The organism is Methylobacterium isbiliense, from assembly GCF_022179325.1.
GTDB lineage: Bacteria > Pseudomonadota > Alphaproteobacteria > Rhizobiales > Beijerinckiaceae > Methylobacterium > Methylobacterium isbiliense.
On sequence record NZ_BPQQ01000086.1, the window covers coordinates 1 to 55,569 of the forward strand.

54 protein-coding genes and 10 pseudogenes (1 of these 64 only partly in view) are annotated in these 55,569 nt (G+C 62.7%); 25 read left to right on the top strand and 39 right to left on the bottom strand.

Annotated features, from left to right (window positions below; translation table 11 throughout):
• Positions 1-185: 185 nt before the first annotated feature.
• The 3 genes from MFF61_RS28170 to MFF61_RS28180 all read right to left on the bottom strand — a co-directional run bounded on the left by MFF61_RS28170 (position 186) and on the right by MFF61_RS28180 (position 4,024).
• Positions 186-1,184: a hypothetical protein gene (locus tag MFF61_RS28170; protein ID WP_238241005.1), complete on the bottom strand. Its 999-nt coding sequence runs from the start codon at positions 1,182-1,184 to the stop codon at positions 186-188.
• A 122-nt stretch (positions 1,185-1,306) separates the two neighbouring features.
• A complete protein-coding gene (locus MFF61_RS28175; RefSeq protein WP_238241006.1) occupies positions 1,307-2,746 on the bottom strand; it encodes an IS1182 family transposase in 1,440 nt (479 codons plus the stop codon).
• A 687-nt stretch (positions 2,747-3,433) separates the two neighbouring features.
• Positions 3,434-4,024, bottom strand: a complete 591-nt coding sequence (locus MFF61_RS28180) for an SOS response-associated peptidase (protein WP_238241007.1) — start codon at positions 4,022-4,024, stop codon at positions 3,434-3,436.
• A 223-nt stretch (positions 4,025-4,247) separates the two neighbouring features.
• Here MFF61_RS28180 and MFF61_RS28185 point away from each other — a divergent pair.
• A pseudogene (locus MFF61_RS28185) lies at positions 4,248-4,358 on the top strand (SOS response-associated peptidase family protein); the annotation flags it as partial.
• A gap of 78 nt (positions 4,359-4,436) precedes the next feature.
• Here MFF61_RS28185 and MFF61_RS28190 read toward each other — a convergent pair.
• From MFF61_RS28190 to MFF61_RS28205, 4 genes and pseudogenes are all read right to left on the bottom strand, one after another.
• Complete coding sequence (locus MFF61_RS28190; protein WP_238241068.1) at positions 4,437-5,993, bottom strand: ISL3 family transposase; 1,557 nt, start codon at positions 5,991-5,993, stop codon at positions 4,437-4,439.
• A 110-nt stretch (positions 5,994-6,103) separates the two neighbouring features.
• Positions 6,104-6,457, bottom strand: a pseudogene (locus tag MFF61_RS28195) (DUF1348 family protein); the annotation flags it as partial.
• 1 nt (position 6,458) lies between these two features.
• Positions 6,459-7,088 carry a pyridoxamine 5'-phosphate oxidase family protein gene (locus MFF61_RS28200; protein WP_238241008.1) on the bottom strand — a complete coding sequence of 210 codons (630 nt, stop codon included), beginning with the start codon at positions 7,086-7,088 and terminating at the stop codon, positions 6,459-6,461.
• Positions 7,089-7,153: 65 nt separating this feature from the next.
• The gene (locus MFF61_RS28205) at positions 7,154-7,699 is read right to left on the bottom strand and encodes a carboxymuconolactone decarboxylase family protein (RefSeq protein ID WP_238241009.1); all 546 of its coding nucleotides are present in this window, start codon (positions 7,697-7,699) and stop codon (positions 7,154-7,156) included.
• Between the two features lie 121 nt (positions 7,700-7,820).
• Between MFF61_RS28205 and MFF61_RS28210 the strand changes: the two genes are divergently transcribed.
• On the top strand, positions 7,821-8,744 hold the full coding sequence (locus MFF61_RS28210) for a LysR family transcriptional regulator (RefSeq protein ID WP_238241069.1): 924 nt from the start codon (positions 7,821-7,823) through the stop codon (positions 8,742-8,744).
• A 114-nt stretch (positions 8,745-8,858) separates the two neighbouring features.
• On the opposite strand, the gene MFF61_RS28215 is transcribed toward MFF61_RS28210, so the two are convergent.
• Positions 8,859-9,317 carry a hypothetical protein gene (locus tag MFF61_RS28215; RefSeq protein ID WP_238241010.1) on the bottom strand — a complete coding sequence of 153 codons (459 nt, stop codon included), beginning with the start codon at positions 9,315-9,317 and terminating at the stop codon, positions 8,859-8,861.
• Between the two features lie 285 nt (positions 9,318-9,602).
• Complete coding sequence (locus tag MFF61_RS28220) at positions 9,603-10,562, bottom strand: AraC family transcriptional regulator (RefSeq protein WP_238241011.1); 960 nt, start codon at positions 10,560-10,562, stop codon at positions 9,603-9,605.
• A 136-nt stretch (positions 10,563-10,698) separates the two neighbouring features.
• On the opposite strand from MFF61_RS28220, the gene MFF61_RS28225 reads away from it, so the two are divergent.
• The 6 genes and pseudogenes from MFF61_RS28225 to MFF61_RS28250 all read left to right on the top strand — a co-directional run.
• On the top strand, positions 10,699-11,094 hold the full coding sequence (locus MFF61_RS28225) for a YybH family protein (protein WP_238241012.1): 396 nt from the start codon (positions 10,699-10,701) through the stop codon (positions 11,092-11,094).
• Between the two features lie 62 nt (positions 11,095-11,156).
• Complete coding sequence (locus tag MFF61_RS28230) at positions 11,157-11,732, top strand: TetR/AcrR family transcriptional regulator (RefSeq protein WP_238241013.1); 576 nt, start codon at positions 11,157-11,159, stop codon at positions 11,730-11,732.
• 26 nt (positions 11,733-11,758) lie between these two features.
• On the top strand, positions 11,759-12,442 hold the full coding sequence (locus MFF61_RS28235) for a peroxiredoxin-like family protein (RefSeq protein ID WP_238241014.1): 684 nt from the start codon (positions 11,759-11,761) through the stop codon (positions 12,440-12,442).
• Positions 12,439-12,858 carry a YybH family protein gene (locus MFF61_RS28240; RefSeq protein WP_238241015.1) on the top strand — a complete coding sequence of 140 codons (420 nt, stop codon included), beginning with the start codon at positions 12,439-12,441 and terminating at the stop codon, positions 12,856-12,858. Before MFF61_RS28235 ends, MFF61_RS28240 begins: the two co-directional genes overlap by 4 nt.
• A gap of 74 nt (positions 12,859-12,932) precedes the next feature.
• A pseudogene (locus MFF61_RS28245) lies at positions 12,933-13,301 on the top strand (DMT family transporter); the annotation flags it as partial.
• A 13-nt stretch (positions 13,302-13,314) separates the two neighbouring features.
• Positions 13,315-14,989 (top strand): annotated as a pseudogene (locus MFF61_RS28250) (Tn3 family transposase); the annotation flags it as partial.
• Positions 14,990-15,001: 12 nt separating this feature from the next.
• On the opposite strand, the gene MFF61_RS28255 reads toward MFF61_RS28250, so the two are convergent.
• Entirely contained in the window at positions 15,002-15,298 is a 297-nt protein-coding gene (locus MFF61_RS28255) for a hypothetical protein (RefSeq protein ID WP_238241016.1), read from the bottom strand.
• Between MFF61_RS28255 and MFF61_RS28260 the strand changes: the two are divergent.
• Positions 15,231-15,593, top strand: a pseudogene (locus tag MFF61_RS28260) (transposase); the annotation flags it as partial. The gene MFF61_RS28255 and the pseudogene MFF61_RS28260 overlap by 68 nt on opposite strands.
• A gap of 122 nt (positions 15,594-15,715) precedes the next feature.
• On the opposite strand, the pseudogene tnpC (MFF61_RS28265) reads toward MFF61_RS28260, so the two are convergent.
• The 3 genes and pseudogenes from tnpC (MFF61_RS28265) to tnpA (MFF61_RS28275) all read right to left on the bottom strand — a co-directional run.
• Positions 15,716-16,804: pseudogene (gene tnpC, locus MFF61_RS28265) on the bottom strand (IS66 family transposase); the annotation flags it as partial.
• Positions 16,805-16,892: 88 nt separating this feature from the next.
• Complete coding sequence (tnpB, locus tag MFF61_RS28270) at positions 16,893-17,246, bottom strand: IS66 family insertion sequence element accessory protein TnpB (protein ID WP_238241017.1); 354 nt, start codon at positions 17,244-17,246, stop codon at positions 16,893-16,895.
• The gene (tnpA, locus tag MFF61_RS28275; RefSeq protein WP_238241070.1) at positions 17,243-17,656 is read right to left on the bottom strand and encodes an IS66-like element accessory protein TnpA; all 414 of its coding nucleotides are present in this window, start codon (positions 17,654-17,656) and stop codon (positions 17,243-17,245) included. The genes tnpB (MFF61_RS28270) and tnpA (MFF61_RS28275) overlap by 4 nt, the downstream gene beginning before the upstream one ends.
• Before the next feature lie 98 nt (positions 17,657-17,754).
• Here tnpA (MFF61_RS28275) and MFF61_RS28280 point away from each other — a divergent pair.
• Positions 17,755-18,462 (top strand): annotated as a pseudogene (locus tag MFF61_RS28280) (Tn3 family transposase); the annotation flags it as partial.
• Positions 18,463-18,590: 128 nt separating this feature from the next.
• On the opposite strand, the gene MFF61_RS28285 reads toward MFF61_RS28280, so the two are convergent.
• Complete coding sequence (locus MFF61_RS28285) at positions 18,591-19,520, bottom strand: LysR family transcriptional regulator (RefSeq protein ID WP_238241018.1); 930 nt, start codon at positions 19,518-19,520, stop codon at positions 18,591-18,593.
• Positions 19,521-19,622: 102 nt separating this feature from the next.
• Between MFF61_RS28285 and MFF61_RS28290 the strand changes: the two genes are divergently transcribed.
• The 15 genes from MFF61_RS28290 to MFF61_RS28360 all read left to right on the top strand — a co-directional run bounded on the left by MFF61_RS28290 (position 19,623) and on the right by MFF61_RS28360 (position 34,127).
• The gene (locus tag MFF61_RS28290) at positions 19,623-20,639 is read left to right on the top strand and encodes a class 1 fructose-bisphosphatase (protein WP_238241019.1); all 1,017 of its coding nucleotides are present in this window, start codon (positions 19,623-19,625) and stop codon (positions 20,637-20,639) included.
• 26 nt (positions 20,640-20,665) lie between these two features.
• A complete protein-coding gene (locus tag MFF61_RS28295; protein ID WP_238241020.1) occupies positions 20,666-21,553 on the top strand; it encodes a phosphoribulokinase in 888 nt (295 codons plus the stop codon).
• The gene (tkt, locus tag MFF61_RS28300) at positions 21,550-23,565 is read left to right on the top strand and encodes a transketolase (RefSeq protein ID WP_238241021.1); all 2,016 of its coding nucleotides are present in this window, start codon (positions 21,550-21,552) and stop codon (positions 23,563-23,565) included. Before MFF61_RS28295 ends, tkt begins: the two co-directional genes overlap by 4 nt.
• Complete coding sequence (gap, locus tag MFF61_RS28305) at positions 23,562-24,569, top strand: type I glyceraldehyde-3-phosphate dehydrogenase (protein ID WP_238241022.1); 1,008 nt, start codon at positions 23,562-23,564, stop codon at positions 24,567-24,569. The genes tkt and gap overlap by 4 nt, the downstream gene beginning before the upstream one ends.
• Complete coding sequence (locus MFF61_RS28310) at positions 24,566-25,768, top strand: phosphoglycerate kinase (RefSeq protein ID WP_238241023.1); 1,203 nt, start codon at positions 24,566-24,568, stop codon at positions 25,766-25,768. Before gap ends, MFF61_RS28310 begins: the two co-directional genes overlap by 4 nt.
• 17 nt (positions 25,769-25,785) lie before the next feature.
• Positions 25,786-26,865 carry a class II fructose-bisphosphate aldolase gene (fba, locus tag MFF61_RS28315; RefSeq protein WP_238241024.1) on the top strand — a complete coding sequence of 360 codons (1,080 nt, stop codon included), beginning with the start codon at positions 25,786-25,788 and terminating at the stop codon, positions 26,863-26,865.
• An 18-nt stretch (positions 26,866-26,883) separates the two neighbouring features.
• Positions 26,884-28,350, top strand: coding sequence for a form I ribulose bisphosphate carboxylase large subunit (locus tag MFF61_RS28320; RefSeq protein WP_238241025.1), 1,467 nt, complete (start codon positions 26,884-26,886; stop codon positions 28,348-28,350).
• 28 nt (positions 28,351-28,378) lie between these two features.
• Positions 28,379-28,798, top strand: a complete 420-nt coding sequence (locus MFF61_RS28325; RefSeq protein ID WP_238241026.1) for a ribulose bisphosphate carboxylase small subunit — start codon at positions 28,379-28,381, stop codon at positions 28,796-28,798.
• Positions 28,799-28,891: 93 nt separating this feature from the next.
• Positions 28,892-29,905, top strand: a complete 1,014-nt coding sequence (cbbX, locus tag MFF61_RS28330) for a CbbX protein (RefSeq protein ID WP_238241027.1) — start codon at positions 28,892-28,894, stop codon at positions 29,903-29,905.
• Positions 29,902-30,603: a ribulose-phosphate 3-epimerase gene (gene rpe / locus MFF61_RS28335; protein WP_238241028.1), complete on the top strand. Its 702-nt coding sequence runs from the start codon at positions 29,902-29,904 to the stop codon at positions 30,601-30,603. The genes cbbX and rpe overlap by 4 nt, the downstream gene beginning before the upstream one ends.
• Before the next feature lie 4 nt (positions 30,604-30,607).
• The gene (locus tag MFF61_RS28340) at positions 30,608-31,861 is read left to right on the top strand and encodes a class II fructose-bisphosphate aldolase (protein WP_238241029.1); all 1,254 of its coding nucleotides are present in this window, start codon (positions 30,608-30,610) and stop codon (positions 31,859-31,861) included.
• Positions 31,858-32,514 carry a phosphoglycolate phosphatase gene (gene gph / locus MFF61_RS28345; protein WP_238241030.1) on the top strand — a complete coding sequence of 219 codons (657 nt, stop codon included), beginning with the start codon at positions 31,858-31,860 and terminating at the stop codon, positions 32,512-32,514. The genes MFF61_RS28340 and gph overlap by 4 nt, the downstream gene beginning before the upstream one ends.
• On the top strand, positions 32,511-33,191 hold the full coding sequence (locus tag MFF61_RS28350) for an HAD-IA family hydrolase (protein WP_238241031.1): 681 nt from the start codon (positions 32,511-32,513) through the stop codon (positions 33,189-33,191). The genes gph and MFF61_RS28350 overlap by 4 nt, the downstream gene beginning before the upstream one ends.
• 10 nt (positions 33,192-33,201) lie before the next feature.
• Positions 33,202-33,468: a hypothetical protein gene (locus MFF61_RS28355; protein WP_238241032.1), complete on the top strand. Its 267-nt coding sequence runs from the start codon at positions 33,202-33,204 to the stop codon at positions 33,466-33,468.
• Complete coding sequence (locus MFF61_RS28360; RefSeq protein WP_238241033.1) at positions 33,465-34,127, top strand: HAD family hydrolase; 663 nt, start codon at positions 33,465-33,467, stop codon at positions 34,125-34,127. Before MFF61_RS28355 ends, MFF61_RS28360 begins: the two co-directional genes overlap by 4 nt.
• A gap of 220 nt (positions 34,128-34,347) precedes the next feature.
• On the opposite strand, the pseudogene tnpC (MFF61_RS28365) reads toward MFF61_RS28360, so the two are convergent.
• From tnpC (MFF61_RS28365) to MFF61_RS28485, 25 genes and pseudogenes are all read right to left on the bottom strand, one after another.
• Positions 34,348-35,517: pseudogene (gene tnpC, locus MFF61_RS28365) on the bottom strand (IS66 family transposase); the annotation flags it as partial.
• A gap of 28 nt (positions 35,518-35,545) precedes the next feature.
• A complete protein-coding gene (locus MFF61_RS28370; RefSeq protein WP_238241034.1) occupies positions 35,546-36,163 on the bottom strand; it encodes a plasmid pRiA4b ORF-3 family protein in 618 nt (205 codons plus the stop codon).
• Positions 36,160-37,785 (bottom strand): IS66 family transposase, encoded by a 1,626-nt coding sequence (gene tnpC, locus MFF61_RS28375; protein ID WP_238241035.1) that lies wholly within the window; start codon positions 37,783-37,785, stop codon positions 36,160-36,162. The genes MFF61_RS28370 and tnpC (MFF61_RS28375) overlap by 4 nt, the downstream gene beginning before the upstream one ends.
• A 55-nt stretch (positions 37,786-37,840) precedes the next feature.
• Positions 37,841-38,188, bottom strand: a complete 348-nt coding sequence (gene tnpB / locus MFF61_RS28380) for an IS66 family insertion sequence element accessory protein TnpB (RefSeq protein WP_238241036.1) — start codon at positions 38,186-38,188, stop codon at positions 37,841-37,843.
• Entirely contained in the window at positions 38,185-38,580 is a 396-nt protein-coding gene (locus MFF61_RS28385; protein ID WP_238241037.1) for a transposase, read from the bottom strand. Before MFF61_RS28385 ends, tnpB (MFF61_RS28380) begins: the two co-directional genes overlap by 4 nt.
• 97 nt (positions 38,581-38,677) lie before the next feature.
• A pseudogene (locus tag MFF61_RS28390) lies at positions 38,678-38,938 on the bottom strand (transposase domain-containing protein); the annotation flags it as partial.
• A gap of 258 nt (positions 38,939-39,196) precedes the next feature.
• Complete coding sequence (locus MFF61_RS28395) at positions 39,197-40,303, bottom strand: IS110 family RNA-guided transposase (RefSeq protein WP_238241038.1); 1,107 nt, start codon at positions 40,301-40,303, stop codon at positions 39,197-39,199.
• Positions 40,304-40,410: 107 nt separating this feature from the next.
• Positions 40,411-40,662 (bottom strand): annotated as a pseudogene (locus MFF61_RS28400) (transposase domain-containing protein); the annotation flags it as partial.
• Positions 40,663-40,706: 44 nt separating this feature from the next.
• Positions 40,707-41,054, bottom strand: coding sequence for an IS66 family insertion sequence element accessory protein TnpB (gene tnpB / locus MFF61_RS28405; RefSeq protein ID WP_238241039.1), 348 nt, complete (start codon positions 41,052-41,054; stop codon positions 40,707-40,709).
• On the bottom strand, positions 41,051-41,437 hold the full coding sequence (tnpA, locus tag MFF61_RS28410) for an IS66-like element accessory protein TnpA (RefSeq protein ID WP_238241040.1): 387 nt from the start codon (positions 41,435-41,437) through the stop codon (positions 41,051-41,053). Before tnpA (MFF61_RS28410) ends, tnpB (MFF61_RS28405) begins: the two co-directional genes overlap by 4 nt.
• Before the next feature lie 230 nt (positions 41,438-41,667).
• Complete coding sequence (locus MFF61_RS28415; RefSeq protein WP_306423422.1) at positions 41,668-42,387, bottom strand: urease accessory protein UreH domain-containing protein; 720 nt, start codon at positions 42,385-42,387, stop codon at positions 41,668-41,670.
• A gap of 96 nt (positions 42,388-42,483) precedes the next feature.
• The gene (locus tag MFF61_RS28420) at positions 42,484-43,017 is read right to left on the bottom strand and encodes a Crp/Fnr family transcriptional regulator (RefSeq protein WP_238241041.1); all 534 of its coding nucleotides are present in this window, start codon (positions 43,015-43,017) and stop codon (positions 42,484-42,486) included.
• The gene (locus tag MFF61_RS28425) at positions 43,010-43,525 is read right to left on the bottom strand and encodes a hydrogenase maturation protease (protein WP_238241042.1); all 516 of its coding nucleotides are present in this window, start codon (positions 43,523-43,525) and stop codon (positions 43,010-43,012) included. Before MFF61_RS28425 ends, MFF61_RS28420 begins: the two co-directional genes overlap by 8 nt.
• On the bottom strand, positions 43,488-44,990 hold the full coding sequence (locus MFF61_RS28430) for a Ni/Fe hydrogenase subunit alpha (protein WP_238241043.1): 1,503 nt from the start codon (positions 44,988-44,990) through the stop codon (positions 43,488-43,490). Before MFF61_RS28430 ends, MFF61_RS28425 begins: the two co-directional genes overlap by 38 nt.
• A gap of 11 nt (positions 44,991-45,001) precedes the next feature.
• Positions 45,002-45,631 (bottom strand): NADH-quinone oxidoreductase subunit B family protein, encoded by a 630-nt coding sequence (locus tag MFF61_RS28435; RefSeq protein ID WP_238241044.1) that lies wholly within the window; start codon positions 45,629-45,631, stop codon positions 45,002-45,004.
• Positions 45,628-46,332, bottom strand: a complete 705-nt coding sequence (locus MFF61_RS28440; RefSeq protein WP_238241045.1) for a 2Fe-2S iron-sulfur cluster-binding protein — start codon at positions 46,330-46,332, stop codon at positions 45,628-45,630. The genes MFF61_RS28435 and MFF61_RS28440 overlap by 4 nt, the downstream gene beginning before the upstream one ends.
• The gene (locus tag MFF61_RS28445; RefSeq protein ID WP_238241046.1) at positions 46,332-48,137 is read right to left on the bottom strand and encodes an NAD(P)H-dependent oxidoreductase subunit E; all 1,806 of its coding nucleotides are present in this window, start codon (positions 48,135-48,137) and stop codon (positions 46,332-46,334) included. The genes MFF61_RS28440 and MFF61_RS28445 overlap by 1 nt, the downstream gene beginning before the upstream one ends.
• 68 nt (positions 48,138-48,205) lie before the next feature.
• Complete coding sequence (gene hypB / locus MFF61_RS28450; RefSeq protein WP_373324811.1) at positions 48,206-49,099, bottom strand: hydrogenase nickel incorporation protein HypB; 894 nt, start codon at positions 49,097-49,099, stop codon at positions 48,206-48,208.
• 23 nt (positions 49,100-49,122) lie between these two features.
• Positions 49,123-49,491, bottom strand: coding sequence for a hydrogenase maturation nickel metallochaperone HypA/HybF (locus tag MFF61_RS28455; protein WP_238241048.1), 369 nt, complete (start codon positions 49,489-49,491; stop codon positions 49,123-49,125).
• 11 nt (positions 49,492-49,502) lie between these two features.
• Complete coding sequence (gene hypE, locus MFF61_RS28460; protein ID WP_238241049.1) at positions 49,503-50,570, bottom strand: hydrogenase expression/formation protein HypE; 1,068 nt, start codon at positions 50,568-50,570, stop codon at positions 49,503-49,505.
• The gene (gene hypD, locus MFF61_RS28465) at positions 50,567-51,715 is read right to left on the bottom strand and encodes a hydrogenase formation protein HypD (RefSeq protein ID WP_238241050.1); all 1,149 of its coding nucleotides are present in this window, start codon (positions 51,713-51,715) and stop codon (positions 50,567-50,569) included. Before hypD ends, hypE begins: the two co-directional genes overlap by 4 nt.
• Positions 51,712-52,404 carry a D-sedoheptulose-7-phosphate isomerase gene (locus MFF61_RS28470; RefSeq protein WP_238241051.1) on the bottom strand — a complete coding sequence of 231 codons (693 nt, stop codon included), beginning with the start codon at positions 52,402-52,404 and terminating at the stop codon, positions 51,712-51,714. The genes hypD and MFF61_RS28470 overlap by 4 nt, the downstream gene beginning before the upstream one ends.
• Positions 52,405-52,415: 11 nt before the next feature.
• On the bottom strand, positions 52,416-52,697 hold the full coding sequence (locus MFF61_RS28475; protein WP_238241052.1) for a HypC/HybG/HupF family hydrogenase formation chaperone: 282 nt from the start codon (positions 52,695-52,697) through the stop codon (positions 52,416-52,418).
• Positions 52,698-52,699: 2 nt separating this feature from the next.
• On the bottom strand, positions 52,700-55,141 hold the full coding sequence (gene hypF / locus MFF61_RS28480; protein WP_238241053.1) for a carbamoyltransferase HypF: 2,442 nt from the start codon (positions 55,139-55,141) through the stop codon (positions 52,700-52,702).
• Positions 55,123-55,569, bottom strand: the 3' end of a protein-coding gene (locus MFF61_RS28485; protein WP_238241054.1) for an NHL repeat-containing protein. 591 nt of this gene lie beyond the right edge of the window; only the last 447 of its 1,038 coding nucleotides appear in the window; its start codon lies beyond the right edge, outside the window — the gene reads right to left on this strand; it ends in the stop codon at positions 55,123-55,125. Before MFF61_RS28485 ends, hypF begins: the two co-directional genes overlap by 19 nt.

A 55,569-nucleotide genomic window follows, 5' to 3' on the forward strand; every position in this document is an offset into this window, starting at 1 on the left:
CACACTCAAATCCGGATAGCCGAAAATTTACGATCCGCCAGATTGGGACCCGCCGGGTTTCACATCCTGATTTCTTGAGCGGCGACGTGCACAGAATCGGAACACCTCCCATCAAACGGACATGATCGAATGACTGACACTTGGGAGCTTCGCTTCAGGCTCGTTCCGTTCGCTCGGCCGGAAACTCAGTTTGCAACGCGCACCAGCGCCTCCTCGGGTGTGAGCGTCTCGCCTTCGTCAAGCTCGGGCAATACCTCACTTACCGCTTCTGGGTCCGGCGGAGGTCGCCGCTTGACTGCGAAGGTGACGGTGCGTCCCGTTTCTAGAACAGATCGGATCATCGCTTCCAGCGAGGCCGATTGGGAAATCGTAGTCCCGACCCATGAGCCTGCGACCAAGGTGATGAACTCCGAACCGCTCAGCCTGCGGCCGACATTGCTATAGGTGAGGAGGTTGCCGCCGCGTGGGCCCTTGAGACGATCGCTCTTCGCCAAGACCTTCCACAATCCGAGCGGCAGGTAGATGCCTGGAAACAGCCCGCGATCATCAGGGTTGAAAACGATGCGCGCGCAGAACTTCAGGAAGAAGGGGTTGCTGGTCAGGCGAAAGCCGTCCGGGTCCGTATCGGGCTCGATTTGTTCAAGCTGCTCAAGGAGCTTGTCCATGCGTTCCAGTTCACCGGAGAACTGATCGCCCTGCGTCCATCGGAATTCGTGTTCATCCGGGCCTTTTTCGAAGGCCTTGTATTGCACGAGCACGAACGAACGATAGGTCTCATTGAAGTAGATCAGATCGGCGCCCGTCTGCTCCTCCAGCACCAGGCGATTGGCCATGACGACCGTAACGCGCACCGACGGGTCGGTCTCGGACTGAAAGGTGCGGGCGGCGATGTGAGGCGCTTCACGCAGGGCGGCAAAGCCCGGCAGTCCTGCCAGGTCGGCATGAAGCATCACGTCCTCACGCACCCTTGCGCCCGGAAGCCCGTCCAGGAACGAGGTACGTTCGATCGTAGCGGGCGTCCATTCAAGGATCTCCTGCGTGCCGACGCCGGCGATTTCGAGAGCAGCCGCGAGCGTTTCCTTCTGAAGCGCCAGATTTTCCCGTTCCCGCTCACCGAGCGTCGCTATCAGCTCTCGCCGGCTCGCGGACATCCTCGCGAGCTTTTCCCCGAGGGTTGAATCCATCTCCCTAAGGACCTCGACCACGGCGTTCAAGGTCTTGGGCGGAAGCAGGCCGAGGCTGTGTAAAAACGCGCTGACCGCTGCGTCTTGGCTGGGGGCAACGCGAGGGCGGGGCGAGGCCGACGTCAGGCCCGGATCGCCTCTATCAGCGGCCCTACGCCCAGGATGGCGATCACCCGTTTGAGATTATAGGCCAGGACGTGGAGGCCGATCTCAGTCTTCACATTGGGCAGGCGCTTCATCAGGAAGTGCGTCGATCCCATCCAGGCCTTGATCGTGCCGAAGGGGTGCTCGACGAGCCGCCTTCGCAGGCGCATGGCACCAGGCGTCAGGTCCATCCGCCGCTGAAGGGCGTCGATGAGCGCCTCATGCTCCCAGCGGGTCACGCGTCGCTCGATGCTGGGTGTGCACTGAGCCTTGAGAGCGCAGGCTTGGCAACTGGCGCGATCCCAGTAGCGGTGGAGCGTCATGCCCCGCTCGACGGTGGTCATATGGCGTCGCAGCAGCGCGCCGGATGGGCAGCGATAGACGTCCTGCTCGGGCAGATAGACGAAGTCCTGCTTGCCGAACCGGCCGTCGGCCTTGGCGCCCGAGGTGAGCGGCTTGGGCAGATAGGGCGTCACGCCCAGGGCGTCGCAGGAGCGGATCTCCTCGCCCGAGAAGTAGCCGCGGTCGGCCAGCGCATCGAGCTTTGCCACGCCCATGGCGTCCTTGGCCTTCGCGGCCATGGCCGCGAGCTGTTCGCGGTCGCTGCCGGTCATGACCACGTCGTGGGCGACGATCAGGTGATGCTCGGCCTCCACCGCAGACTGGACATTGTAGCCGACGATCCCGCTGCCGCGCCCGCTGGTGGCCATCGAGCGAGCGTCCGGATCGGTCAGTGAGACTTGGCCGTCCGGTGCGGTTTCGACCCGTACCTCCATCGCCTGAAGCATCTTCATCTGCTCGCGCAGCCGCTCGACCTTCTCCTTCAGTCGGCCCGAGCGCGCCTCGGCGGCCTCGCCTTCCTGGCGGTCGGCCGTGTCGAGGTCGCGCAGGTAACCGGCAATATGCTCGGCGACTTGCTCCAGACGCTTCTGGAGCTTGTTGGCCGTGAAGTTCTTGTCGCGGCTGTTCACCGCCTTGAACTTGCTGCCGTCGATCGCGACCAAGGCGCTCCCGAACAGACCGATCTGACGGCACAACGCCACGAACTGCGCGCAGGCGGCCTGGATCGCCGGGCCATTATCCTTCCGGAAGTCCGCGATCGTCTTGTGGTCGGGCGCAAGCCTCCCCGTCAGCCACATCAACTCGACATTGCGCCCAGCCTCGCGCTCCAGCCGGCGGCTGGACTGCACCTTGTGCAGGTAGCCGTAGACGTAGAGCTTGAGCAGCGTTGCAGGATGGTAGGCCGGACGTCCTGTCGGCGCCGGCGTCACGCCCTCAAAACCCAGGGCGCCCAGGTTAAGGTCGTCGACGAACACGTCCACGACCCGCACCAGGTTATCCTCGGCGACGTAGTCGTCCAGGCAATCGGGAAGCAGCGTCGGCTGCCGGCGGTCGCAACCCTCAATGAAACCGCTCAAATCCACCTCCCGACTGCGACGTCGGGATTCTAGCCAATCCGGAGAGTTTTGACACAGCCTCGGCCGCTTGCGGACATGACCTTTCGCAGCGGAGCTTTGAAGCGAGGGGGAACGCGCTCCACGATCGCCTCGAATGGGATTGGCCGCCGCAAGGCGTCCAGCGAGGTCATATTGAGACGAACGAGCCCAGTTCCCGCCGATGCGCCCTTACGTCCATCCCCGACATGGGTAAGAAGGCCGTCCTCGAATGAAGCCAACACCACCAGTGGCGCGCGGCGGCTGTGTGGGAATGCCGGCACGGGCTCGGAAGCCCTCGGACCGCCGAACCAGCCCGCCTCGGCATGGAGAAGGGTCTCACGCCGATCCTGCCGCACGTTCAGAATATAGGCCGCAGCCTTTGCCATACCCGTTTTTCGCCTGTGACTATGCCACTGTCATTCCATTATTATCTAGTCTTCGCGTCCAGTGAACCGGGCGGCGATGGCTGGCCAGCTCGGCCTTGGGCTTGCTCAGATGGGGCTAGGCGGCCCGGTCCTCCGGGTTCAACTTGACGACCTCCCGATGGCGATCGGACGCGATGTCCTCGCCGAGCGACGTCGTGAGAAAGATGAACCTAGGCGGATGATTGCCCTGACCTTCGCGTCAGAAGCCCGCGACCGCCATGACGCGCGAGTCCTCCGGCCTGCCCTAGCCTACCTGTCGAACGTCGAGGGTCCCGGCGGGCAGCAGCTTGATCAGCGATTGAGCGGGCACTGACAAATCGAGCCAGTCGGCCCAAGCGCTCCGTTCAAGGATGACGATTTGCCGATCATGATAGGGGGCGATGTCTGGGCCAGGGTCCATCGTCAGCATCGTGAACGCTTCGCCGACATCCTTCGTCTCCCGCCAGATGCCGGCGATGCAGAAGATGGGTTCATCCTTCTTCGTGAAGAGCCACTTGTCCTTGCGCTTCTTTCCCTTCTCGGTCGGATCGGTGAATTCGTAAAAGCCGTCGGCCACGATGAGGCAGCGGTTCGAAGCGAAGTCGCGACCCTCCGAGCGGAAATTGTAGACCGGCCGCTTGTTCTGCCCCGGCCAGCTCCATCGCCGTTGCACGAGCTCGCCTTCGCCGCGGACTCCGTCGATCGCGCGGACGATCGGCCCGACATCGGTAATCTTGATGTCCTCGCGCGCCTCGATGTTGGGAGCACCTTCTCCGAAACGGATCTTGATCTTCAGATCGGCGAAATCCTCGACGATCGAAGCGACATCCACCGTCAGGCGGTAATCATTGCACATCGGTCCTCCGTCCTCAGCAGAATCTCGAATTTCGCTCGCTCAGCACCAGCATGACCTGTAACCAAACGAAAAATGTCAGCCCGACGTCGCAAAACAAGCAGGTGGATCAGCACCATCAGGATTCGTAGTCGGCAGCGGTAGGTCGCGCCAGTGCGTGAAGGCCGACACCGGCTAGTCCCGTCGCCACATTGCCCTGCGTCGATGTTCTTGCTATGTTCGCATAATTATGAGCGCGACACCGTTCGATTCCGACGCACCGCTCGACGAACGCCGGATCATCATAAGGCGCTACGGCGGCGATGTTGAGATGCTCAAACTGCGGTGGGGCCTCCAGCTGTCAATCGGCGCGGAAGTTTGACCCCTTATCGGCGTCCAATGTTGGGTCTGACGCAATCTCGCTGACGTTTGGGGCTCATGTCGCGCCAATCAGACGCGCCTGGAGAAGATCGATCTTTCCGCGGCCGTACATTTGGCGCTTAACGAGCTTGAGACGGGTGATCTGGCCCTCGGTTTGACCGTTTGACCAAGTCGAGAGAATAGCTGCTCGCACAGCGGCCTCGTCTCGTCGGACGCCATTCGACAATGAGGCGACCAGGCTTTGGGAGGCGCGCTCGATCCAGGAAGCCAAAGGCTCGGCCTGCCTCGCTCTGATCATGGCATGGAAGTCGGCGACGATCTCGCGAGCCTCGAACAAGGACGGGACGCCGTTCTCGATCGCGGCGATCGTAACAGTTTCGGCCTTCGAGAGATTGTCGCGACCAGTGGTCATTAACCTCGCGATGGTCCGGGCCGATGGGAGGCGAGCGAGGCTGCTTGCGTCCGCTTTCTCAGCGCGCCGGCGGCGAGTTGCCCATTCGGAGACAACCCTGAGGCTTCCCCGGAAGCCGTTCCTTCGCATTGTGCGCCAGAGGGCGGATGCATTGCGGGCGCCGGCGTCCCATTGCGCATCCAACCAGGGTAGATGCGCTTCCAGAGAACTCTGGCGAGGTCGGAAGACGTCGCTGCGCTCGCCACGGACGATCCGCCTGACGGTCTGGCGGTGATGGCCCGTGCGCCTGACGATCTGTTTGATCGGCACGCCCTCCTGCCAGAGGGCAAGGACCGATGCGTTTGTCTCCTCGCGCCGCAAATATCCGTCATATTGCAGCTTCTCGGCTGCCGTCAGCAAAGCGGGATTGATCACGGTGGCGCCGATGGCGCCGCGGATCTGACGCATTGACTTGCGCACGGCGTCGAGGAAAGCGCGGCTGGCATTCTCCATCAGGTGCCATCGGTCGGCAACCTGGACGGCCTGCGGCAGTGCTCGCGCCACCGCCTCTCCGTAGCCCCCGCCGCGGTCACGGGCGACTGTGTGGACAGCGGACTGATGCCGGAGCCAGGCTTCCGATGTCGCCGGCTCCCGGTCGGGAAGCAGGACGACCGGCCGGCGGCGTTCGAGGTCGCAGACGATGGTGCCGTAGCGGTGATTGCGCCGCCACGCGAAGTCATCAATGCCGATCACGCGCAACGGCTCGCTCGGTACCCGGGCACGCTGCCGGACCACGCGCAGCAGCGTATCGTTGCTGACCGGCAGCATCATCCTGGCGGCAAAACTCGCTCCAGGCCGGCCGCCCAACGCGAGCCCGAGATGCTGGACGATATGATCGAGACGATCGGTCCGGCGTGCTCGCGGAGCAAGGACACTATCACCAAAGCGCTCCGCGAAGATCTGGCGGCCGCATAGAACGGCATCGCACCTGAAGCGCCGGACGAGGATCTGGAGTTCGACGCGTCGGCCGCTGAGCGGCAGGTCCTTTGCTCGCCGGAAATACCGGCTCTGGATCCGTCGCGAGATCGCCCCACAATCAGGACATGGACCGGCGCTGACGGCCGCCCGAGCTCGGACAACAACACGATCGCCTTCGATCGCGATCTCGTCGACCATCAATCCTGAAGGAACCAGGCTGGCTGGCCGAAATCGCTGCTTCATCATGCTGATTCCTTCTGGAAACCAGCGTCAGAACAGCCCCAACGTGCAGCGAAACTGAGTCAGACCCAACATTGGACGCCGATAAGGGGTCAAACTTCCGCGCCGATTGACAGACCGCGCTCGTCAAACTCCCAATTCTCGTTGCCATAGGACCGGAACCAGTTTCCGGCATCGTCGTGCCATTCATAAGCGAAGCGCACCGCCATGCGATTCTCCCGGAAGCCCCACAGCTCCTTGATCAGGCGGTAGTCCAGCTCGCGACTCCATTTGCGCGTCAGGAACGCCTTGATCTGCTCCCGGCCCTGGACGAATTCGACGCGATTGCGCCATTGGCTGTCCGGGGTGTAGGCGAGCGACACCCGCTCGGGATCGCGGCTGTTCCACGCATCCTCGGCGAGACGCACTTTCCGGGCGGCGGCTTCAATTGTGGTGAATGGCGGCAGTGGCGGTCGTTCGGCTTCCATCTCAATCGTCCTTTCGCGCAGCGAGTCTGGCGCGCAGTTCCACGTTTTCGGCTTCCAAGACCGCGAGCCGGTCGCGCAGCGGCTGGATTGCCGTAGCGATTTCCGCCTCGGTGAAGCGCGGCGTGATGTGCTGCGGGCAGTTCCAGTCGAACGCCACGAGATGCAGCAGCAGGATGCGTTCGGGCTTCGCCCGGTAGCCGGGATCGACGATGCGTTCGGTGAACGCCGGATCGGTGTCGAGCGGGGCGACCTCGACATGCGCATAGATTTTGAGGCGCACCCGGCTTGCATAGTCCATCAGGATCAGCGCCACCCGACTATCGGCGGCGAGGTTGCCGACACTGATGTATTGGCGATTGCCGCGATAGTCGGCGAAGGCCAGCATCTTCTCGTTCACGACCTTCAGGAAGCCGGGCGGTCCACCACGATGCTGGACATAGGGCCAGCCGGTTTCGGAAACCGTGGCCATATAAAAACTGTCGCGCCGCGCGATGAAGGCGGCCTCGCCGGGCGTGAATGCGTCGAACGTCCGGTCTTTCTTAAACCCCTCCCAAAGATGATTGGCGCCCATCTTCGCCTGGGCGGCGCGAACGCTCGGCGTGACGGCTATGTCAAGGAAGCCGTAGGGCATGATCGGCTCTTTGCTCGCGAGCAATGTGGACCGACGGCCGGACGGCCGGCGGTCCACACGCCCTGTCAGGCGGCTTCGGCTGCCAGAACGACCGGAAAGTCGATGTCGGTCTTGGCGACTTCGTTCAGGAAGTTGGTGAAGCAGTTCAGCGCGACGAGCGCGACCACTTCCACGATCTGGCTATCGTCGAAGCCGGCGTCGCGGACGACTTTGATGTCGGCCTCGCTCACATGACCGCGCTCGCGCGCGACCTTCGCCGCGAAACGCACCGCCGCGTCTGCCTCGGAATCGCTGGACGCGCCCATGCGATTGAGTGCGATCTCTTCCGGGCTGATCTTCGCAAGGTTCAGGCCGAGATAGCTATGGGCCGACAGGCAATAGTCGCAGCCGTTCACCTGGGCCACAGCCAGCGCGATCCGCTCGCGCGTCTTGACATCGAGCGTTTTTCCGAGCGCGCCGTTGTTGGCGATGAAGCCTTCCAGCGCCGGCGGGCTGACGGCGATCAGGCGAAACAGATTGGGGACGATACCGAGTTGTTGATGAACAGCGTCGAGGATCGGCTTCGACGCTTCGGGAACGTCATCTCGGGCGGGGACGGCGAGACGGGACATGGGGCTCCTCCTTCCAGGAACGGGACCGGCAGTGGTCAAAAGCATGGAGAGAGTAACGCCTTCCGTTGAGGAGGATAATTCGCTAAGAATGGCGATAACCTTCTCATTCTATGGAATGGTCTTGGATCGCCTTGAAGTCATGTCACTCCTCTTGCGTGTGGTCGAGAAAGGCAGCTTTTCCGCCGCCAGCCGGGACTTGCGCATGCCTCTGGCGACGCTCAGCCGGAAGGTGAGCGAGCTTGAGGCTCATCTGGGAACCAGGTTGCTTATCCGCACCACTCGCAAGTCGGCGCTGACGGATGCAGGCGCCGCCTATGCGACTTCGGCCAGGCGCATTCTCGAAGAGGTCGACGAAACCGAGCGGATCGCCGCAGGTGAGTTCCACGCCCCTCGCGGCGAACTGGTCCTGACCGCGCCGATCCTCTTCGGGCGGCTGCATATTCTTCCCGTCGTCACCGAGTTTCTCGCGGCTTACCCCGAAATCAATGTCCGTCTGCTGCTCTCAGACCGGAATCTCCATTTGATCGACGATCACATCGACATGGCCGTCCGCATCGGCCCATTGCCGGACAGCCGCATGGTTGCGACCCGTGTCGGTTCGATGCGGACGGTCGTCTGCGCCAGCCCGAAGCTGCTGGCTGCATACGGAACGCCGAAGGCGCCGGAAGACTTGGCCCAACTGCCATGCGTGAACTTCGATTTCCTTTCGCCGGTCCCGGCATGGCGGTTTCGGCTGAAGGATGCCACAGGAACCACAGACCTGCCGGTCCGACCGCGTCTTTCCGTTTCAACCGCCGAGGCCGCGGTTTGGGCCGCGATGCAGGGCGTCGGCGCGACTCGTGTGCTCCACTACCAATGCGCTGACGCCATGCGTGACGGAGTTCTGCGCACGATTCTCGAGGATTTCGAGCTTGAGCCGCTCCCGGTCCACCTGATCCACGCCAACCGTGGCGTCCTTCCGTCGAAAATGCGCATCTTCCTCGATTTCGCTGCGGCACGTCTCAGGGCGAGGCTGAACTCTCTCCAAGAACGTTATCCCCAGTGAGCGACCAAGAAGCCGAAGCATCGTACCGCGGCGGGGGAAAACGCGGACGTTTCCGCAAACTTAGTGCGCTCTACGCGGCCGCTGGCGCCGATTGCGCGATATTCTGCGAGATAGCTACCTACTCGCCGGCGATACTCGTTCGGGCGGCGCGGGAAGAAAACGCATGGCCAAAACACCCGCAATGACAAGCTCGACCCACGCCAGCGGTAGTGCGATTGCGGCCGTCGCAGGCTCCGCGAGATTCATGTTCAGCATTGCGATCCAGAACAGCACGAAGAAGAACAGCCAGCTCAGAGTGCCGACGATCACCGCGGAACGCATGCCGGCGCCGAATGCTTGCGTATAGAGCCAAGTGAGCGTCACGCTCATCACCACAAGCAGTGTGTCCCACAATCCCCAGACCAGGAAGACGGGCAGGTTCATCGGCGCGACATCGGGGACCATCGCCAGCGTCTGCCGCGTCATCGGCATGACGAAGACGAAATAACGAAAAATCTCAGAAGCGTTGATCCAGATGCTGACGACCACGAATGTCAGCACGAAGGCCCGCGTCGGAAAACGCGCCGTCGTCATTGGACGAACCTCTCTTCGATAGGCTGGAGCAGATAGTCGACATAGGCCCTGAGCGGACCCGCTTCCGGCGTGACGCGGGAGACCGACCAGAGACCCTGCGCGGAAATCGTCAGGAAGCGCGCGACGCCGTCGATGTCCGCGCCGCGTCGGCGCTTGGCGGCGGTGCCTTGAAGGGCGTTGCGGAAGCCTGCGTTTAGGCGTCCAGAACAGCTCCATCGCGCAGGCGAGAACCTCCTTGCGATCGTATTGTTTTGGGCGTGGCATAGGCGATCCATATCAGAACGATCATTCTGATACAATCGCCGGTTTTCCGGATCGGACCCATAGGGCGGGCACCGACCGCGTCCGATAGCGGCCTGGCGAGATCGAAAACTGCCGGCGGAAGGCGTTGCCGAAGGCTGGGGCTGAATCGTAGCCGACGCTGAGCGCGACGTTTTCCATGGAAAGCCCGGTCGATCGCAGCAGCTTCGCTGCGACGTTCATGCGCCATTGCGCCAGATAGCCGAGCGGCGTCTGGCCGACCAGAAGGGAGAAGCGGCGCGCAAATGCCGCCCTCGACATGCCGGCGCGAGCGGCAAGCTCCGCGACCGACCAGGGATGACGCGGATCGTGGTGCATCGCCGAGAGTGCGCGCAGGATCTTCGGATCCTGCAAGGCGCCGAGCCAACCGGCGTTCGGGGCATGCTGCGTTTCGAGCCAATGCCTGACGATAAGCACCAGCAGCGCGTCGATCAGTCTGGCGATCACGATCTCCGAGCCGGCGCGCTGACATCCGGCCTCTTCGAGCAGAATGCGGGTAAGCGAACCAAGAGCCTCGCCTTGCCGGGCTTCGTGCGCGGGAACGTGGATCACGTCCGGCAGCATGCCGGCCAGCGGATGCCTTGCGGCGTGGTCGAACGTGATCTCGACGCAAAGCAAGCCGGCGCGCTCTCCGCTCAGCTCACCATCCTGGGCGCGCTGGCGGGCAAGCGCCAGTCCCTCCTCAAGTGGGAGCGGAGGCGTGTCAGGCGCGTCGGCCAGGACATGCGCCAGCGCGCTCGGGATCAGCACGATGTCGCCTTCGACGAGGCGCAGCGGCTGAGGCCCATCGGGAATGCGGAGCCAGCATCCGCCGCTTCGGATGAGGTGGATCGCGACGCGAATCTCGGACGGCACCAGAAGCGCCCAAGGCGCCGTCATCTCGGATTGCGTGATGACGGCGTTTCCAAGGCTCGCCAGCCGCAACACATCGGCAAGCACGTCCATGCGGAGCTCCGGACCGTTAACACCGGGAAATTACGCGATTTCGAGACGATTGAATAGGTTTTAGCGCCTTTGGCTTGTTCAAAAGCGCGAGCGGCGGTGGTTAGCATGGGGCATCGGAAATCGTGAGGAGCAGGACGTGAGCGTCGCACAGACACCGGAACAACTGCATCAGGACTTGGCTCGTATCTATAACGATCGGGATTTGGATCGCCTCGCCGCTCTCTTCGAGACCGACGCGACGCTTGTGTCGCAGCCTGGAGCTTTCGCACGAGGAACCGAGGAGATTCGCGCGGCCCTGTCCGGCTTCCTCCAGATTGGCGGCGTGATGGCGGTGGAGACCATTGAGGTCGTTCCGGCGGGTGATTCCGCGCTGACGCGGACCCGCTGGTCGATCACCGAAGCTGGGGCGGCCAAAATATCCGCTCGCGGAGTCGAGATTTTGCGCAGACGGGCGGACGGGACATGGCGCTTCCTGCTCGACCATCCGTTCGGCGGCGATCAGCAGGCCCAGCCATCACTGAAAGGCGGATGACGTCCGCGCAACAAGCGCACGACGAGGTTGACTCTCAGGCGTAAGTTAGTTATCCAACTCACATGGCGATAGCGTATCAATCAACCGAGAAGCGCGTCGAACTCGTCAGGGCGGCGATGGGGTTGCTGCATCGCCAAGGGCTGCAGCGCACGACGCTCGCCGACGTCGCCAGCGAGGCACACGTGCCGCTCGGCAACGTCTATTACTATTTCAAAACGAAGGAGGCGCTTGCGGAGGCAGTCATCGCCGCACACGAGGCGGCGCTGTGCGAATGCCTCGCTGCTCTGGACGCCGCACACGAAGACCCCAAGGCACGGCTTCAGGCGCTCATCCGCGCCCCACTCGACGAGGCGGATGACGTCATCCGGTTCGGATGCCCGCACGGCAGCCTGTGCCAAGAGTTGGAGAAGCTCGATCCCGACGCACCACTCGCCCAAGCGGCGGCGCGTCTCTTTGAGATTTACGTGACGTGGGCGGAGCAGCAGTTCCGGGCGCTGGGCGATCGCCGCACGTCGCGTGATCGCGCCGTCGAACTCATTGCGGCGTTACAGGGGACAATGCTCCTCGCCAACACGATGCGTTCGCCTGATCTCCTCGTCCGCCAGCTTCGTCGCATCGAACGCATGCTCGACGAGTAAACGCGTCAACTTTCCGGGAGGTGATTGTGACCGACGATCTCAGTGCGACGAGCCTCGCGGAGCATATCGCAGAATTCACGTCGGCCATGACGAAGCAGGCTCCTCCCGAGGTCGTGGCCAAACTCGGCATAGAACTCGAAAAGCTCGCCTCGTCGGGAATCGCAAAGCAGGCGCTTGCGACAAACGGGAAGGCGCCCGACTTCTCGCTTCCCGACACGCAAGGCCGGCCGACCGCGCTGTCGTCGCTTCTCGCGCGAGGTCCGGTCGTCCTCACCTTCTATCGCGGCGGCTGGTGTCCATTCTGCGATCTCCAGCTTCGCGCCTATCAGCGCATTCTGCCCGAGATTCACGGCCTCGGGGCCGAGCTGGTCGCAATTTCTCCGCAGACCGCCGACTACGCGCTGTCGGACGTAGAGAAGAAGCAACTCACCCCCCCCGTGCTGCACGATTCCGGCAATCGCGTCGCGCGATCCTATGGGCTCGTCTTCACGCTGAGCGATGCGCTGAAAGAGCTCCAGACGGGTTTCGGCAACCCGCTCCCGAAGTTCAACGGCGATCAATCGTGGGAATTGCCAATGCCGGGCACATTCGTGCTCGACCGCGACGGAAGCGTGAAGTTCGCGCATGTCGATCCGAACTACATGGTGCGGGCCGAACCTGCCGCGATTCTCGATGTTCTGCGCCAACTGCATGCGGAGGGCGGGGCATGAGCGCGCAAACGCCGGTCGTCGCGAACCTCAAGCAGCAGGTGGAAGCGAGACTCCGGCAAGCGTACAAGGCCATGGGCGACGGAAATCTCGAAGACCTGATGACGTTCTTCGCGGACGACGCCGTTCTGCAGAATCCTGGCCAGCCCGCTCTTGTCGGCATCGCCGCAATACGCGCGTTCTGGAGCAACACGCTTGCTGGATTTGTCGCGCGCGTCACTCCCTATGTAAGGGAAGCCGATGAGTTTGGCGAAGCTGTCGTCCTGAGCGGCAAGGTCACGGGCGTCATGGTCTCGCGTGCGAACGGCGCCGAGACGCCTATCGATGCCTGGTTCCTGCAGGTCTATCGCAGGCAGCCGGATGGCTCGTTGCGCTTCTGGCGCGGCGCGAATGGACCCAACCCGCCGGAGTCGGCGTGAGCGCCGGGCAAACCCGCCCGACCGATCTTGCCGCGCGCCGCCCCGGATCGGCCGGCGTCTTAGCTGCTGCGGCCATGATCGGCTCCGCTGTGTGCTGGGGCTCCGCGACCGTCATGAGCAAAGAGTCCCTTGCGCATCTGCCGCCCTTCACCCTGCTTGTCGTCCAACTCATCGCAAGCGTCGGGTTTCTCTGGACCGCCGTCGCGGTCGGCCGCACGCCTGTCCGACTGGACGCCGCCGCAAGACAGGCCGCGAGCTGCGGCGTGCTTGAGCCCGGTCTGGCTTACGCGATAGGAACGAGCGGTCTGGCCCTGACCGGCGCCGCCCATGCGTCGCTCATCAGCGCCACCGAGCCATTGCTCGTGGTTCTGGTCGCCTGGCTTCTGTTCCGGGACGCGCCGGGCTTGCGGACGCTCGCCGCCATCGGCGCTGCTGTCGCCGGCGTCGCACTCGTACCCGGCCCTCGGCCAGACGCGCTTTCATTGGCTGCGATCGGCGCCAGACGCGCCAGGTGCATCCAACCTGGTCGGGCTGACGGAACGGCTTACCTACCTGCGCAAGCTGGAAGTCGATCCGAAACTTCAGGCGCGCATATCATCGGGACGGTGGGATCAGATGATCCGTGAGGGTAACGCCACGCCGGCATGGCCGGCTAGTGACTTCAATGCCAGCCGCCGGCATGCCCTGGTCGCGGCGCAGGTTATCAAGCTCGGCCAGAAGCTCACCGATGACGCTTTGACTATGTTCATCAAGTTGATGGGGCGGCTGTTCTCGCAGGCCAATAGCCGCAAGAAGCAGCGGCACATGAGTTGCAGGCCGGATACCGCCAAGGCACTGCGCATGTTCCTCGACACGATCACGGCTCTGCAGTCCGCGAACGATTATGGTCAGAACGCGTTGGATGTTCTCGATCAGGAAGTTGGGTGGCACCGGTTGCTGCGGATGAAGCCTGAGCTTGAGTCGATGGTCGAGGACAATGAGGCGTCGCCATTGACCTTGGCGGCCGAGCAATATGCGACCGTCAACAAGTATGCCGGTGCGTTCCTGCAGGCGTTCACGTTCCGCTCAGCGCGCCGCCACGATCCGCTTCTTGCGGCGACTGCGTTGCTGAGACGGCTCTATGCCGAGAAGCGGCGTGCCCTTCCGGATCGCGTCCCGGTCACCCACCTCAGCCAAGCTGATCGGAGGCTCATCTTCGGCGAGGGGAGATCTGATCGCCGACTTTACGAGATCGCCACCCTCGCGGCCTTGCGAGACCGGCTTCGATCAGCGGACATCTGGGTCGACGGCAGCCGATCCTTCCGGCCGATCGATGAGCATCTGATGCCGCGGTCAACATTCACCACCATGAAGGATGAGGATCGCCTTGGACTGGGGGTTCAGGGTGATGGCGTTGCGTGGCTTGCCGAAGCGCGTCAGATGCTCGACTTCAACCTGAAGCGGCTGGCGCATAGAGCACGATCTGGAAAGCTCGAAGGTGTTCGTCTGGAAGCCGGCACGTTGATCGTTACAACCAACCGCTGGCGAGGTGTCCGTGGAAGCTGAGGATCTTAACGCCGAGCTCAGTGAGCTCTATCCATTGATCGAGGTGCCGGACCTCCTGAGGGAAGTCCCCGACTGGACCGGCTTTGCGGATTGCTTCACGCATGTCCGCTCGGGTGACACTCCGAAGAATGTCTCGGCCATGCTGGCTGGCGTACTCGCAGATGCGACGAACCTCGGTCCCAAACGGATGGCCAGCGCGTCCAAGGGCATCAGCGCTCACCAGATCAGTTGGATGCGCACCTTCCACGCCCGGTCAGAGACCTATCGCGCAGCCCAGGCCTGCGTGACGGACGCACACACCCGCCATCCCCATGCCCGACTTTGGGGTGACGGAACAACCGCGTCATCCGACGGGCAGTTCTTTCGCGCGAGCGACCGAGCCGCCAAGCGCGGCGACGTCAATCTGCACTATGGCAGCGAGCCGGGCTCGAAATTCTACAGCCATCTGTCAGATCAGTACGGCTACTTCAGCATCCTACCGATCAGCCCGACCGAAAGCGAGGCGGCCTATGTGCTCGATGGGCTGCTCGATCAGGATACGATCCTCGATATCCAGGAACACTTTACCGATACGGGCGGTGCGAGTGTAAGCGCCCGGTCATGACCCGGGTTTTTGTCCGTCGCCGTTTTTGCCGTCGCCACGATTTGCTTTGTGCTCGCGGATGAAGTCGGTCAGGCTTTCGATGCCGAAGCCGGTGAAGGCGGGGATCTGCTGCTCGTCGGAGCCGTAGACCCAGAGGCAGCCGTCCTCTGGCTCCATGTCGATATAGACCTCCCACAGCAGTTCGGCATCCTCACCGAGCATTTCGGCGGCAAGCGGGAGGGTATATGACGGCGCGCAGCTTCGCAATGTGCTTAACCGCGGTAACACCGGCTCGACGGTCTGGGCGGACACTGCCTATCGCTCAAAGACGAACGAGGCGTGGTTGGAGAAGAACGGGTACGTCTCCGACATTCATCACAAGAAGCCGAAGGGTCGGCCCATGAGCGCGGCGACGTCGCGCGCCAACGGCCGGCGCTCGAAAATCCGCGCCTTCGTCGAACACGTCTTCGCGCAGCAGAAATCCAGGATGGGCCTGTTCGTGCGCACGATCGGAATGGCGCGGGCCAGGACCAAGATTGGCATGGCCAACCTTGCCTACAACCTCACCCGCTTCGTCTGGCACCAAGGGCGAACTGCACCCGCATGACGGTGAAGACGGCCAAAACCGCCGCCGCGACACTGAAATCGACAAACCACGGCAGCCCAAGCAGCAGTCAGCGCCACGCTCTATGCCGTAACGGCACTCGGCGCGATCCTCACGGGCCGCGAAAGCCGGTAGTTTGAGGTGTCCGATTTGGTCCTGGCGTGCTCGTCGAACAGTTCGCGCCTGGCATGGGCCCAGCATGCGACCGGCTCCAGGCGCGGCCGGCCGGTGATCGGATCCGGTTCGTAGAGCTTGTCGAAGCCGGCGTAGGCGTCGGCGTGCAGGAAGCCGGATGCAGGCGCCAGCAAAGCCTGGGCGTGCTCGCCCTTGCGATCAGGCGAGTAGCGATAGAAGGCCGCCGGCGGATTGGGAGAACCCCAAGGGCCCTCGTCGCGCACAACGACCCATAGTCGCCCGCTTCTGGTGCGCCCGCGTCCGGGATCCTGAACCGGGATGGGCGTGTCGTCGGCATGGATGGCTGGACCCGCGCGGGCGTAGTCGCCGATGCGCTCGGCCACCGGTGCCGCCAGCCGGGCGGCCCGTCCGACCCAGTCAGCCAGGGTCGATCGATCCAGGTCGACGCCCTCGCGAGCGTAGATGCCGGACTGTCGGTTCAAAGGCAGATGGTCGCAATATTTGGAGACCAACACATGGGCGATCAACCCCTGGCCCGGTCTGCCGCGCTCGATCGGCAAGCTCGGCATCGGCGGCTGGGTGATGGCCTCGCAGTCCCGGCAGCTCAGTTTCGGCCGCACATGCACAACGACCTTGAAGTGTGACGGCACATATTCCAGCACCTCACGCTCATCATCGCCGATCTTGCGTAGCCGCCCGGAACCGCAGGCCGGGCAGGCGCAGACGCCGGCATGGGTGATGATCTCGCGCGGCAGGTGATCGGGCAGCGGCCGGCGGTTGCCCATGCGCTGTGGCTTGGTCGGCGCCGTCACCGTGCCCGGCATCTCCGCAGCCGCGCCCTGGCGGGCTTCGCTGGCCGCCTCGGCTTCCTCCAGATCGCCGATGATCAGCTCGAGCAGATCGATCTGGCGATCGAGCTTCTCGGACGACTGGCCGAAGCGGGCGCGCCGCAGCGTCGCCAACTGGGCCTTCAGCTTCTCGACATGCAGTGTTTTGGCGTAGAGCTCGGCCTGCAAAGCCGTCGCGAACGCGCGCAGGGCGTCCGGATCCGATGGCAATTGCGCAGTGGCCAGAGACATGCCGACTTATAGCAAAGCCATAGACATGCCGACTTATAGCAAAGCCATGGCTCGCGGGCGAGAAAAAATCATTGGAATCAGGAGCTTGTCAGACAGCCTCAGGGCGCCTGACCGGTTCCGGCGCGACCGTCCGCCGCCAATCGATTCCTTCAACGAGCAAGGCCAACTGAGCCGGTGTCAGTTGAAGCCGCCCCGCCACGATCGGCGGCCAGACGAACTTTCCCTGCTCCAGGCGCTTGGCGAACATGCACAGGCCACTTCCGTCCCAGGCCAGGATCTTCAACATGTCGCCGCGCTTGCCCCGGAACACGAACAACGCCCCACAGAACGGGTCGGCGGCCAGCACGTTCTGGACCTGGGCGGCCAGGCCATCCATCCCTTTGCGCATATCGCACGGCTGCGGCGCCAGATAGACCCGCACCCCAGACCCGGGCGCGATCATATTGTCCCCTTCACAGCCGACAGCACCCGCCGCAGCGCCGTCTCGCTGACCTCCGCGTCCACCCGCACGCACACGCCGCCGACCAGGACGATCTCAATCACACTGCGCTGTCCCGCCTCGGCCGCTATCGCTGCGACAGTAGCCGGCGCCCCGCTGATGACCTCGATCGGGATCAACTCCAGCGGCGAAGCCGCCGATGCCGGCGCGCGCATCTGCCGGCGCCATGTGAACAACAGGTTCGCATTGATGTCGTGCCGCCGCGCCCCCAGAGACACCGACGCCCCAGGCTCATAGCTCTCGGCCACCAGCCGCTGCTTCTCTTCGACGGTATACGACTTGCGCCGGCCTGTGGGCGACGTCGCGCCTCGAAAATCTCCGCCAACTCTTCCGTCCAACGCGATCGTGTCCATCAAGCCCCGCTCATGGACACTATCCTCAGCGTCCAGTGTCCGACCGCTAGCCGATCCGAACCCCGCCACGGAAGGCGGTCATGACCGGGCGCTTACGTGCGAGTGATCACGTCTTCGGGCTATTCGCCCTGATCGGCAAACGCTTTGCGCCGAGGCTGCGCAACCTCAAGGATCGGAAGTTCCACACGTTCGAGAAGGGCGACGTATATCCGGCGCTATCGAACCATATCAGCGCCCCGATCAACACCACTCTGATCCTCGATCACTGGGATGATCTGCTTCATCTGGCGGCATCGATCACCACCCGTGCCGTTGTGCCCTCGACGATCTTGAAGAAGCTTTCGGCATCACCGAAGGAAAGCCAGCTCGCAAGGGCGCTGCGCGAACTCGGCCGTATCGAGCGCTCGCTCTTCATGATCGAGTGGTACTCAAGTCCAGCACTCCGCCGGCGTTGCCAGGCCGGCCTCAACAAGGGTGAGGCGGCGCATAAGCTGAAGCGCGCCGTCTTCTTCCACGAACGTGGTGAGATTCGTGACCGATCGTTCGAAAGCCAAGCGTTCCGTGCCTCCGGCCTCAACCTCGTCGTCAGCGCGATCGTACACTGGAACACGGTCTATATCGAACGGGCCGTCACCCACTTACGCAACATGGGTCGCGAGATCCCCCATCATCTGCTCAGGCACGTCTCGCCGCTGAGCTGGGAGCACATCAATCTGACAGGCATCTACACCTGGGATAGCGAACAGCATCTGCCGGAGGGTTTCCGGTCGCTGAGACTCCCGGCTGGGCTGCCGCGAGCCGCATGAGTTCTCACTCTGTTCGACCTTAGCGTACGATTTCGCACTGCTCTTATTCTGACCCCATTTAGCTGCCGCCAGAACGCTAAGAGGTTGCTCAAACGAATACTGCTGAGGCAGCGCGAACAACATCGATCTTAAGTCGGCGCATGAGGGAGAAAACTTCCCTGCATGGACAGGATCACGTCCCGCACTCGGTTTGCCGCAGGCGTCAACGGGCTATCGCGCCGATGGACGAGAAACCACTGGCGGATGACCGGGAGGCCCGGAAACGCAAGCACCGCCAGACGCCCTGTCGCAAGTTCGGCCTGCACGGTATGTGCCGAGATGATCGCGATGCCGAGCCCGGCCATAACCGCCTGTTTGATGGTTTCGTTACTGCCAAACTCTATCGACTCGAAGTCACTTTCGATTTCGATCCGATCGAGAAAGCGCTCCATGAGCGCACGCGTGCCCGAGCCTTTCTCGCGCGTCAGGAAGATATTGCTCTTCAGTTCATTGGACGAAATCTCGCATCTTCCAACGAGCGGATGCTTCGGTGGCGCGATAAGGACATGGGGATGGTCGCCGAGCACGTCCGCGTCCACCTCCGGTTGGCGCGGTGGTCGACCCATGATCGCGAGCTCGATCTGGCGACTCTCCAAAGCTGCGAGGATTTCGCCTCGATTGCCGATAGGAAACGCGATCTTGATGCGTGGCACCTGACTTCGAAGTTGCGCAATGAGGTGCGGTGCGAAGTACTTTGCGGTGCTCACGGCGCCAAGGACGACGAGCCCTTCGTGCCCAGACAAGATCGCAGAAATCTTATGAACACAAGAAGTTAGCACCATGTCTATCTGTTTGGCGGCGACCAGAACCTCCCGCCCTGGCGCGGTTAGCAGCGTCTTGCCGTCGGGGCCGCGTTCCAGCAGCGGCGCGCCCAGATTCGCTTCGAGGGTGCGGAGCTGCGTTGAAACCGCAGGCGCGGTGACGTTGAGCAGGCTGGCAGCCGACGACAGGTTGCCGGCTTCGACAATTGCTGCCAGCGCGCGCAGCTGTTTCAGCGAGATCGCTTGTTCGTGGATCATGATCGCGCATAGCTTTGTTTAATGCAGCAAAGCTATTTTTAAATTTCCCTTTCGGCCCCGTCAAGGCATCGTACGCGAAAGTTTGGCTGGTGGAGCACGGTCATGACGGCACTGGAAGGCACTCTCGAAAGCTTCCTCAAGAATGATAGCTCCATTTCGGAGCCGCTCGCGATCACCGTTACGGCGCTTGCCTTTGTCGCAGAGACTCTGGCTGGGGTGATATCGAGCGGTCCGCTCAATGGGCGCCTCGGCGAGGAGGTGGGCGCAAACAGCGATGGTGATCGCCAGAAGAAACTCGACGTAGTGGCGGATGAGCTCTTCGCCAAGGCCCTCACGCCCACACCGGTTCGCTGGTATGCCTCAGAGGAGCGGCCGACTGCCGAATTGCTCAATCCCGAGGGCACCCTAGCGCTTGCAATCGATCCGCTCGACGGGTCGTCCAACATTGATGTGAATATATCGATAGGCACTATTTTCTCGATATTCGAAACAAAGGAAACGGGTCTGGAGAGTTTTCAGCGTCCGGGCCACGAGCAAATTGCTGCAGGCTACGTGGTTTATGGCCCCCAGACGTTGTTTGTCCTCGCGACCCGGACCACAGTCGCTCAGTTTGTGCTCCACCGTGGCCATTTTTTCCTCGTCTCCGACAGCCTGGACATCCCCGATCGCACAACCGAATTCGCCATCAATGCATCCAACTATCGGCATTGGTCGCGGCCGATTCGGGCCTTCATCGACGATTGCCTCGCCGGTGAAGAGGGGCCGTGGGAAGAGAGGTTCAACATGCGCTGGATCGCATCGCTGGTCGCCGAGGCCCACCGGATTCTTACGCGCGGCGGGATTTTCCTCTATCCCGCAGACGCAAGGCGAGGCTATGCCCAGGGGCGACTTCGCTTGGTCTATGAGTGCGCGCCCATCGCCTTCATCGTTGAGCGCGCAGGCGGCAAGGCGACCGATGGGATCGACCGCATCCTCGACCTGACACCGAGCGAGCTCCATCAACGCACCCCCCTCGTCTTCGGCTCTGCCGAGAAAGTCAGCCGAGTTTCCGCGTATCATGACCTTCCCGAAAGCGAGGTCTCGGCACTGTTCGGCAAGCGCGGCTTGTTCAGGGCGTGACGATCAATCTCGGAAAGGGGGGAAAGGTGAGCAACAAGCATCCAATCATCTCGGTTGTCGGATCCTCTGGCGCCGGCACGAGCACCGTTAAGCACACGTTCGATCAGATCTTCAGGAGGGAAGGCATCAAAGCGGTCTCAATCGAGGGTGATGCATTCCACAGGTTTGATCGCGCGGAGATGAAGGCTGAGCTCCAGCGCCGCTATGACGAGGGTGATCGCACCTTCAGCCATTTCAGCTTTGAGGCAAACGAGCTTGCCGAGCTTGAGAAGGTTTTCGCTTCCTACGGTGCGACAGGCACTGGGCGAACGCGTCACTACGTCCATGACGACGCGGAAGCCGAACGCTACGGAGTGTCGCCGGGTCGCTTCACCGAATGGGAAGCTTTCGAGGAGGATTCAGACATTCTCCTCTATGAAGGCCTGCACGGAGCTTTGCGCACCCAGGCCATTCGCATCGCCGATCACGCCGATCTGAAGATCGGCGTCGTTCCGGTGATCAACCTCGAATGGATCCAGAAGATCCATCGGGACAAGGCTTCACGCGGCTACACCACCGAAGCCGTGACCGACGTCATTTTGCGGCGGATGCACGCCTATGTGCATTGCATCTGTCCGCAGTTTTCAGAGACCGACATCAATTTCCAGCGCGTACCGGTTGTCGATACATCCAATCCGTTCATCGCCCGCTGGATTCCAACAGCCGGGGAAAGCCTGGTTGTCGTTCGCTTCAAGAGCCCGCGCGGCATCGATTTCCCCTATCTCACGCAGATGATCAGCGGCAGCTGGATGAGCCGAGCCAACTCGATTGTCGTACCCGGAGACAAGCTCGATCTCGCGATGCAACTCATCCTCACACCGATGATCCTTCGGCTCGTCGATCAATCCAAACGTTTGAAGGGGCCTACCTCATGAACCTCGTTGCCGAGCGCAATGCAATCATCGATGAGGCGCAGATGGCGAACGCGATCCGCGCGCTCGCCATGGATGCGGTCGAGGCTGCGAAGTCAGGCCATCCCGGAATGCCCATGGGCATGGCGGATGCAGCTACCGTGCTCTTCAACCGCTTCGTGAAGATCGACCCGGCGCAGCCCAATTGGCCCGATCGCGACCGTTTTGTGCTGAGCGCTGGGCATGGATCGATGCTGCTTTACGCACTTCACCACCTCCTCGGCTTCCAAGACATGTCCATGGACCAGCTGCGCCGATTTCGCCAGTTCGGCAGCCGGACAGCTGGGCATCCGGAATTCGGCCATGCTGCGGGAATCGAAACAACCACCGGTCCGCTCGGCCAGGGAATCGCCACCGCCGTGGGTATGGCTGTCGCCGAGCGTATGCTGAATGCGCGTTTCGGCGGCGAACTCGTCGATCATCGCACATATGTGATCGCCGGCGACGGCTGTCTGATGGAAGGAATCAGCCATGAGGCGATCGATTTTGCCGGCCATCTCGGACTCGGCCGTCTCATCGTGCTGTGGGATGACAACCAGATCACGATCGACGGCCCCACGAGCCTCTCGACCTCGCTCGACCAGAAGGCGCGGTTCGCCGCGGCCGGTTGGCATGTCCTGGCCGTTGACGGCCACGACCGCGACGCGGTCGCCAAGGCGATCGCCGACGCACAGGCCGAACCCCGCCCCTCTCTGATCGCCTGCCGCACCATCATAGGCTTCGGCGCGCCCAACAAGCAGGGGACATCGGCCACGCATGGTGCGCCGCTGGGCAAGGAGGAGGTGGCCGCGGCACGAGAGACCCTCGGCTGGACCCATCCGCCCTTCGAGGTGCCGGAGGCGATCGTCCAAGCCTGGCGCGCAATCGGCGCTCGCGGGACGCGCGCCCGTACCGAGTGGCAAGAGCGGCTCGCTCGCAGTCCCCAACGCGAGGAGTTTGTTGCCCATCTCGCTCCCCCCGATGCCGCGAGGCTGCACGCAGCGTTGGCGGATCATCGCCGACGCATGCGCGATGAGAAGCCGAAGATCGCCACCCGCAAGGCTTCCGAGCTGGCGCTGGAGGTCGTGAACGCGACGATCCCGAACATGGTCGGTGGTTCGGCCGATCTCACGGGTTCCAACAACACACGTACCAAGGGCATGCGCCCCGTGACCCGGAGCGATTTCACGGGCAACTACATCCATTACGGCGTGCGCGAGCATGGGATGGCCGCGGCGATGAACGGTATCTCGCTGCATGGGGGACTGCGGCCCTATGGCGGCACGTTCCTCGCCTTCGCCGACTATTGCCGCCCGGCGATCCGTCTCTCGGCTCTCATGGGCCGGTCGGTCATTTATGTGATGACGCACGACAGCATCGGCCTGGGCGAGGACGGGCCGACGCACCAACCAGTCGAGCACCTCGCATCGCTGCGAGCGATACCAAATCTCAACGTGTTCCGGCCGGCCGACGCGGTGGAGGCGGCGGAAGCTTGGGAGCTCGCGCTCACCGCGGCCAAGACGCCGTCGGTGCTTTGCCTCTCGCGGCAGGACCTGCCAACGCTGCGCAGGGGCAACGACGACGAGAACATGACGTTACGTGGCGCTTATCTCCTGCGCGATCCTGGCGAGAATAGGGATCTGACTCTCATTGCCACGGGCTCCGAGGTCGCCATTGCGGTCGAGGCCGCCGACAAGCTGTCGGCAGACGGGCTGAAGGTCGCCATCGTCTCCGCGCCTTGCTTTGAGCTGTTCGCCGCCCAGGAGGCGGGCTATCGCAGCGCCGTGCTGGGCGAGGCCCCGCGTATCGGCGTTGAGGCAGCGGTCGCCCTCGGCTGGGCAGAATGGCTCGGGCCTCGCTCCGCCTTCATCGGAATGGAGGGCTTCGGCGCCTCTGCTCCTGCCGGCGATCTCTACAGCCATTTCGGCATCACGGCCGAGCGGGTCGCCGCCGAAGGGTGGAGGCTCGCCCGCAAGCCAGGGGAGGAACGCAAGTGACGGCCAGAGTTGGCATCAATGGTTTCGGTCGCATCGGGCGCAACGTGCTGCGCGCGATCTACGAGTCGGGCCGCAATGATATCGAAGTCGTAGCAATCAACGATCTCGGCCCGGTCGACATCAACGCCCACCTGTTGCGCTACGACAGCGTGCACGGGTTGTTCCCGGGTCCAGTCAAAGTGAGCGGCGCCAGCATTGATATAGGCCGCGGCCCGCCGATCCGCGTGACCGCCGAACGTGACCCAAAGGCACTGCCGTGGAACGACATCGACATCGCGCTTGAATGCACCGGCATCTTCACTGCACGCGAGAAGGCAGCGCTACACCTCGCGAACGGTTCGAAGCGCGTCCTGGTCTCCGCGCCCGCCTCGGGGGCCGACAAAACAATCGTCTTCGGCGTCAACCACAATAGCCTGTCGGCGGAAGACATAGTCGTTTCCTGCGCGTCCTGCACCACCAATTGTCTTGCCCCGGTCGCGGCGGTGCTTCATCGGGCCATCGGCATCGACAAGGGATTCATGACGACGATCCATAGCTATACCGGTGACCAGCCGACGCTCGATACTCTGCACAAGGATCCGTACCGAGCCCGCGCCGCGGCGATGTCGATGATTCCGACCTCGACGGGAGCCGCCAAGGCGGTGGGCCTGGTGCTGCCGGAGCTGAATGGCAAGCTCGATGGTGTCGCGATCAGGGTGCCGACGCCGAACGTTTCGGTCGTCGATTTCAAGTTCATCGCCAGCCGCGACACGACCGTCGAGGAAATCAACAGCGTCGTCAGGAAAGCTGCCGGCGCCGAACTCGATCGCATTCTGGGCTTTACGGACGAACCGCTGGTCTCGGTGGATTTCACGCACGATCCGCGCTCTTCGATCGTCCATACAGACCAGACCAAAGTGATCGACGGGCGCCTCTGCCGCGTCATGTCGTGGTACGATAATGAGTGGGGCTTCTCGAACCGGATGGCCGACACTGCTGTCGCGATGGGGAGGCTCATCGGATGACGCTGAAGTCCGTCCACGACGTCGAACTTTCCTGCCGTCGCCTCCTCATTCGCGCCGACTTGAATGTCCCGATGAAGAACGGCGTGGTTGCTGACGCGACGCGCATTGAGCGCTTCGCGGCTGGCCTGAAGCCGCTTCTGGCCAATGGCGCCCGGGCAGTCGTTCTCTCTCATCTCGGACGTCCCGACGGCATGCCGCGACCGGAACTCTCCCTGGAGCCAGTGGCGGCGGCACTGGGACGAGCTCTCGGTAAGGACGTGGCCTTTTGCGAAGTGGTAAGTGGCCCCGTCGCCGAGAAGGCGGCCGCCGCGCTCGGTCCCGGCGATGTTCTGGTGTGCGAGAATCTGCGTTTCGATCCACGGGAAGAAGCCAATGACGCCAGCTTGGCGGAGGAACTGGCCGCTCTCGGCGATCTTTACGTGAACGATGCCTTCTCCTGCGCTCATCGGGCGCATGCCTCGACGGTTGCCATCACGGAACATCTGCCGGCGGTGGCCGGCCCGCTCATGTTGGCGGAGATCTCGGCGCTGACGCAGGCATTGGACGCGCCGTTGAGACCGGCGGTCGCATTGGTGGGTGGCGCGAAAGTGTCAAGCAAGATCGATCTGCTCATTAACCTGGTCGGCAAGGTAGACGCAGTGGTCGTGGGCGGCGGCATGGCCAATACGTTCCTGGCGGCCAACGGCTTGCCTGTCGGCAAGTCACTGCACGAGCCCGCTCAGTTCGAGACCGTCCGCAAGATCCTGGCGCGGGCCCAAGACTGCGGCTGCGAGATCGTCTTGCCGGTCGACATCGTTTGGACCGACCGCTTCGAAAGCGGCGCGGAAGCGCACGTCGCCGAGCTCGACCATTGTCCCGAGTACGGCATGATACTGGACGCGGGTCCGCGCTCGATCGAGCGGATCTGGGATATTTTCGCCGGCGCGAAAACCATCCTATGGAATGGTCCGCTTGGCGCCTTCGAGATCGAGCCTTTCGATCATGCCACGGAGGCGGTCGCTGTCGAAGCGGCGCGCCTGACGCGCGCCGGACAGGTCAGATCCATTGCCGGTGGCGGCGACACGGTCGCGGCGTTGAACGCTGCCGGAGTGACCGACGACTTCACCTATGTATCCACGGCAGGTGGCGCTTTCCTCGAATGGATAGAAGGCAAGGAACTGCCCGGCGTATCGGTCCTCAAGGCTCCCCAGTTGGTATGATCGGAAAGGAAACGACGATGGCGCTCATCACCCTCAGACAATTGCTCGACCACGCTGCGGATCGGAGTTACGGCGTTCCAGCCTTCAACATCAACAACATGGAACAGGGCCTCGCGATTCTGGAGGCAGCGCGCGATAAGGACGCGCCAGTGATCATCCAGGCCAGTCGGGGCGCGCGTTCCTACGCCGGCGACATCATGCTGCGTAAGATGATCGAAGCGCTGGTCGAAATGTTCCCGACAATTCCGATCTGCGTCCATCAAGATCACGGGAACGACGTCAAGACGTGCCTGTCGGCTATTCAGCACGGCTTCACCTCGGTGATGATGGATGGGTCGCTGCGCGAGGATGCCAAGACGCCAGCGGACTACGGCTACAACGTCCACGTGACCCGCACCGTGGCGGAACTCGCGCACATGGTTGGTGCCTCGGTCGAGGGCGAGCTTGGGTGCCTTGGCAGCCTCGAGACCGGCGAGGGCGAGAAGGAGGATGGCCACGGCGCCGAAGGCAAGCTCGACCACTCGCAGCTCCTGACCGATCCCGACGAGGCAATGCGCTTCGTCACCGAGACCAAGGTGGACGCGCTGGCCGTTGCCATCGGCACCAGTCACGGCGCCTACAAGTTCACGCGTAAGCCCACGGGCGACATCTTGGCGATGTCGGTGATCGAGGCGATCCACGAGAAGTTGCCGAACACGCATATCGTTATGCACGGCTCATCGTCCGTTCCCGAGGAATGGCAGGCGATGTTCAATGAGAATGGTGGCGAGCTGCGCGAGACGTATGGCGTGCCGGTCGAAGAGATCGTGCGTGGCATCCGCCACGGCGTGCGCAAGGTCAATATCGACACCGACTTGCGCCTGGCCGGCGCGGCGGAGTTCCGGCGCGTGGCCAACACCGACCGAACGCAGTTCGATCCTCGCAAATTCTTGAAGCCTGCGATGGATGCAATGAAGAAGATTTGCGCCGAGCGTTTTGAGGCGTTCGGAACCGCTGGCAATGCCTCGAAAATCCGCGTGATTCCAATGAGCGAGATGGCCAAGCGATACGCGAGCGGGTCGCTTGATCCGCAGATATCCACCTCCAAAGCCGCCTAGTCTGGAAAGGAAGATCCGATGAACGAGCAACCTAAATCCCTGACCGTAACGGGCAAGGCCCGCTATGCGGCTGGTGTTCTCGAGTACAAGAAAATGGGCTACTGGGAGCCCGACTACGAGCCGAAGGACACTGACATCATCGCGCTTTTCCGCATCACGCCGCAGGATGGCGTCGATCCGGTCGAAGCGGCGGCGGCGGTGGCAGGCGAGAGTTCGACGGCGACCTGGACCGTGGTCTGGACCGATCGGTTGACCGCTTGCGAGAAGTACCGCGCAAAGGCATACCGCGTCGACCCCGTGCCGGGCGCCGATGGTCAATACTTCGCGTACATCGCCTATGATCTCGACCTTTTCGAGCCGGGGTCGATCGCGAACCTGACGGCCTCGATCATCGGCAACGTGTTCGGTTTCAAGCCCTTGAAGGCACTGCGGCTCGAGGACATGCGGCTCCCGGTTGCCTACGTGAAGACCTTCCAGGGCCCGGCCACCGGGGTCGTCGTCGAACGCGAGCGACTGAACTGCTACGGCCGACCGCTCCTCGGCGCGACCGTTAAGCCGAAGCTCGGCCTCTCCGGGCGCAACTATGGCCGCGTCGTCTACGAGGCGCTGAAGGGCGGTCTCGACTTCACCAAGGACGACGAAAACATCAACAGCCAGCCCTTCATGCATTGGCGCGACCGGTTTCTCTACTGCATGGAAGCGGTCAACAAGGCGTCGGCGGCGACCGGCGAAGTGAAAGGCACGTACCTCAATGTGACCGCGGCGACGATGGAAGACATGTACGAGCGTGCCGAATTCGCCGCCGAGCTCGGAAGCGTTATCGTCATGATCGACCTGGTCATCGGCTATACAGCCATCCAATCGATGGCGAAGTGGGCGCGCAGGAACAACATGATCCTTCACCTGCATCGCGCTGGTCATGGCACCTACACGCGCCAGAAGAGCCATGGCGTGAGCTTCCGCGTGATCGCCAAGTGGATGCGTCTCGCGGGCGTGGATCACATCCACGCCGGTACCGTTGTCGGCAAGCTGGAAGGGGATCCGGCGACTACCCGCGGTTACTACGATTTCTGCCTTGACGAGTTCACGCCGCAGAACTTGCAGAACGGCGTGTTCTTCGATCAGCATTGGGCCTCGCTGAACAAGATGATGCCGGTTGCATCAGGTGGCATTCACGCCGGCCAGATGCACCAGCTTATCCACCACCTCGGCGAGGATGTGGTGCTGCAGTTCGGCGGTGGCACGATCGGCCACCCGCACGGCATCGCCGCCGGCGCGACTGCGAACCGTGTTGCGCTGGAGGCGATGATCTTTGCGCGCAACGCCGGTCGGGACTTTTTGGCCGACGGCCCAACAATTCTTGCCGAGGCTGCCAAGACCTGCACGCCGCTCCGCCAGGCGCTCGACACCTGGAAGGGCGTGTCCTTCAACTATGCCTCTACCGACACGCCGGACTTCGTGCCGACCGCCAGCGTCTCGGCCTGACCAAAAAACCGAAACCTGGAGAACGACCATGCGAGTGACACAAGGTGCTTTTTCCTTCCTGCCGGATCTGACCGACGAGCAGATACACACGCAGGTTCAGTACTGCATCGATAAGGGCTGGGCGGTCAGCCTCGAGTACACGGATGACCCTCATCCGCGGAACACGTATTGGGAGATGTGGGGCCATCCCATGTTCGACAATCCGGACGCTGCGGCGCTCCTTTACGAGCTGAATGAATGCCGCAAGCAGTTCGGACACGGCTACATCCGCGTCGTCGCCTTCGATTCGACAAGCGGATGGGAGTCCGTCCGGCTATCCTTCATTGTGAACCGACCCTCGGAAGAGCCTGGCTTCCGGCTTTCGCGCCAGGAGGTGAAGGGGCGCTCGATCCAATACACGACGACGCCCTACACGACCGACCAGCCGGAAGGTCAACGCTACCGCTAGTGGCCGACGCCATTCCGGGTCTGCGCTGTAAGATTGCAGGCCCGGAACAGCTCGGCGCGGCGCCGTGAAATCGTGCGACGAGGACGCCAAAACATGACCACAAGTACAATGCCGTGGGAAAGCGGCGGCCGGCCCAGCGACTCGACGGCTGTCTCCACACCCGCGATTCAGAAACTCGAAACGGCCACCGTGACCGAGATCGACCTCGCACAGGAGTTCGAGTCGTCTGGCGTGCGCGGCGTTTTGGAGGAACTCGATCGCTCACTTATCGGCCTCAAGCCGGTGAAGAACCGCATCCGCGAAACCGCCGCACTCTTGCTGGTCGAGCGCGCGCGAAAAGCTCTCGGGCTCGCCCACGAGACGCCGACGCTGCATATGAGCTTCACCGGCAATCCCGGGACGGGAAAGACGACGGTCGCACTCAAGATGGCCAACCTTCTCCACCGGCTCGGCTACGTCCGCAAAGGGCACCTCGTGACCGTGACGCGCGACGATCTGGTCGGCCAGTATATCGGCCATACGGCGCCGAAGACCAAGGAAGTTCTGAAGAAAGCGATGGGCGGGGTGCTGTTCATTGACGAGGCCTACTATCTGTACCGCCCGGACAACGAAAGGGACTATGGTCAAGAGGCGATTGAGATCCTATTGCAGGTGATGGAGAACAACCGCGACGACCTGGTCGTGATCCTTGCCGGTTATGCCGATCGTATGGACCGGTTCTTTGAAAGCAATCCGGGCTTCCGCTCGCGGATCGCTCATCACATCGACTTCCCTGATTATACCGACGATGAGCTGCTGCACATCGCTACGACGATGCTTGACGCCCAGAACTACCGCTTCACAGACACGGCTCGCACGGCAATGGCCGAGTATATCGGCCTGCGCCGCAGGCAGCCGCATTTCGCCAATGCCAGATCGATCCGCAATGCGATCGACCGGATGCGGCTTCGCCAGGCAAACCGGCTATTCGAGAGCGCCAAGGGTCCACTGGGTGTCGAGGCGCTGTCGACGATCGAGGAGAGCGACTTGCGCGCAAGCCGAGTTTTCCGCGGCGGGCTTGACATCGACATCGCGCGCGATGCTGGCAAACAGGAGAGCCAAGAATGATCTTCGATCGCTCGATAAAGATCGCGCCCTCGATCCTGAGCGCCGACTTCGCCAATTTTGGCGCCGAATGCCGCGCTATCGAAGAGCAAGGATGTGATTGGGTGCATGTCGACGTGATGGACGGTCATTTTGTCCCGAACCTCACGTTCGGCCCACAGCTCTGCAGGGCCATCCGCCCGCACGTGAAGACGGTTATGGATGTGCATTTGATGATCGCTCCAGTGGACCCCTACATTCACGCATTTTCCGAAGCGGGCGCGGACATCATAACCGCACATGTCGAGGCTGGCCCGCATCTTGACCGGACCTTGCAGGCGATCCGTGCCACCGGGGCCAAAGCGGGCGTCTCGCTCAACCCGGCGACGCCGCCAGAAGCAATCGAATTCGTCCTTGACCGCGTCGACCTGATCCTCGTGATGACAGTCAACCCCGGCTTCGGCGGGCAAAGCTTCATCGAGGCCATGGTCCCCAAGATTCGCCGTTTGCGCCAGATGGTAGGAGACCGGCCAATTCACATCGAGGTTGATGGCGGCGTGACCCCCGAGACGGCGCCGCTGGTTGCTGCCGCTGGCGCTGACGTACTGGTTGCGGGATCAGCTGTCTTCAGGGGCGGATCGGTTGCCGACCCTGCACCCTACGGTCGGAACATCCGCGCCATCCGCGAGGCTGCGACCGCGGCGCAGAGAAAGGCAGCGTAAGACGATGGCGCTCGTGCGCATGAGCGACCTGCTGCGGCACGCCCATCGCGAGCGATACGCCGTCGGCGCTTACGATGTCGTGGACACGGCGTTTCTCGAGGCTGTGCTGGACGGCGCCGAGAGCTGCCAAGCCCCCGTAATTGTGAGCTTGGCCGAGTCCCATTTCGAGCATTTCGATTTCGAGAGCCTCATGGCGGCGGCCGTGGATGCTGCTCGTCGTGCCAAGGTGCCAATTGCTATCCATCTCGATCATGGACAGTCTCTCGCGACGGTCGAACGGGCGATTCGGCTAGGCTGCAACAGCGTTATGCTCGACGCGTCGCTATCCTCGCTTGAGGACAACATCAAGGCCACTCGCGAAATTGTCCACCTTGCCCGCAGCTGCGGCGTGGCGGTGGAAGGTGAGCTCGGGTATGTGCCTGGTGTCGAGGGGGAGGCCGCAGAAAAACATCCCGGCGCGATGCAGCTGACCTCGCTCGAAGACGCCGAGCGGTACATCGCGGAAACGGAGGTGGACTGCCTTGCGATCTCGGTCGGCACGGTCCACGGCCGTCTGCGCGGCATGCCGCAACTCGACTTCGAGCGTCTGTCCGCAATCAACAAGGCTCTGCACATTCCGCTCGTCATCCATGGCGGGACAGGCTTGAACGACGCCCAGTACAGGGCGCTTGCTGCAAATGGCGTCGCGAAGATCAACTACTTTACGGGCCTCGCCGACGCCGCGGCGCGTTCGATACTGGAGGAAGCGGAGGACAATCCTTCCCCGACCTATACGGCTCTCGTTCGCGGCGTTCGGACGGCGATCCGCACTGAGGTCAACCGGACTTGCCGGCTGTTCGGAGCTGCGGGACGCGCCGGCGCCGCCTTGGCCGCTTCCCGTCCCTGGCGCGAGGTGGAGCATGTGGTTGTCTATAACCTGCGCGACGACGGGAGCGGGCGGAGCGAAGACTGGGCCGCTTTCGCGGCGCAGGGCGTCGCGGCGCTCGGCGCGATACCCGGCGTGCGCGGCGTGCTGGCCGGGCGCGCGCTCCAGAAGGACGCGCGGTACCACCACTGCTGGCTCATCCGCTTCGCAGCCGCGGAGGTCCTCGCGAGCTATCGCGATCACCCCGATCACGTGAGATATGCCGACAACATGTTCCGGCCCGCGGCGCCGGATCGCATCACGATTGATTTCGAGCTTATTGATGTCTTGAGAGAAGACAAGGAGTCGAAATTCACCCCGCCAGCACTGACTTCGTTGAGCGCCAAAACATGAAAGCCGTCATTTTCGATCTTGATGGTACGCTGATCGACAGTGCGCCGGATCTGCATGCTGCAGTGAATTGCATGCTCGACGACCTCCGCCGGCCACCCCTGACGCTTGAGCGAGTTGCCGGTTTCGTCGGCAACGGTGTTCCCACTTTGGTCGAACGCTGTCTTGAGGCGACCGGCGGCTTGGCGGAGGATTTCGATCGCGCGCTCGCTCGGTTTCGAGAGCACTATGCTCGCTCTCCAGCGCGGCTCACACGGCCCTATCCGGGCGTCGAATTAGCGCTCGAGCGGCTCACCCTCGCCGGACTCGCGCTCGGCGTATGCACGAACAAGCCCCAGGAGTTCGCGGTCACGATCCTTGAAGAGTTGCGGATGATGCCCTTCATCAGAACCGTCGTGGGAGGTGACGCAACGCCGAAGCTGAAGCCGGACCCTGCACCGTTACTGCTTTGCCTGGATCGGCTTGGTGCTGATGGGACGTCTGCACTTTATGTTGGCGACAGTGAGATCGACGCCGAAACCGCTTTTCGCGCGAAGGTTCCGTTCGCGCTGTTCTCCGGGGGCTATCTCCGGGAGTCCATCGACGCTTTTGAACCGCTGTACGTGTTCGATCACTTCGGAGATCTCTCGGACCATGTGCTGGGGGGCGGACGATGAAGACACGTGCCTTAATCTTCGATGTTGACGGCACTCTTGCCGAGACAGAGGAGGCGCATCGACAGGCCTTCAACGCGACATTCGCTGCCGCGGGCCTCGATTGGCACTGGGATCCGCCGCTCTACGCGGAACTCCTCAAGATCACCGGCGGCAAAGAGCGCATTCGGGCCTTTCTCAACACGGCAGCGCCAGCAATCATGATGAAAGATGAGAGCATCGCGGCTCTGCATCGCGACAAGACGAAGGTCTATGGCGACATCATCGCGCGCCGAGGCGTTACTTTGCGTCCCGGCGTCCGAGAACTCATCCAATTCGCGAGGATGCGGGGGATAAGGACCGCCGTGGCGACGACCACGAACCTGCCAAATGTCGATGCACTCTGCATCGCATGTTGGGATAAACCGGCAGCGGCCGTCTTCGACGCAATCGCGGCGGGCGACGAGGCGCTGCAAAAGAAACCTGCACCAGATATATACCACATCGCCTTGGAACGGCTTGGACTAGGCCCGGATTGCTGCATAGCGTTTGAGGATTCCCGAAATGGTTTGCTAGCTGCGAAAAATGCTGGACTGAGGGTGGTTGTCACACCAAGCCACTATTCGGCAGGCGAGGATTTTGCCGAGGCAGATTTGCGTCTGCCCGACCTAGCTTCCTTCGAGATCGCCCGCTTTGACTGAGTGCACGCGCTTGAGAATTCTTACGCCGCGCGACGCTATTGCCGCTGAGCCGATCGACGAAGGCGAATCTCGTTGGACCGATTTGCGCGACAAGACCAGGCAAGATTGGCCGCATCGCTGGCACCGAGAATTGCGGTGCCAGCGATATGCGAGCAGTTTCCTCGAAGGCAGGGAAGAGCTGGCGCTACCACCCTTTTGCGAGGCCTTCGTTCCGGTGGTTGATGTGATGGCGGGCCTCGTGACGATTGATCCGCCCAAGGGATGGAACGAGCCATGAACTTCCGCGCCTTGATTTTCGACATGGACGGCACGCTCGTCGACAATATGCGCGTCCACAACGAGGCTTGGGGCGTCTGGCATCGCCGTAACGGCCTCGCCTTCGACGAAGCGACCTTCTTTGCGCGAACCGCAGGGCGCCACAATCCGGAGATCATTGCCGCGCTGCTCGCAGATAGATCCGAAGCTGAAGTAGTCACGCTTGGCGAGGAGAAGGAAGCGATCTATCGCGAGCTCTATGCGCCGCGCGTCGAAGCGCTGCCCGGACTGTTCGATCTGCTCGACGCCGCTGACGCATACGGCCTGCCTATGGCGGTTGCGACCGCCGCGCCACCCGCTAATATTGCGATCGTACTCGACCGGATAGATCTGCGCGCGCGCTTTGCGACCATCGTCGCGCCCTCGCAGGGATTTCGCGGCAAGCCGCATCCCGACCTGTTTCTCGCCGCGGCCGAGCGTATGCAGGTTAGGCCGGCGGATTGCCTCGTCTTCGAAGACGCGCCGCTCGGCGTCGAGGCTGCGTGCCGCGCCGGCATGCAGGCGGTCGCCATAACGACAATGCTTTCGCCGCTCGATTTCACGTCATATGAGAACGTCGTCGCCTACATCGACGATTTCACTCAGTTCGATCGCGCGCTGATCGGCGGCTCCGGCCAATGACAATATACCAACGGCCCTCTTTTTTGGCCCACCTCAACAATAGCCTTCGTGAGGCAGGCCGGCCAGAGCCGTGTTCGACCCTTTTGGCCGCAGGCGATGAGGGGCCACGCAAGAAGCCAGCCCCCGATATCTATAACATTGCGCTGGACCGGCTTGGACTAGGGCTGGAGAACTGCATCGCCTTCGAAGATTCATTGTAACCCTCCGGCGAGGGCCACGGTCAGGCAGCTTTGAGCTTGTCTGCGGAGCTGGGTTGCCAGTTCCAGGGCAAGAGTTCGGGGAGCTTGCTTTGCGGGGTGTCGGCGATACGCGTGAGGACGTCGGCGAGCCACGCCTGCGGGTCGATGTTATTGAGCTTGGCCGTTCCGATCAGGCTGTAGATGACAGTGGCTCGTTCTGCGCCGCGGTCCGATCCGGCGAAGAGCCAGGCCTTGCGGCCGAGAGCCAGCCCTCTCAGGCTCCGCTCGGCGGCGTTGTTGGAGAGGCAGGCCCGGCCGTCGTCGAGGAAGCGGGCGAAGCCATCCCAACGCCGGAGCATATAATCCATGGCTTGGGCGACGGGCGCATGCCGCGAGAGCTTTGCGCGATGCCCGCGCATCCAGGCTTCGAGATCGGTGACGAGCCGAGCGCTGTGCTCCCGGCGAACGGCCAGGCGCTGATCCGCCACCATGCCGTTGATCTCGCGCTCGATGTCGAAGAGCGCGTCCATGCGGGCGACGGCCTCGAAGGCGATCGGCGAGATCGGCGCGGCCTTGGCCCCACGCCGGGCATTGCCGCCGACATCGGCCAGCACGAAGAACTTGCGACGGGCGTGGGCCCAGCACAGGGCCTCGACGATCAGCCCGGGCTGGCGATCGGGCGCGAGCAGCCGGTTGTAGCCGGCGTAGGCATCGGCCTGCAGGATGCCGGCGAAGCCGCGTAGATGTTCCTCGGGATGATCACCCGAGCGGTCTCGCGAAGCCCGGAACAGCACGGCCGGCGGATCGGCGCCGCCGAAGGGCCGATCGTCTCGGACATAGACCCAGGCCCGGCCGGTGTCGGTCTTGCCCTTCGCCAGGATCGGCACCGGGGTATCGTCGCCATGGAGCCGTTCGGCCGCCATGACATGCTGCGCGATCAGCCTATGGAGCGGTTGCAGCACTGCGGCGCAGGTGCCGACATGATCGGCCAGTGTCGAAAGCGGCAGATCGATGCCCTCGCGCGCATAGCGCTCGCTCTGCCGGTTCAGCGGCTGATGCTGGCCGAACTTCTCGAACAGCACCATCGCCAGCAGGTTCGGACCGGCATGGCCGCGCGGGATGACGTGGAACGGCGCCGGCGGCTGGGCGACGGTCTCGCACTCCCGGCAGGAGAAGCGTTCCCGCACCGTCTGGATCACCGTAAGCCTCCGGCGAGGGCCACGGCTGTTGCCGGCCTGATCAATTGATCTTGCCACGCCTTTTGGCGAATGCGGCTTTGCCGATGGCGCGGCGTCGGGCGAGCTTTGCAATACGAGCGCGGATGGCGTCCTCGTCGATGAGAGCCGGATCGAATGGCGCACCGTACCCGCGCATGAGCTCGTCGTGCTCCTCGTGGTTCGGATCGGCGATGGCTTCGAGGAAGAGTTCAAAGCCCGGGATACCGCCGACGTCCTCGGGCGGGGCGCTGCGGGCGCCGTCGAGGTAGCGGGGATAATCCGTGGCGGGATCGGCTGCAGCGGTCGCCTCAATCGTGATCGTGTGCCGCCAGTCGTCGCCGAAGTCATAGGTGTAGGTAAGCTCGGTGATACCGCGGTCGATGAGGGCGCCGAGCTTCGTGGTCTTGGCGGAGGTGGTCCTGTCGCGCAGGCTGTCCCACTCCGGATCGGGGATAGCGAAGCGCTGCCCATCAACCCGGAACTCGAACAGGTGATAGTCCTCGAACGGCATCGCGGCCTGGATGACGTCGTGCACGGCTCTGAGCGAGGCGGTGAGTGGCACCTCAACACGGCGCCAGATGGCGGGCTGCCAGTCATCCAGCTCGATCTTCAGACGAGCGATCCGATCGACATGGCTCATGCCGCGAGCTTCCCGCGTTCTCGCGCCGCGCGCCAGTTCCATGGCAAGAGTTCGGGGAGCCGGCTTTGCGGTGTGTCGGCGATACGGGCGAGGACATCCGCGAGCCAGTCCTGCGGGTCGACGTCGTTGAGCCGGGCGGTACCGATTAGGCTGTACATGACAGCGGCGCGCGCGGCACCGCGGTCAGACCCGGCGAACAGCCACGCCTTGCGGCCCAGCGCAATGCCGCGCAGCGCCCGTTCTGCCGCATTATTGGTGAGGCAAACGCGGCCATCATCAAGGAAGCGGGTGAAGCTCTCCCAGCGGCGCAGCATGTAGTCTATGGCCTGGGCCACGGGCGCATGGCGGGAGAGCTGAGCGCGATGCTCGCGCATCCAGGCCTCAAGCTCGGCGACGAGGGGCACACTGCGATCCTGGCGAACGCCACGGCGCTGATCGACACCCAAGCCATTGATCTCGCGTTCGATATCGAACAGCGCGTCGATGCGGGTGACGGCCTCGAAGGCGATCGGCGAGATCGGTGCGGCGTTACGCCCGCGTCGACGACTCGCTGCGATATCGGCGAGCTCGAAGAACTTGCGCCGCGCGTGGCTCCAGCACAGCGCCTCGACGATCGGCCCGGGCTGGCGATCCGGCGCAAGCAGCCGATTATAGCCGGCATAGGCATCAGCCTGCAGGATGCCGGTGAAGCGCGTCAGATGCTCTTCCGGGTGGTCCCCCGAGCGGTCGCGGGACGCCCGGAACAACACGGCCGGCGGATCGGCGCCGCCGAAGGGACGATCATCGCGAACGTAAACCCAGGCCCGACCGGTGTCGGTCTTGCCCTTCGCCAGAATCGGCACCGGCGTGTCGTCACCATGCAGGCGTGCCGCGGTCATGACATGGCGCTCGATCAGGGCGTGCAACGGGCGCAGCACCGCGGCGCAGGCGCCGACATGATCGGCAAGCGTCGACAGCGGCAGGTCGATGCCTTCGCGGGCGTAGCGTTCGCTCTGCCGGTTCAGCGGCTGGTGCTGGCCGAACTTCTCGAACAGCACCGTCGCCAGCAGGTTCGGTCCGGCATGGCCGCGCGGGATGACGTGGAACGGCGCCGGCGGCTGGGTCACTGCCTCGCAGGCCCGGCAGGAGAAGCGCTCGCGCACCGTCTGGATCACCTTCCACTGGCGCGGGATCACCTCCAGCGTCTCGGTGACATCTTCCCCGAGCTTCACCAGCCGGAACGAGCCGCCGCAGGGACAGCTCTCCGGCGCGGCGACGACGACGCGCTCACGCGGCAGGTGGTCGGGGAACGGCCGGCGGGCTGGCCGCTTGCGCTGGAAGGCGGCAACATGGGCCGATTGCGCCGCGGCTTCCGCCGCCAGTTCGTCCTCGGAGGCGTCGGCTTCCAGATCTTCGAGCTGCATCTCCAGCTGGTCGAGCAGCCGCGCCTTGCGCTCCGAGCGCGTGCCGTAGAGCTCGCGCCGGAGCTTCTCGATCTCCAGCTTCAGCCGTGCGATCAGCGCATCCGTGCTGCTGCTCGCAACCTGTGCTCTGGCGGCCGTTGCCTCGGCCTCGAGCCGTGCGGCACGCTCCGCCAGGATCATGGCGTGGGCCGCGGCAAGGTCGTTCGGCAGAGGATCCATCGGGCTCGACATAGGGGAAGGGAATCATATCCGCCGCCCCGGCGCCACGCTCAAATCACCCTGACGCGCCAGGTCGCCACGTCTTCTGCGGATGCCGCCAGTCTATGCCTTCCAGCAGGTAGCCGAGCTGCGCCGGCGTGATCGTCACCACGCCGGCGGCCGGCGACGGCCACAGGAAGCGGCCGCGCTCCAGACGCTTCGAGAACAGGCAGGCACCCTGGCCATCATGCCAGATCACCTTCACCAGATCGCCGCGCCGGCCGCGGAACACGAACAGGTGCCCGCCATGGGGATCACGCCGCAGGACCTCCTGGACCTGCAGCGCCAACCCGGCAAAGCCCTTCCTCATGTCCGTGTGGCCCGTCGCAAGCCACACCCGAACTCCGCTCGGAACCGGGATCATCGCCGACCCCGCGACAGCCCGCTAGCAATCGCCACCACGAACTCCGCTGAGGACCCGGCAGGCAGACGAACCGTCACACCTCCGGCTGACACGATCTCGATCGGGGTGTCGATAGCGGCAGTGCTGGATGCTGAACACTTCTCCGGACGATCCATATCCGGCATCGGTGCTGGAAGTGCCTTCGGTGGATCAATGACCGTCACGGCTGCAAACCCCGCAGGTTCCATCCGTTCGCAAAGGCGTTCACGCCACCGGTAAATCTGCTGCGCCTGGATACCGTGGCGCTTCGCCGTCCCGACTACGTTGCCGCTCGCGGCCGCCTCTTCCACGACAACCCGCTTCTCGGCCCAACTCCAGCGCCGACGCCGTACATAGGTCTCCTCACCGTCCACGGTCCGTCTCCAGCACTGCTGCTGGCACTACTGCCAGATCAGAGGACCGGAAGGCTGGCACGTCGCGCCGACCAGGCAAGGCGGCCTACGGCGGATGGGTACGGATCACCTTCCACTGACGCGGGATCACCTCCAGCGTCTCGGTGACATCCTCGCCGAGCTTGACCAGCCTCAACGAACCACAGCACGGGCAACTCTCCGGTGCGGCGACGACGACGCGCTCGCGCGGCAGATGATCGGGGAACGGCCGGCGCACCGGGCGCTTGCGCTGGAAGGCCGAAACGTTCGTCGCCCGCGTCGCGGCCTCCGTGGCCAGCTCGTCCTCGGTGGCGTCGGCTTCCAGAATGTCCGCTGTCAACCCTCGACGCGAGCTTGTCCTGCCCGCTAGTCAGCGGCCGCATAACGATGATCGCGCAGAGGTGGAGACGAGGCCTGAAGGACGTCGGTGATCAAGCTCTGATGCGCGGGTTGGTTACCGCAGGTCCGAGTGTGCGTCCGGGGCGTTCCCTGTCTTACTGCGGGCGTCGGCGATGCCGGCCACAAACCGTCTGACGGGAGTTCCCCTGCCGTGGCCTCGCCCCCGCCGCTGCGCGCGGATGGAGGTGAGACTCCCTGATCAGCGAACGGTCGCCTCCCGTCCCACCGCCCACATGAAGCCGGCAAGCTCGCGGGCGATCGCGGTGCAGACCACCGTGCTCTTCTTGCCCCGAGCACTGAGCGAGCGATAGCGCGCGGTCAGGCGGCTCTGCGCTTTCCAGGCGATCTCGCGGATCCGTGGCGTCGCGCGCTCGAGTTTATAGAGCTTCATCTTGCCAATCTTTGGGGGGAAGCGATAAGTCCAGGCGCTCTCAACCAGCATATGCCGGACGCGTCCATTGCCAGCCTTGGTGATGGCGCCACGGCGTACCGTATCGCCGGTCGAGCGCTCGCTGGGCACCAGGCCGAGATAGCTCATCAGCTGACGGGGGCTCTCGAAGCGCGCAAGGTCGCCGACCTCTGTCACGAAGGTGACCGCGACGATGAGGTCGACGCCGCGCAACGCCTGCAGCGCCTGGACGATCGGCGCGAAGGACCACGTCGCCACGAACTCCTCAATCGCAGCTTCGAGGCGCTTCACCCGGTCCGTCGCGACGCGCAAGGCGTCGACCATCTCCTGCAACGCGATCTGATGGGCATAATGCTCGAAGGACTGCTCCTGAAGCCAGCGCAGGTAACGCATCGTCCAGGCCTTCTTGCGGGGAAAGACGCGGCCGTGCTTGAGCATGAAGGCGCCGATCTGCTGGCGATGCACGCGCTGTGTCTCGACTGCTGCGGCTCTGGCACGCACGAGGTCGCGCATCGCTTCATGTTCGGCGTCCGGAACCCAGACCGCGGTCAGTTCGCCCGCACGTAAAAGGCGCGCCAAGGCCACCGCGTCGCGTCGGTTGGTCTTGATCCGGTCGCCAGGCTTCCTTGGAATGAGTGATGGCGCCACCACGGTGCATTCGTGGCCCAATGACGTGATGAGGCGGTGGAGGCCGTAGCCCGTCGGTCCGGCTTCGTAGCAGAAATGCGCCGTCTTCCCGCTGGCGATCTTTTTGATGACCCGCCGCATGCTCTCGTCGTCGGCATCGACCTCGCCAAGAAACCGCACCTCGCCTGCGCGGCCGCTCTCAGCCACCGCCACCGCATTGCGGAGCTTGGCCACGTCGATCCCGACGAAAACCTGTGTATGCTCTTCCACGGCTCGCCCTCCTGCGCTGAGGATCGGCCCGGCCAATCCGGGCAACCCTCGCCGCGGCAGTGTAGGGCGAGCCGCCTCAGCGCCGCAGGCGGACATACGGTCTTACCTTCCAGATCCTCGAGCTGCATCTCCATCTGGTCGAGGAGCCGCGCTTTGCGCTCCGAGCGCGTGCCGTAGAGCTCGCGCCGGAGCTTCTCGATCTCCAGCTTTAGGCGCCCGATCAGCGCGTCCGTGCTGCTGCTCGCAGCCCGTTCCCGGGCCGCCACTGCCTCGGCTTCCAGACGTGCCGCGCGCTCCGCCAGGATCATCGCATGGGCGGCGGCGAGGTCGCTCGGCAGGGCATCGGAGGTGTTCGTCACAGGACGATGGAATCACATCCACCGCCAATCGCAAGCGCAAATCCTCATCCTGTCGCGCTGGGACGCCAACTCCGCTGCGGCATCCGCCAGTCGATGCCTTCGAGCAAGTAGCCGAGCTGAGCCGGCGTGATCGTCACGACGCCGTGCGCCGGCGACGGCCAGAGGAACCGGCCACGCTCTAGCCGCTTCGAGAACAGGCAGGCTCCCTGGCCGTCATACCAGATCACCTTGACCAGATCGCCGCGCCGGCCGCGAAAGACGAAGAGATGACCGCCATGGGGATCGCGACGCAGCACTTCCTGCACCTGCAGCGCCAGGCCGGCGAAGCCCTTGCGCATATCCGTATGGCCCGTCGCCAGCCACACCCGCACTCCGCTCGGGACAGGGATCATCGCAGGGTCTCCAGCCCCCGAGCCAACGCCAGCACGGCCGCGATATCGACCTGACCCTCGACCACGATCCGCCGGCCGCAACGAAGCACGATCTCCGTCCTCGGCATCGATGTCGCAGCCTGTGGCGCCGGAGCAGGCTCAGCGGTCACAACCGCCGGAACGAAGCCGGGCGCCGGCTCGTCGTGCCGGGCCAGGAATGCACGCCGCCAGATCAGGAGAAGCGACCGCGAAATGTTATGCCGCCGAGCCGTCGCCGAGATCTGCCGCGGTGCGCTCAGGCTCTCCAGAACAATCCGTTCCTTCGCCGCCTCGCTCCATCGGCGCCGGCGACCAGTCTCGACAATCTCAAGCCGCTCGAAAGCACTGTCCGTATGCCTGTCCATACGTCCTGTACTCAACGATCCAGGGCATCCCTCGCAAGGTGGCTCTAACCGGAGGGATACGATTCATTCGCGCATGGCCTACTTTACTTTCCGTCAAGGCGGCCGGGCTACCCGTGGTCGTCTCACCGAGTCAATACTCAAGGGGAGAAGACGTTGCCGAGGCACATGCACTGCTGACAAACCTGAGCGAGTTCGACACCAGTGCTTGGCTGCTGTCGAATCGGCGAACGTCAGATAACCGCCAGCAGCGATGGCACTCTCTCGACGAGGATGTGGAGCCCAATCGCAGCCGTCGCCATCCCGACGATGACCTGGAGCGCCCGGTTCGCGACTGTTAGCGCTGATGCCGTCAGCGTGAGTGGAACAGCGATAATGCAGCTGAGCAGCGCCATCCCCGCCACGGAGCCTAAACCAAAGACTAGGATGTAAGCGACCCCCCACCATGGCGACTCGAGCGTTGCCGCCGTCAGCACGATGAGCGCCGCCGACCCCGCCATGCCATGGACAAGGCCGACCGCAAACGTCCGCCACGGCAGACTGCTTGGGTGTTCGTGCTGGTGCGCACTTCTGGAATGCGGTTGCGCGTCACCACGGTGGGAATGCGCATGAATATGCACCTCGGTCGGCGCATGACGGTGGCTGTGAAAATGTACCCGATCACGCCAGACGCGATAGAGCAGGTGGCCGCCAAGACCCATAAGCATCAAACCAACGACGGACTCGAACAGATTCGCAGCACTGTCGGGCATGGACTTGGCCATGAAAAGGCAAACACCGCCGACGATGAGAAGGGTTACCGTGTGGCCGATGCCCCAGACGACGCCGTGCCGTACAATAGATCGAACGCCACGCTTGCCGGCGGCGATACTGGCGACCGCTGCGACGTGGTCGGCTTGAATCGCGTGCTGCATGCCTATGAGGAAACCCAGGGTCAAACTCGATATCAGCATGCGGAGACCTCGATCAATGGCAGTGGCTGGCGTGGGTCTTATTCGATCATGTCGGCTTCAGACGGCCCCAATCTTCAAGCCTCGCGCATAGCCGGGTCACTGGCGTCCCTTGCCGCCAGAACTGATATAGTCGGCCAGGGCAGTTTGTTGCTTGGCGATATCGGTAAGGGTGTGATGTACCCGTTTGACGACCGCGCGCATGAAGTCGAACATCAGCTGCGGATGTTCGGAAATCAGCGGCCGAAAATCTTCTGCTTTGAATTGTAGAACCGTTGCCTCGCCAAGGGCCATGACCGACAGCGTCGGGGGCGTTCCATCGATGAAACTTAGTTCGCCCACGAGATCGCCTTCCTCCAGCACATGCAGGATTTGAGGTTTCCGATCACTCCTCTCACTTTCGCGGATTCGTACCAACTTGCCGCTTGCGACAAGATAGAAGCTGGTAGTCGGTTCGCCCTCTCTCAACAGATAGTCCCCGGCCTTCAGGCGGATCTCCGAAGAGGCACGCTCAGCTAGAATCCGCGCTCCCTCGGCACCGATGTAGTCGCCGATGGGAGCCTGCTGGATCAGCAGGCAGCGGCGAGCGACGGCTTCAGCGTTCGCAGGCTCGCCCTGCGCAGTTTCAGTCATGTCCAATCCCTTTCGAGGCGAAAAGTTGTTTCGCAGTTTCCAAGTTGCGGGTCGCCGCTTCAGTCAGTCCCACTTTCAACCCCCAATCATATCCTCGGATGGTCAGCAACTGAACCTGGGGCATCCGACCGAAGCATACCCGGCAGACGTCGATAACGGTCGGAACTGAAAGTGCGTGCGAAGTGAAACTGAGATCAAACCGGCCCGCGACCGTTTCAACCCTGACGCTGTCGATATCCGACGCCTTGGTCGCATCCACAAACAGGACCCGCTCCTTGCGAGAGATCAGATCGGCATCCTCGGGCATGAGCTGATAGTGGCGGACCAGTTCGGCCCTTGGGCAAAGGCCCGAGTTCTCCACCCAATCAACAAAAGCCCAGCCCAACCCGTCATCTTGTCGCCCGACATTGCCAATGCCGTAGATTAGGCAGTTGTCGTAGTCGAAATCGGCGATCCTGGGCCGAACCGGTTCAGCGCACGCATTCGTCAACGAGTTTTCCTTCGGCATCGAGGATCGAGACGATCAGCGGCATCTGTCCCATGGCGTGGGTGGCGCAGCTCAGGCAGGGATCATAGGCGCGAATACCGACCTCGATCGCGTTCATCATGCCTTCGGTGATCGTCTCCTGCCCACTCAGGAAAGTATCGGCCACCGAGGCGATAGTGCGGTTCATCACCTGGTTGTTTTGGGTCGTTGCAACGACCAGATTGGCGAAGGTGATCTTGCCTTCTCGGTCGGCACGGTAGTGATGGAGAAGGGTGCCGCGGGGCGCCTCGACCACGCCGATGCCTTCGCCGGTCCAGTCGGAGTTGGGCGGGTTCAGAACCAGGTCGTTCCCCTGCAACTCCGGATCCCTCAGCAGGTTGCGAATCTGTTCGGCTGAATGCAGAATCTCGATCGCGCGCGCCCAGTTGGTGTGCAGTGTGGCGTCGCTGGCTTTGCCTCCGGCATAGTCATGGAACCGCTCGAGCGCGGCCTTCGCCAGCGGCGTGTCGTCCCCATAGGATTTCGTCACGTTCACCCGAGCCAGCGGACCAACCCGCACCGATCCCTTTTCGCGGCCAAAAGCCTTGAGGTAGGGGAACTTCATGTAGCTCCACTCCTCGGTCGCCTCGCTGAAGGCGTCGAGGTAATCGTGGTAGTCCAGCTCTTGGACGATGTTCTTGTCGCGATCGACGATGCGCAGTCGGCCGTGATAGTAGTCTACGTTTCCCGTCTCGTCGACCAGCGACATGTTGAGAGCCGGGACGACGGCGAAATTATCGATCATGTCCCGGTTTTTCTCGTGATAGCTGTAGAAAAGTCTGAGCGCGTCCTGCGCATAGTCGATCACCGTATCGACACCTATCAGATCACCGGTGCCGTTGAGGAGCCGGTCGCGTGCGGCGGTGTCGAGATTGCCATTCACGCCGCCGGGAACCGAACTGATGCCGTGCATGCGCTTGCCCAGCACCGCTACGATGACCTCTTGCCCCCATTTGCGTAGCGCGACCACGCGGCGGACCAACTCCGCGTTAGCCTCGATCAAGCCCAGCACGTTACGCTGTTCGGGGGGCGCGTCGATGCCGAACATCATCTCCGGTGCGATCAGATAGAAATAGGCAGTGACATGGGATTGCAGCTGCTGGCCGTAATGGCCCAACCGGCGCATTTTCTCGGCGGTACGGGTGATCTGCTTGCCGTCGGCGTAGCCGACGCCGATCATGTCGTCCAGCGCCTTGGCACCGCACAGGTGATGGCTGACGAAGCAGATGCCACAGATACGCTGCAGGAACATCGGCGCTTCCCAATAGGGATGCCCCTGGATGAATTTCTCGAATCCGCGGAATTCCACCACATGCAGCCGGGCGCCCACGACCTTGTTGGCGGCGTCGAGGTGCACGGTGACCTTGCCGTGTCCCTCGACCCGCGTTACCGGGTCGATAACGAGTTTGCGGCCTGTGACTGCATCACCGACGATTGTGTCTTCCATCAGAGTGTCCCTTAGTCAAAACGGTTGATGTGGGCGGGAATGCTAAATTTCCGGCCGTGGACAAGATCATCGAGCACCTTGAAGATCGTCTGCCCGTCGGGCGGACAACCAGGTATGAAATAGTCGATCTGCACCACCTCGTGCAGCGGATAGACCTTGGTGGTGATCCTCGGGATGTCCTCGTGATAGGGAATGGTCGGCGCCTGCTGAAGCGGGCGTGTCGGCGAATCGACATAGGCCTCGCGCAGGCAGTCCTCCAGCGGTACCAGATTGCGCATGGCGGGCACGCCGCCCCAGACCGCGCAGGCCCCGACCGAGATTAGCACATCGCAGTTCTCGCGGAAATGTTCGAGCGTTTCGATGTTCTCCTCATTGGCGACTCCGCCTTCGACGAAGCCGATCGCGGCGCGCCGGGGAATCCGCTTGACGTCGGTGAAGGAGGCGCGCGTGATCGTGACCTTCTCCAAGAGCTTCAACAGGTTCTCGTCCATGTCCAAGAACGACAGCGTGCAGCCCCAGCAGCCGCATAGTCCGATCATGGCCACGTGGATCTTCTCGTCCCGCACCGCCATGACGGCGGGGTCCATAGCGGTTCTGGGCAGATGATGGGATAAAACTTCGTCCTTGCCGCGATGGCTCATTTGTTATCCTCCTCCAGAGCGCGTTCGCGGATCGATCGGATGTCGAACTTGCGCTTTCCTATTGGGTCATTGTAGCCGCGCCCCTTCTCGATGATGCAGCCGACCGGGCACATCTCGGCGGCTTCGCGGGCTTGTTCGGGGGGCATCCGATCGGCCAGTTCCACGTCGATGTCGATGCGGGCGTGTGTCCCGCGGCCATGGATGGAGAAGATCTTGCGGCCGGTTTCCCGGTCGCGGACGAATTCCACGCAGCGCTGACAGAAGATGCAGCGGTCGCGCTCCAGAAAGATGAGGCGGGCCGCTTGGTCGCGCTCGCGCTCGGGAAAGCGGTAGGGAAAGCGCGACACCACCATCTCGACCTCATAGGCCACCGCCTGCAACTCGCAGCGGCCGCTTTTCTCGCAGCTCGGGCAATTGTGGTTGCCTTCCGAGAAATTCGCCTCGACCAGCGCCTTGCGCATGTCCGCAACCTCGGGCTTCGCAACCTCGACCACCATGTCGCCGCTGATCCTGACCGTGCAGGCGGGCATGATACTGCCATTGACCACGACCGAACACACCCGGCACGTTCCCAGACAGGGCCTGCCGCGCATGTAGCAAAGCGACGGAATATAAACGCCGTTGTCGGCAGCTACATCGATCAGGGTCTCGCCTTCAGAGGCCGAGATTTCCTTGCCGTCAATGGAAAGCTTGGTGGCCACTAGTGAGTCTCCTTCACCAGGACTTGGAATGCGTCCTCATGCCCCTGCAGTGCCTTTTTCAAGTCGAAGCTGGGCAGGAGGGGGCCATCGCCCGCCGTCAATCTGTCGCGATACAGCTCTGGAAAGCTCTTCATTGTGGTCAGAATCGGCTTGGCGGCGGTGGTGCCCAGGCCACAGCGGCTGGTGGAGCGCATCAGCTTGCCCCAGTTGTCGCAGTCATCCAGATCCTGCTGCGCCGCCGTGCCGGCGATCACCCGGTCCACCTTGGCCCGCATGTCGACGCAACCCGAACGGCAGGGGGTGCAGATCCCGCAGGATTCCTCGACGAAGAAATCCATAAAATGTCGAACGATTCCCAGCAGGTCGCGGCTTTCGTCAAAGATCATCAGCGAGCCGTTGCAGGAGAGGTCACCATAGCAGAAGACGCGCCCGCCATCCTTGGCCGCGGAGACACATTCTCCCGATGGGCCGCTCACCTGAACCGCCATCGGCCGGGAGGCGCCAACCATCGCCAACACTTCGTCAAGGCGCATGCCCCACTCGATTTCGTAGATGCCCGGCCGCGCGCAATCGCCCGAGACGCTTAGTAGCCGGGTGCCGGAAGACTTGTCGGTGCCCATTGACGCGAACCAACGACCGCCCTCCTCGACGATTCTACTGACGGCGGCGAAGGTCTCCACATTATTGACGACGGTCGGCATACCCTGATAACCGGCCTGGATCGGATAGGGCGGCTTGACCCGGGGCGTGCCGCGCTTGCCCTCGCAGGATTCGATCAGCGCGGTTTCGTCGCCGCAAATATAGGCACCTGCGCCCATCTGGATGCGGATGTCGAACGTGAAGCCACTGCCGAGAATGTCCGCTCCCAGCAGACCGGCCTCGCGAAACTCTCCAATCTGTCGTTCCAAATAATCCTTTAGGTACCGGTACTCCGCGCGCAGATAGAGAATGCCTGAGCGCGCGCCCACCGCAAAGGCCGCGACGGCCATGCCGATCAGCACGTCGCCGGGCGAGCGTGTCAGCAAAACCCGGTCCTTGAAGGTGCCGGGCTCGCCTTCGTCGGCATTGCAGATGATGAATTTTTCTGCCCCATCGGCCTCGTTTGCGAGCCGCCACTTCAGTCCGGTTAGAAACCCCGCGCCGCCGCGTCCGCGCAGTTTTGAGGCAGTGATCTCCTCTATGATTTCGATCGGGTGCCGGGCAAGCACGCCCTGAAGCACCGCGTGATAATCGCGCATTGGTTTGAAGAAGATGGGTCCCCGGTTGCGAATATTGGAAGCGACTATCGTGTTTACGTAATCGAGCGTGCCGCTGTTGTATCCGCTTGGGTTGGCGATGTCCGCCGGCGCCTTCCCGGTCCGGAGCTGGGCGACGATATCGCTGACCGATTCTGGCGTGAGGCGTGTGAATACCACGTCATCGATCATCATCGCAGGCTCCTGATCGCTCAGACCCACGCAGGGGGTGTCCTCAAGCCCGAAGAGGCCATCGCCGCTGAGGCCGCCGAACCGCGCGCCGGTTTCCCGTTCGAGCGCGGCGCGCACATCCTCATACCCGTTCATTCGGGCAATGACCGAGTCGCACAGATAAATCTGATGCTTTCCCGATGGTGTAGACCGAAAGAAATGGTAAAAGGAAACTGTTTCATCGACGTCCAGCGGCGACATATTCAAGATTTCGGCAAGAGCTTTGACATTGGCGCCTGAGATCCACCCGTCGCGGCGTTGGATTTCCCACAGCATGGTGATGAGATTTTGTTCTCGGGGCGCATTAGAGAACGTCAGGTGACGAGTTTCGCTGTTCATCTATCCTCCTCAGTTCCGTTTCTCAGTTTTCAAGTAGCTTCTAAGGATAACGGTTCCTAACACGGGCATTAGCAATGAACACTGGAGCGCTGCCCTTCAAGCCAGCTGTACCAATCGTGCAGGCCATCACCGGTCTTGGTTGAGATCTTAATAATTTCGACGTGTGGATTGACTTCACGAGCAGCTGCAACAACCCTTTCGACATCGAAATCGAGATGCGGGAGCAAGTCGATTTTGTTCAGCAGAACAAGCTTGGAAGCGCGAAACATGTGCGGGTACTTGAGAGGCTTGTCCTCGCCCTCCGTCACTGAAAGTATTGCGACCTTGGCCTTCTCGCCGAGATCAAAGAGCGACGGACAAACCAAGTTTCCAACGTTCTCGACGAACACGATAGAACCCGGTCTCGGCTTCAACGCGCCGAGAGCTCGCTCGATCATGTCGGCCTCGAGATGACAGCCTGTGCCGGTATTCACCTGGATCGCAGGCGCTCCGGCGGCATCGATTCGGGCGCCGTCATTGACGGTCGCCTGGTCGCCCTCAATGACCGAAATCGCCACCTTCGCATGGAGGTCGCGGATGGTCCGCTCAAGCAGCGACGTCTTGCCGGAACCCGGCGAGCTCACGAGGTTGAGCATCAAGACTTCGCGACCCGCGAGCCAGGCGCGATTGCGAGCGGCAAGCGCATCATTTTTCTCCAGGAGCGACTGCTGCAAGGTGACGACGCTGGCATGCGGATGGGAGTGGTCGGAAGCGCTCCCATGATCATGACCATGGGAGTGTGCATGTCCGTGATGATGGTGCCCATGCCCGAGAGCGTGATCGTGGTCGTGGTCATGCGAGGGATGGTGTCCCGCGTCGTGAAGCTCTCCCCGAGCGTTGCGGCGGATATCGCTGATCTCGCCGGTCTTGACATTGGTCATTGTCGCCGTGGCTCCATCCGAACAACCGCAATCGATGCACATGGGATTCGCTCCTTCTGAACTGGTTAAGCGCGCGCTGAGAGAGAAAAGTCGGGGATCAAATCAGCCTCCAATTCGATCTCCCGGACCATCAACTCTTCGCCCGCCAGCCGCTCGATGTCGCGGCTGCCGCAGGCGCACGACGCATAGAGTGTTGGCGTCGGAAACTCTGCTTGACAGCCGCGACAGCGGCCACGGCCGTCAATCTCTCGAAGCTCCAGCCTTGCACCGTCGACAAGCGTTCCCTTCGCGACGACCTCGAAGCAGAACCGGATTGCTTGCGCGTCCACCCCCGACAGCTTGCCGATATCCAACGTCACCCGCCGGACGACTCGCCCCTGAGCGTGCTCGGCGACGATGGCGACGATGTTGCTTGTGATACCCAGCTCATGCATACGGTTTGCCCTTAGCAGATCCTTGGCAACTGTTCGCCGACCAGCATGTCGACAATCCGCCGCCCTCCAAAAAAGGTTTGCATTGTCACCCGTCCGGCCTCGCCACTCCCGGCGCGTCCGACAATGGCCGCACCGGCGCCGAGCGGGTGAGCGCGCAGCGTCGATAGCGCTGCATCGATCTCCTCAGGCGGAACAGCCATCACGATTTTCCCTTCGTTAGCGAGGTACAAGGGATCTAGGCCAAGAATTTCACAGAAGCCGCGCACTTCATCCCGCAAGGGTATCGCCGCCTCGTCGATGTCGATTGAGACGCCCGACGCTTCCGCCATCTCGTTGAGCACGGTAGCAATACCGCCGCGCGTCGCATCGCGGATACAACGCGTACCGGGCGCCGCACGAAGCAAAGCCCCGATCAGCTCGTGAAGGGCGGCGCAATCGCTCTCGATCTCCGTGTCCAGCGCAAGGTCACCGCGCGCACACAGGATCGAGGCGCCATGATCGCCCAGCAAACCATTGACCAGAATTCCATCGCCAGGCCGGACGCCTTCGATACCCAGGCTGACGTTCTGTGGGATCACGCCAATGCCGGTCGTGGTGATGAAGACCTTGTCGCAGGCGCCGCGCTGAACGACCTTGGTATCGCCGGTGACGATCGAGACCCCTGCCGATCTCGCCGTTTCGGCCATTGACATCGCCACTTGCCGCAGCAACTCGATTTTCGTGCCCTCTTCAATGACGACGGCGCAGGAGAGATATAGCGGCAAAGCGCCGCCGACCGCGAGATCGTTGATCGTGCCACAAACCGCAAGTTTGCCGATGTCACCGCCAGGAAAGAATAAGGGGTCGACGACGAACGCGTCTGTGGTGAAGGCGAGACGATCACCATGGCGAGCAAGTGCGGCCAGGTCGAAGCGCGCCTGATCCTCAAGAACATGCGCATCTAAAGGCGCAAAAGCGGAGACGAAAACATCGTCGATGAGATCTTTCATCGCCTTGCCGCCGCCGCCATGGGCAAGCGTGACGGCTGGGACGTGAACCCGCCCAAGCACACGTTTGCGGAGAGGCTTCAGAATATTCATGAATGGTCTACGGCTGGTTCGAGGGCGCTGTGGCGTTTAATTCCTCCATACTGATAATAGGCTGCGCAGGCGCCTTCCGGCGAAACCATGAGCGCGCCAAGCGGCATTTCAGGCGTGCAGGCCGAACCGAAGACTTTGCATTGCCACGGCTTCAAGACGCCCTTCAAAACCTCGCCGCACTGACAGGATTTTGGATCGGCAATCCGCACATTCGGGACGATGAATTTCCGCTCAGCGTCAAAGCGCGCGTACGCCTCCCGCACCTTGACGCCGGAATGATCGATCGAGCCGAGACCCCGCCACTCAAAGAACTCGCGCAACTCGTACACCTTACCCACAGCGGCGAGCGCGGGATCATTCCCATGTTCGGGGACGATCCGGGTGTATTGGTTCTCAACCTCGGCACGCCCGTCACTGATCTGCTTGAGAAGCATCCAGATCGACTGGAGCACATCAAGCGGTTCAAACCCCGCCACAACCATCGGCCGCTTGTAGAATTCGGCAATGAACTCATAGGGCGCAGTGCCAATCACCATTGAGACATGGCCTGGACCGAGGAAGCCGTCCAAATGGAGGTCGGGGCTGTCGAGGATCGCCTTGATCGTCGGCACGATCGTTATGTGATTGCAAAAGACGGAAAAATTGGTGACGCCGTCGGCCTCGGCCTGCAAGATGGTTAGCGCCGTAGACGGCATTGTCGTCTCAAACCCGAGACCGAAGAACACAACTTCCCGGTCGGGGTTGTTTCGGGCAAGCGCCAGCGCGTCCATCGGCGAGTAGACCATGCGCACATCAGCGCCGTCCGCCTTGGCCTGGATTAGGCTCTTCTTGGAGCCCGGCACGCGCATGGCGTCGCCAAAGGTGGTGAAGATCACGCCGGGCCGCTCAGCGATCGCTACACAGTCGTCGACGCGCCCCATTGGTAGCACGCAGACCGGGCAGCCTGGCCCGTGCACCAGCTCAATAGTGGGCGGCAGCATTCCTTCCAGCCCGTAGCGAAAGATCGAATGCGTGTGGCCTCCACACACTTCCATGATGTTGAGCGGGCGGGTTTTCGTGATTTCGATCCGGTTCGCGAGCTTCTCAATCTCGCACACCAGCGCCTTGGCCTTCTCGCGGTCGCGGAACTCGTCAGCAAATTTCATTGGACATCTCCTTTGCCGGCTGCCGAGCCGCGCTCGTCGGCGAGCAGCGTATGCACAAGGTCCCATAGGATATGATAGGCAGCGACGTGGCATTCCTGGATTCGGTGAATCGATGAAGATGGCACGACGAGGCAATGGTCGACTGTGCCGGAAGATCTCATTTTTCCGCCGTCGCCTCCGGTGAGACCGATGGTGGTGACGCCCATCTCCTTGGCCTTCAAGAAAGCAGCGATGAGGTTTTGCGAATTGCCACTGGTCGATATGCCGATCAGTGCGTCACCCTTTCGTGCATGCGCGACGAGCTGACGCACGAAGACGTGGTCGAAGCCGAGATCGTTGCCGACAGCGGAGATCATGGCGAGATCCGCGACCAAATTTGTCGCGGCCAACGCCGGACGTCCGGCGGTGACGGGATGCACGAACTCGACCGCTACGTGAGAGGCGTCGCAGCTTGAGCCGCCATTTCCCATCGAGAAGAGCTGGCCATTGCGCCGGTAGACCTCGGCAAGCGCATGCGCGGCGGCAACGAGGATTCCGGCCTGCTCGCCGAAGAAGCGCTCGCTGGTCTCACGGGAATCGCGCGCTTTCTCGGCCACCGAATGACGTAGCGCGGCATCGAGCTTGTCCGGGTCCTGCGTCTTGCCGTGCAGGAAGGGGTACAAGCCGCTGAGAGTGCCTTCGTTCGACATGTTGGTCACCCCTAGTGAACCGCGGAAAGGCGCATAGCCTCCATCTCGGCCTGCGCCTCCCCGAGTTCGGTGAGTATCTTAAGTGTCTCTGCCGCCTCTTGCTCGTTGATGCGGCTCATCGCGAAGCCGACATGGACAAGAACCCAATCGCCCACACAGGACTCAACGGGATGCTCCTCATTGACGACGCAGGCGATGTTGACTTGGCGACGCACCCCGCTGATTTCGACCGTCGCGAGCTTTCTCGCGACGTCGTCGACTCTTATGATCTGTCCTGGAATGCCGAGGCACATGGCTATGCTCCCTGTCGCCGAAGGATTTTGTTGTCGATCAGGCGAGCTGCGGCGATGGCTGCCTGGCCAAGCGCGACGCCGCCATCGTTGGCTGGCACCGCGGCGTGTGTAAGAACTTTGAAGTCACTCGCCTCGAGACGCCGGATGGTCTCCTCGAGCAGGATACGGTTCTGAAAGCATCCCCCGGAGAGGGCTACCGTGTCGAATCGAGGGACTGCTGCGCCTTCCTCGCCCCGATCCGCGAGCTTGAGCGCCATGGCCACGATGGCCTTTGCCAATCCCTTGTGAAAACGTGCGGCGATCACCGAAACGTCGGTATCGAGTATCAGATCGCCCAGAATGGCGTTCCACATGCCGAGTGGCTCGATATAGGGTAGCCCCGATCCTCGGAGGTTGGGGATCGTCAGCGGGTAGGCGAGGCGATCGCCTTCCTCCGCCAGCGTCTTGCGGCATGCGATGGCCTCAAGACGCGCGGCCGCTTCTCCCTCATAGGCCTGATGCTCGAAGCATATGTCGAGCGAAGCGGCCACGGCGTCGAAGAGACGGCCGCAGGAGGACGCAAGGGGGCAGTTCGTGTCACTGCGGATCATCGCATCGAGGGTTGCGCGCGGCTTGCAGGACAGTTTCTGGAAAAGACCCAGCCCGTCGAAGCTCATCGCGAACTGCGCCCAACCCATCTCCGCCATCAGATGGGCGTAAAGATTGCGCCACGGCTCGCGCGAGGCCCGCGCGCCGCCCGGCATTGCGACCGGTTTGAAGGTGCCGAGACGCTCGAAGCTACGGTAGTCGAAGAGCAGGAACTCGCCACCCCAGATGGTTCCGTCGATGCCATAGCCGAGCCCATCGAGGGCGATGCCCAGAACGGCAGGAGCATCGAGCGGGCGGCCGTTCTCGGCGAGGCAGGCGGCGAGATGTGCATGGTGGTGTTGCGCCTGGACGAGCGGCAAGCCTTCCGCCTTCGAGCGCTCCACCGCGAGCTTGGTCGAGAGATACTCGGGATGCATGTCGCAGGCCAGCGCTTGCGGCGCATGCCCGAACAAAGTGCGAAAGAGTTCAAGATTCTTCAGATAGTCGCACCAGGTGGCAGCGTCATCGAGATCGCCCTGATGCTGGGACAACACGGCGCGGCCATCTTTGAGAAGGCAGAAGGTCGCCTTCATCTGGGGGCCATAGGCGAGGATCTCCGGCGCTTCCTCGAAGCCCTGCGGCAAGGGGATGGAAGCTGGCGCGTGGCCACGCGCCCTGCGCAGGAGACGGAGCTGTCCGCCGATCCATCGCGCCACCGAATCATCCACCCTGTTGGCGATCGCGCGGTTATGAATGAGCGCATAGGGCGCAATTGCCGACAGTGTTTCACCAGCCTCCCTATCATCGATGACCTGCGGCTCGTCGGATCGATTGCCGCTCGTCATGACGGCCGGCCGCTTCATGCGGCGGAACATCAGCACATGCAGCGGCGTTGGCGGCAGCATGAAGCCCAGCGTCCGCAGACCAGGCGCGACGCCCTCGGGCAGTCGTTCGGGGCCCGCGGCTTCCAGCAGAACGATGGGGGCCGCTGGCGACCTCAGCGCCTCTTCCTCTTGCGGCGAAACGGAACAGTAGCGGCGGATCACATCGGTGTCGCGAGCCATCAGCGCGAATGGTTTCGCGTCACGCCGCTTCAACTCCCGCAGCCGTGCGACGGTCTCCGCTTTCGTTGCGTCGCAGGCGAGTTGATAGCCACCGAGCGCCTTGACAGCGACAATCTCGCCCTTCTGGATCAGGCTCATCGCGGCGTCGACATCATCAAGCATGGAATGCTGCTCGGCGCTGATGGCGCGCCCGTCGAAGCGGATGAGCCGCGCCCTGGGACCGCAAAGATGACAGGCGATCGGCTCGGCGTGAAAGCGGCGGTCGGCGGGGTCGCCGTACTCGCGCGCGCAATCCTCGCAAAGCGGGAATGGTGCCATCGTGGTCGCGACTCGGTCGTAGGGCACCGAGCGGACGATCGTGAGGCGCGGACCACAATGGGTGCAGTTGGTGAAGGGATATCGGTAGCGTCGAGCGAACGGGTCGAGGACCTCCTCCGTGCAGGCCGCGCAAATCGCCGCGTCTGGCGAGATGTCGGTGCAAGCCGCGCTCTGCGCACTTTCGGCGATGCGAAATCCCCGGTCTAACGATCCGCCATACGTTGTCACTTCGATTGCGGCGATGTCGGCCAGCGGAGGCGGCGCGGCGCGCAGCCGGGCGATAAACCGTTCGACGCCGTCGCTGCTGCCGCGGACGCGGATCAATACACCTTCGCCGTCATTTAAAACCTCGCCATCCAAGGCACAGTCGCGCGCATGCCGCCAGACGGTCGGACGGAAGCCGACGCCCTGCACGCGGCCGCGCACCCGGATTTGGACGCTTTCGCGACGATCGGCGGCCAAAGCGAGCTGATCGTTCACGCTGCTGCCTCCCATAGCAGTACGCGATTGTTGCCGGTATCGGCGACGGCCATCAGGGCACCGCAGGCAGCGACGGCAAAAGGCCAACAGAGGCTGTCGCGGGCGGCGAAGCGCCAGCGGTTGTCGCCCTTGTCACCGAATGCGTGCTGTCCCGCGAGCGCAGCGGCCGCGGCGTTCATGTCGAGCCCTTGGAGCCGAAATCCGATGAGGCGGGAGTTGGCGGTGTCTGCGCAGATCAGTGTTCCGTCAACGACTGCGAGGCCATAGGGCATCTGCAGAGAACTATCCGTCGGGTAATAGGACCCCTTGTTGTGGTCGTTTGCGTCGAACGTAGCCTGTCCGACGACAAAGCTGGCAGGTGCGCCGTCTGCATTGGGGAGACCGTTCCAGACCATGATGCGGCTATTGCCTGCATCCGCGACCAAGATCTTTCCGTCGACAAC

What these genes read in the sequence shown, in the direction of transcription:
- MFF61_RS28170 (WP_238241005.1), bottom strand. Translation starts at nt 1,184, where the DNA reads ATGGATTCAACCCTCGGGGAAAAGCTCGCGAGGATGTCCGCGAGCCGG.
- MFF61_RS28180 (WP_238241007.1), bottom strand. Translation starts at nt 4,024, where the DNA reads ATGTGCAATGATTACCGCCTGACGGTGGATGTCGCTTCGATCGTCGAG.
- MFF61_RS28190 (WP_238241068.1), bottom strand. Translation starts at nt 5,993, where the DNA reads ATGAAGCAGCGATTTCGGCCAGCCAGCCTGGTTCCTTCAGGATTGATG.
- MFF61_RS28200 (WP_238241008.1), bottom strand. Translation starts at nt 7,088, where the DNA reads ATGCCCTACGGCTTCCTTGACATAGCCGTCACGCCGAGCGTTCGCGCC.
- MFF61_RS28205 (WP_238241009.1), bottom strand. Translation starts at nt 7,699, where the DNA reads ATGTCCCGTCTCGCCGTCCCCGCCCGAGATGACGTTCCCGAAGCGTCG.
- MFF61_RS28215 (WP_238241010.1), bottom strand. Translation starts at nt 9,317, where the DNA reads ATGACGACGGCGCGTTTTCCGACGCGGGCCTTCGTGCTGACATTCGTG.
- MFF61_RS28220 (WP_238241011.1), bottom strand. Translation starts at nt 10,562, where the DNA reads ATGGACGTGCTTGCCGATGTGTTGCGGCTGGCGAGCCTTGGAAACGCC.
- MFF61_RS28230 (WP_238241013.1), top strand. Translation starts at nt 11,157, where the DNA reads ATGGCGATAGCGTATCAATCAACCGAGAAGCGCGTCGAACTCGTCAGG.
- MFF61_RS28240 (WP_238241015.1), top strand. Translation starts at nt 12,439, where the DNA reads ATGAGCGCGCAAACGCCGGTCGTCGCGAACCTCAAGCAGCAGGTGGAA.
- tnpB (WP_238241017.1), bottom strand. Translation starts at nt 17,246, where the DNA reads ATGATCGCGCCCGGGTCTGGGGTGCGGGTCTATCTGGCGCCGCAGCCG.
- tnpA (WP_238241070.1), bottom strand. Translation starts at nt 17,656, where the DNA reads ATGGACACGATCGCGTTGGACGGAAGAGTTGGCGGAGATTTTCGAGGC.
- MFF61_RS28285 (WP_238241018.1), bottom strand. Translation starts at nt 19,520, where the DNA reads ATGATCCACGAACAAGCGATCTCGCTGAAACAGCTGCGCGCGCTGGCA.
- MFF61_RS28290 (WP_238241019.1), top strand. Translation starts at nt 19,623, where the DNA reads ATGACGGCACTGGAAGGCACTCTCGAAAGCTTCCTCAAGAATGATAGC.
- tkt (WP_238241021.1), top strand. Translation starts at nt 21,550, where the DNA reads ATGAACCTCGTTGCCGAGCGCAATGCAATCATCGATGAGGCGCAGATG.
- MFF61_RS28310 (WP_238241023.1), top strand. Translation starts at nt 24,566, where the DNA reads ATGACGCTGAAGTCCGTCCACGACGTCGAACTTTCCTGCCGTCGCCTC.
- fba (WP_238241024.1), top strand. Translation starts at nt 25,786, where the DNA reads ATGGCGCTCATCACCCTCAGACAATTGCTCGACCACGCTGCGGATCGG.
- MFF61_RS28320 (WP_238241025.1), top strand. Translation starts at nt 26,884, where the DNA reads ATGAACGAGCAACCTAAATCCCTGACCGTAACGGGCAAGGCCCGCTAT.
- MFF61_RS28325 (WP_238241026.1), top strand. Translation starts at nt 28,379, where the DNA reads ATGCGAGTGACACAAGGTGCTTTTTCCTTCCTGCCGGATCTGACCGAC.
- cbbX (WP_238241027.1), top strand. Translation starts at nt 28,892, where the DNA reads ATGACCACAAGTACAATGCCGTGGGAAAGCGGCGGCCGGCCCAGCGAC.
- rpe (WP_238241028.1), top strand. Translation starts at nt 29,902, where the DNA reads ATGATCTTCGATCGCTCGATAAAGATCGCGCCCTCGATCCTGAGCGCC.
- MFF61_RS28340 (WP_238241029.1), top strand. Translation starts at nt 30,608, where the DNA reads ATGGCGCTCGTGCGCATGAGCGACCTGCTGCGGCACGCCCATCGCGAG.
- gph (WP_238241030.1), top strand. Translation starts at nt 31,858, where the DNA reads ATGAAAGCCGTCATTTTCGATCTTGATGGTACGCTGATCGACAGTGCG.
- MFF61_RS28350 (WP_238241031.1), top strand. Translation starts at nt 32,511, where the DNA reads ATGAAGACACGTGCCTTAATCTTCGATGTTGACGGCACTCTTGCCGAG.
- MFF61_RS28360 (WP_238241033.1), top strand. Translation starts at nt 33,465, where the DNA reads ATGAACTTCCGCGCCTTGATTTTCGACATGGACGGCACGCTCGTCGAC.
- MFF61_RS28370 (WP_238241034.1), bottom strand. Translation starts at nt 36,163, where the DNA reads ATGAGCCATGTCGATCGGATCGCTCGTCTGAAGATCGAGCTGGATGAC.
- tnpC (WP_238241035.1), bottom strand. Translation starts at nt 37,785, where the DNA reads ATGGATCCTCTGCCGAACGACCTTGCCGCGGCCCACGCCATGATCCTG.
- tnpB (WP_238241036.1), bottom strand. Translation starts at nt 38,188, where the DNA reads ATGATCCCGGTTCCGAGCGGAGTTCGGGTGTGGCTTGCGACGGGCCAC.
- tnpB (WP_238241039.1), bottom strand. Translation starts at nt 41,054, where the DNA reads ATGATCCCTGTCCCGAGCGGAGTGCGGGTGTGGCTGGCGACGGGCCAT.
- tnpA (WP_238241040.1), bottom strand. Translation starts at nt 41,437, where the DNA reads ATGGACAGGCATACGGACAGTGCTTTCGAGCGGCTTGAGATTGTCGAG.
- MFF61_RS28415 (WP_306423422.1), bottom strand. Translation starts at nt 42,387, where the DNA reads ATGCTGATATCGAGTTTGACCCTGGGTTTCCTCATAGGCATGCAGCAC.
- MFF61_RS28420 (WP_238241041.1), bottom strand. Translation starts at nt 43,017, where the DNA reads ATGACTGAAACTGCGCAGGGCGAGCCTGCGAACGCTGAAGCCGTCGCT.
- MFF61_RS28425 (WP_238241042.1), bottom strand. Translation starts at nt 43,525, where the DNA reads ATGCCGAAGGAAAACTCGTTGACGAATGCGTGCGCTGAACCGGTTCGG.
- MFF61_RS28430 (WP_238241043.1), bottom strand. Translation starts at nt 44,990, where the DNA reads ATGGAAGACACAATCGTCGGTGATGCAGTCACAGGCCGCAAACTCGTT.
- MFF61_RS28435 (WP_238241044.1), bottom strand. Translation starts at nt 45,631, where the DNA reads ATGAGCCATCGCGGCAAGGACGAAGTTTTATCCCATCATCTGCCCAGA.
- MFF61_RS28445 (WP_238241046.1), bottom strand. Translation starts at nt 48,137, where the DNA reads ATGAACAGCGAAACTCGTCACCTGACGTTCTCTAATGCGCCCCGAGAA.
- hypB (WP_373324811.1), bottom strand. Translation starts at nt 49,099, where the DNA reads ATGTGCATCGATTGCGGTTGTTCGGATGGAGCCACGGCGACAATGACC.
- MFF61_RS28455 (WP_238241048.1), bottom strand. Translation starts at nt 49,491, where the DNA reads ATGCATGAGCTGGGTATCACAAGCAACATCGTCGCCATCGTCGCCGAG.
- hypE (WP_238241049.1), bottom strand. Translation starts at nt 50,570, where the DNA reads ATGAATATTCTGAAGCCTCTCCGCAAACGTGTGCTTGGGCGGGTTCAC.
- hypD (WP_238241050.1), bottom strand. Translation starts at nt 51,715, where the DNA reads ATGAAATTTGCTGACGAGTTCCGCGACCGCGAGAAGGCCAAGGCGCTG.
- MFF61_RS28470 (WP_238241051.1), bottom strand. Translation starts at nt 52,404, where the DNA reads ATGTCGAACGAAGGCACTCTCAGCGGCTTGTACCCCTTCCTGCACGGC.
- MFF61_RS28475 (WP_238241052.1), bottom strand. Translation starts at nt 52,697, where the DNA reads ATGTGCCTCGGCATTCCAGGACAGATCATAAGAGTCGACGACGTCGCG.
- hypF (WP_238241053.1), bottom strand. Translation starts at nt 55,141, where the DNA reads ATGGGAGGCAGCAGCGTGAACGATCAGCTCGCTTTGGCCGCCGATCGT.